Source organism: Streptomyces sp. NPDC014864 (assembly GCF_043081525.1).
Classification (GTDB): domain Bacteria; phylum Actinomycetota; class Actinomycetes; order Streptomycetales; family Streptomycetaceae; genus Streptomyces.
Genome location: NZ_JBIBWT010000005.1, coordinates 227,113 through 283,672, shown reverse-complemented (window position 1 = coordinate 283,672; position 56,560 = coordinate 227,113). Strand labels below are relative to the sequence as shown.

At 73.1% G+C, this 56,560-nt stretch carries 49 protein-coding genes (2 of these 49 running past the window's edge); 12 read left to right on the top strand and 37 right to left on the bottom strand.

Annotation, left to right across the window (positions count from 1 at the left end; translation table 11 throughout):
- From ACF1A5_RS11800 to ACF1A5_RS11785, 4 genes are all read right to left on the bottom strand, one after another.
- A protein-coding gene (locus tag ACF1A5_RS11800) for an MBL fold metallo-hydrolase (RefSeq protein ID WP_392192675.1) crosses the window boundary here: on the bottom strand, window positions 1-600 show its 5' portion. It extends 585 nt beyond the left edge of the window; 600 of the gene's 1,185 nt are visible here — the first part of the coding sequence; its start codon is at window positions 598-600; its stop codon lies off the left edge, out of view.
- Window positions 597-1,844, bottom strand: a complete 1,248-nt coding sequence (locus ACF1A5_RS11795) for an aminotransferase class I/II-fold pyridoxal phosphate-dependent enzyme (protein WP_392192674.1) — start codon at window positions 1,842-1,844, stop codon at window positions 597-599. Before ACF1A5_RS11795 ends, ACF1A5_RS11800 begins: the two co-directional genes overlap by 4 nt.
- Window positions 1,845-2,155: 311 nt before the next feature.
- The gene (locus ACF1A5_RS11790) at window positions 2,156-3,073 is read right to left on the bottom strand and encodes a hypothetical protein (protein ID WP_392192673.1); all 918 of its coding nucleotides are present in this window, start codon (window positions 3,071-3,073) and stop codon (window positions 2,156-2,158) included.
- Between the two features lie 165 nt (window positions 3,074-3,238).
- Window positions 3,239-4,030: an RNA polymerase sigma factor SigF gene (locus tag ACF1A5_RS11785; protein ID WP_392192672.1), complete on the bottom strand. Its 792-nt coding sequence runs from the start codon at window positions 4,028-4,030 to the stop codon at window positions 3,239-3,241.
- 348 nt (window positions 4,031-4,378) lie between these two features.
- Here ACF1A5_RS11785 and ACF1A5_RS11780 point away from each other — a divergent pair, with 348 nt between their 5' ends.
- Both ACF1A5_RS11780 and ACF1A5_RS11775 read left to right on the top strand, forming a co-directional pair.
- Entirely contained in the window at window positions 4,379-4,795 is a 417-nt protein-coding gene (locus ACF1A5_RS11780) for a DUF2795 domain-containing protein (RefSeq protein WP_392192671.1), read from the top strand.
- A 148-nt stretch (window positions 4,796-4,943) separates the two neighbouring features.
- Window positions 4,944-5,495, top strand: coding sequence for a type 1 glutamine amidotransferase domain-containing protein (locus ACF1A5_RS11775; protein WP_392192670.1), 552 nt, complete (start codon window positions 4,944-4,946; stop codon window positions 5,493-5,495).
- Between the two features lie 92 nt (window positions 5,496-5,587).
- On the opposite strand, the gene ACF1A5_RS11770 is transcribed toward ACF1A5_RS11775, so the two are convergent.
- Window positions 5,588-5,866, bottom strand: a complete 279-nt coding sequence (locus ACF1A5_RS11770) for a DUF6158 family protein (protein WP_392192669.1) — start codon at window positions 5,864-5,866, stop codon at window positions 5,588-5,590.
- A gap of 54 nt (window positions 5,867-5,920) precedes the next feature.
- On the opposite strand from ACF1A5_RS11770, the gene ACF1A5_RS11765 reads away from it, so the two are divergent.
- A complete protein-coding gene (locus ACF1A5_RS11765; protein ID WP_392192668.1) occupies window positions 5,921-7,039 on the top strand; it encodes a Vms1/Ankzf1 family peptidyl-tRNA hydrolase in 1,119 nt (372 codons plus the stop codon).
- A 114-nt stretch (window positions 7,040-7,153) separates the two neighbouring features.
- Here ACF1A5_RS11765 and ACF1A5_RS11760 read toward each other — a convergent pair whose 3' ends face one another.
- The gene (locus ACF1A5_RS11760) at window positions 7,154-8,773 is read right to left on the bottom strand and encodes an ATP-binding cassette domain-containing protein (RefSeq protein WP_392192667.1); all 1,620 of its coding nucleotides are present in this window, start codon (window positions 8,771-8,773) and stop codon (window positions 7,154-7,156) included.
- Between the two features lie 103 nt (window positions 8,774-8,876).
- Between ACF1A5_RS11760 and ACF1A5_RS11755 the strand changes: the two genes are divergently transcribed.
- Both ACF1A5_RS11755 and ACF1A5_RS11750 read left to right on the top strand, forming a co-directional pair.
- On the top strand, window positions 8,877-10,367 hold the full coding sequence (locus tag ACF1A5_RS11755) for a bifunctional phosphatase PAP2/diacylglycerol kinase family protein (RefSeq protein ID WP_392192666.1): 1,491 nt from the start codon (window positions 8,877-8,879) through the stop codon (window positions 10,365-10,367).
- A 136-nt stretch (window positions 10,368-10,503) separates the two neighbouring features.
- Window positions 10,504-11,373 (top strand): class I SAM-dependent methyltransferase, encoded by an 870-nt coding sequence (locus ACF1A5_RS11750; RefSeq protein ID WP_392192665.1) that lies wholly within the window; start codon window positions 10,504-10,506, stop codon window positions 11,371-11,373.
- A gap of 49 nt (window positions 11,374-11,422) precedes the next feature.
- Here the strand turns inward: ACF1A5_RS11750 and ACF1A5_RS11745 are convergent, their stop codons facing one another.
- From ACF1A5_RS11745 to ACF1A5_RS11600, 30 genes are all read right to left on the bottom strand, one after another.
- Window positions 11,423-11,713, bottom strand: a complete 291-nt coding sequence (locus ACF1A5_RS11745) for a gas vesicle protein K (RefSeq protein ID WP_356183713.1) — start codon at window positions 11,711-11,713, stop codon at window positions 11,423-11,425.
- Window position 11,714: 1 nt separating this feature from the next.
- A complete protein-coding gene (locus ACF1A5_RS11740) occupies window positions 11,715-11,897 on the bottom strand; it encodes a gas vesicle protein (RefSeq protein WP_356183716.1) in 183 nt (60 codons plus the stop codon).
- Window positions 11,894-12,697 carry a GvpL/GvpF family gas vesicle protein gene (locus ACF1A5_RS11735; protein ID WP_392192664.1) on the bottom strand — a complete coding sequence of 268 codons (804 nt, stop codon included), beginning with the start codon at window positions 12,695-12,697 and terminating at the stop codon, window positions 11,894-11,896. Before ACF1A5_RS11735 ends, ACF1A5_RS11740 begins: the two co-directional genes overlap by 4 nt.
- The gene (locus ACF1A5_RS11730; protein ID WP_392192663.1) at window positions 12,694-13,038 is read right to left on the bottom strand and encodes a gas vesicle protein; all 345 of its coding nucleotides are present in this window, start codon (window positions 13,036-13,038) and stop codon (window positions 12,694-12,696) included. The genes ACF1A5_RS11735 and ACF1A5_RS11730 overlap by 4 nt, the downstream gene beginning before the upstream one ends.
- Window positions 13,035-14,186 carry an SRPBCC family protein gene (locus ACF1A5_RS11725; protein ID WP_392192662.1) on the bottom strand — a complete coding sequence of 384 codons (1,152 nt, stop codon included), beginning with the start codon at window positions 14,184-14,186 and terminating at the stop codon, window positions 13,035-13,037. The genes ACF1A5_RS11730 and ACF1A5_RS11725 overlap by 4 nt, the downstream gene beginning before the upstream one ends.
- Window positions 14,183-14,854 carry a DNA primase gene (locus tag ACF1A5_RS11720; protein ID WP_392192661.1) on the bottom strand — a complete coding sequence of 224 codons (672 nt, stop codon included), beginning with the start codon at window positions 14,852-14,854 and terminating at the stop codon, window positions 14,183-14,185. Before ACF1A5_RS11720 ends, ACF1A5_RS11725 begins: the two co-directional genes overlap by 4 nt.
- A complete protein-coding gene (locus ACF1A5_RS11715) occupies window positions 14,851-15,114 on the bottom strand; it encodes a gas vesicle protein GvpG (protein WP_392192660.1) in 264 nt (87 codons plus the stop codon). The genes ACF1A5_RS11720 and ACF1A5_RS11715 overlap by 4 nt, the downstream gene beginning before the upstream one ends.
- Window positions 15,115-15,118: 4 nt before the next feature.
- On the bottom strand, window positions 15,119-15,895 hold the full coding sequence (locus ACF1A5_RS11710) for a GvpL/GvpF family gas vesicle protein (protein WP_392192659.1): 777 nt from the start codon (window positions 15,893-15,895) through the stop codon (window positions 15,119-15,121).
- Complete coding sequence (locus ACF1A5_RS11705; protein ID WP_356183737.1) at window positions 15,892-16,317, bottom strand: gas vesicle structural protein GvpA; 426 nt, start codon at window positions 16,315-16,317, stop codon at window positions 15,892-15,894. Before ACF1A5_RS11705 ends, ACF1A5_RS11710 begins: the two co-directional genes overlap by 4 nt.
- Window positions 16,318-16,396: 79 nt before the next feature.
- A complete protein-coding gene (locus ACF1A5_RS11700; RefSeq protein WP_392192658.1) occupies window positions 16,397-16,756 on the bottom strand; it encodes a gas vesicle protein in 360 nt (119 codons plus the stop codon).
- 103 nt (window positions 16,757-16,859) lie between these two features.
- Window positions 16,860-17,849, bottom strand: coding sequence for a non-homologous end-joining DNA ligase (gene ligD / locus ACF1A5_RS11695; protein WP_392192657.1), 990 nt, complete (start codon window positions 17,847-17,849; stop codon window positions 16,860-16,862).
- Window positions 17,846-19,693, bottom strand: a complete 1,848-nt coding sequence (locus ACF1A5_RS11690; protein ID WP_392192656.1) for a transketolase — start codon at window positions 19,691-19,693, stop codon at window positions 17,846-17,848. Before ACF1A5_RS11690 ends, ligD begins: the two co-directional genes overlap by 4 nt.
- The gene (locus tag ACF1A5_RS11685) at window positions 19,690-21,090 is read right to left on the bottom strand and encodes an NAD(P)/FAD-dependent oxidoreductase (RefSeq protein ID WP_392192655.1); all 1,401 of its coding nucleotides are present in this window, start codon (window positions 21,088-21,090) and stop codon (window positions 19,690-19,692) included. The genes ACF1A5_RS11690 and ACF1A5_RS11685 overlap by 4 nt, the downstream gene beginning before the upstream one ends.
- A 307-nt stretch (window positions 21,091-21,397) precedes the next feature.
- Complete coding sequence (locus ACF1A5_RS11680; protein WP_392192654.1) at window positions 21,398-21,916, bottom strand: phage holin family protein; 519 nt, start codon at window positions 21,914-21,916, stop codon at window positions 21,398-21,400.
- 65 nt (window positions 21,917-21,981) lie between these two features.
- Window positions 21,982-22,329 carry a VOC family protein gene (locus ACF1A5_RS11675; protein ID WP_392192653.1) on the bottom strand — a complete coding sequence of 116 codons (348 nt, stop codon included), beginning with the start codon at window positions 22,327-22,329 and terminating at the stop codon, window positions 21,982-21,984.
- A 164-nt stretch (window positions 22,330-22,493) separates the two neighbouring features.
- Window positions 22,494-24,503 (bottom strand): DUF5107 domain-containing protein, encoded by a 2,010-nt coding sequence (locus ACF1A5_RS11670; protein ID WP_392192652.1) that lies wholly within the window; start codon window positions 24,501-24,503, stop codon window positions 22,494-22,496.
- A gap of 69 nt (window positions 24,504-24,572) precedes the next feature.
- Complete coding sequence (locus tag ACF1A5_RS11665) at window positions 24,573-25,118, bottom strand: GNAT family N-acetyltransferase (RefSeq protein ID WP_392192651.1); 546 nt, start codon at window positions 25,116-25,118, stop codon at window positions 24,573-24,575.
- Between the two features lie 46 nt (window positions 25,119-25,164).
- A complete protein-coding gene (locus ACF1A5_RS11660; protein WP_392192650.1) occupies window positions 25,165-26,946 on the bottom strand; it encodes a CocE/NonD family hydrolase in 1,782 nt (593 codons plus the stop codon).
- Window positions 26,947-27,109: 163 nt separating this feature from the next.
- Window positions 27,110-28,033 carry an LD-carboxypeptidase gene (locus tag ACF1A5_RS11655; protein WP_392192649.1) on the bottom strand — a complete coding sequence of 308 codons (924 nt, stop codon included), beginning with the start codon at window positions 28,031-28,033 and terminating at the stop codon, window positions 27,110-27,112.
- A 107-nt stretch (window positions 28,034-28,140) separates the two neighbouring features.
- Window positions 28,141-30,183 carry an LpqB family beta-propeller domain-containing protein gene (locus tag ACF1A5_RS11650; RefSeq protein WP_392192648.1) on the bottom strand — a complete coding sequence of 681 codons (2,043 nt, stop codon included), beginning with the start codon at window positions 30,181-30,183 and terminating at the stop codon, window positions 28,141-28,143.
- Between the two features lie 18 nt (window positions 30,184-30,201).
- Window positions 30,202-31,506 (bottom strand): M20/M25/M40 family metallo-hydrolase, encoded by a 1,305-nt coding sequence (locus tag ACF1A5_RS11645; protein WP_392192647.1) that lies wholly within the window; start codon window positions 31,504-31,506, stop codon window positions 30,202-30,204.
- Window positions 31,499-32,332: a M55 family metallopeptidase gene (locus ACF1A5_RS11640; RefSeq protein WP_392192646.1), complete on the bottom strand. Its 834-nt coding sequence runs from the start codon at window positions 32,330-32,332 to the stop codon at window positions 31,499-31,501. The genes ACF1A5_RS11645 and ACF1A5_RS11640 overlap by 8 nt, the downstream gene beginning before the upstream one ends.
- A gap of 118 nt (window positions 32,333-32,450) precedes the next feature.
- The gene (locus tag ACF1A5_RS11635) at window positions 32,451-33,584 is read right to left on the bottom strand and encodes a glycosyltransferase (RefSeq protein ID WP_392192645.1); all 1,134 of its coding nucleotides are present in this window, start codon (window positions 33,582-33,584) and stop codon (window positions 32,451-32,453) included.
- Window positions 33,581-36,457: a CDP-glycerol glycerophosphotransferase family protein gene (locus ACF1A5_RS11630; RefSeq protein ID WP_392192644.1), complete on the bottom strand. Its 2,877-nt coding sequence runs from the start codon at window positions 36,455-36,457 to the stop codon at window positions 33,581-33,583. The genes ACF1A5_RS11635 and ACF1A5_RS11630 overlap by 4 nt, the downstream gene beginning before the upstream one ends.
- 243 nt (window positions 36,458-36,700) lie before the next feature.
- Window positions 36,701-37,264 carry a hypothetical protein gene (locus ACF1A5_RS11625; protein WP_392192643.1) on the bottom strand — a complete coding sequence of 188 codons (564 nt, stop codon included), beginning with the start codon at window positions 37,262-37,264 and terminating at the stop codon, window positions 36,701-36,703.
- A 92-nt stretch (window positions 37,265-37,356) separates the two neighbouring features.
- Window positions 37,357-38,967, bottom strand: a complete 1,611-nt coding sequence (locus tag ACF1A5_RS11620; protein WP_392192642.1) for a hypothetical protein — start codon at window positions 38,965-38,967, stop codon at window positions 37,357-37,359.
- A gap of 634 nt (window positions 38,968-39,601) precedes the next feature.
- Entirely contained in the window at window positions 39,602-40,327 is a 726-nt protein-coding gene (locus ACF1A5_RS11615; RefSeq protein WP_392192641.1) for a class I SAM-dependent methyltransferase, read from the bottom strand.
- A gap of 212 nt (window positions 40,328-40,539) precedes the next feature.
- Window positions 40,540-43,095: a SpoIIE family protein phosphatase gene (locus ACF1A5_RS11610; RefSeq protein ID WP_392192640.1), complete on the bottom strand. Its 2,556-nt coding sequence runs from the start codon at window positions 43,093-43,095 to the stop codon at window positions 40,540-40,542.
- A 149-nt stretch (window positions 43,096-43,244) separates the two neighbouring features.
- Window positions 43,245-45,647 (bottom strand): MFS transporter, encoded by a 2,403-nt coding sequence (locus tag ACF1A5_RS11605; RefSeq protein WP_392192639.1) that lies wholly within the window; start codon window positions 45,645-45,647, stop codon window positions 43,245-43,247.
- 219 nt (window positions 45,648-45,866) lie between these two features.
- A complete protein-coding gene (locus ACF1A5_RS11600) occupies window positions 45,867-46,310 on the bottom strand; it encodes an SRPBCC family protein (protein WP_392192638.1) in 444 nt (147 codons plus the stop codon).
- 181 nt (window positions 46,311-46,491) lie between these two features.
- Between ACF1A5_RS11600 and ACF1A5_RS11595 the strand changes: the two genes are divergently transcribed.
- The 3 genes from ACF1A5_RS11595 (at window position 46,492) to ACF1A5_RS11585 (ending at window position 50,043) form a co-directional block, all read left to right on the top strand.
- Window positions 46,492-47,565 carry an Rv2578c family radical SAM protein gene (locus ACF1A5_RS11595; RefSeq protein ID WP_392192637.1) on the top strand — a complete coding sequence of 358 codons (1,074 nt, stop codon included), beginning with the start codon at window positions 46,492-46,494 and terminating at the stop codon, window positions 47,563-47,565.
- A 135-nt stretch (window positions 47,566-47,700) separates the two neighbouring features.
- Entirely contained in the window at window positions 47,701-49,314 is a 1,614-nt protein-coding gene (locus tag ACF1A5_RS11590) for an alpha/beta hydrolase (protein ID WP_392192636.1), read from the top strand.
- Window positions 49,315-49,473: 159 nt separating this feature from the next.
- Window positions 49,474-50,043, top strand: a complete 570-nt coding sequence (locus ACF1A5_RS11585; RefSeq protein WP_392192635.1) for a GNAT family N-acetyltransferase — start codon at window positions 49,474-49,476, stop codon at window positions 50,041-50,043.
- A 47-nt stretch (window positions 50,044-50,090) separates the two neighbouring features.
- Here ACF1A5_RS11585 and ACF1A5_RS11580 read toward each other — a convergent pair whose 3' ends face one another.
- On the bottom strand, window positions 50,091-50,666 hold the full coding sequence (locus tag ACF1A5_RS11580; RefSeq protein ID WP_392192634.1) for an adenylosuccinate lyase: 576 nt from the start codon (window positions 50,664-50,666) through the stop codon (window positions 50,091-50,093).
- Between the two features lie 369 nt (window positions 50,667-51,035).
- Here ACF1A5_RS11580 and ACF1A5_RS11575 point away from each other — a divergent pair, with 369 nt between their 5' ends.
- The 4 genes from ACF1A5_RS11575 to ACF1A5_RS11560 form a co-directional block, all read left to right on the top strand.
- Entirely contained in the window at window positions 51,036-52,841 is a 1,806-nt protein-coding gene (locus tag ACF1A5_RS11575; RefSeq protein WP_392192633.1) for a 3-hydroxyacyl-CoA dehydrogenase family protein, read from the top strand.
- A 136-nt stretch (window positions 52,842-52,977) separates the two neighbouring features.
- On the top strand, window positions 52,978-53,796 hold the full coding sequence (locus ACF1A5_RS11570; protein WP_392192632.1) for a TetR family transcriptional regulator: 819 nt from the start codon (window positions 52,978-52,980) through the stop codon (window positions 53,794-53,796).
- Between the two features lie 428 nt (window positions 53,797-54,224).
- Complete coding sequence (ccrA, locus tag ACF1A5_RS11565) at window positions 54,225-55,562, top strand: crotonyl-CoA carboxylase/reductase (protein ID WP_392192786.1); 1,338 nt, start codon at window positions 54,225-54,227, stop codon at window positions 55,560-55,562.
- Between the two features lie 17 nt (window positions 55,563-55,579).
- Window positions 55,580-56,560 carry the 5' portion of a protein meaA gene (locus ACF1A5_RS11560; protein ID WP_392192631.1) on the top strand. The gene runs 1,047 nt beyond the window's last position, so only the first 981 of its 2,028 coding nucleotides appear in the window; its start codon is at window positions 55,580-55,582; the stop codon falls past the right edge of the window.

The window sequence follows — 56,560 nt, the reverse complement described above, 5'->3', positions numbered from 1 at the left end:
GAACACCGGTGTGTCGCGCGGCAGCCGGCGCAGCGTCGGAGCGTCCAGGTGGTCGTAGTGGTTGTGGCTGATGACGACCGCGTCGACGCGCGGCAGGGCCTCCCAGGGGACGCCGACGGGCGTGATGCGGGCCGGGGTGCCGATGATGCGGCGGGACCACACCGGATCGGTCAGCACGGTGAGCCCGCCGATCCGGACGATCCAGCTGGCGTGTCCCGCCCAGGTGACGGCGACGGTCCCGGCGTCGACACGGGGCAGCGGACCGGGTTCGTAGGGCAGCAGCGGGATGTCGGCGAGGCCCTCCTTGCCCGGGCGGACGGCGCCCTCGCGGGCGAACCGGGCGAGGGCCTTGAGTCCGGGCAGCGGGGCGGTGAGCCGGTCGTGGAAGGACCGCGGCCACACCCGGCGTTCGCCCAGCGGGCGCGGCGCGGCGAGCGGCGGGACGGAGGGGGCGGGCCGGGACGCGGGCGCCGGGTCGCCGGTGTTGCGGACGGGCGCGGCCGCCCTCACGGCTCTGGTGGCGGAGGCGGTCGAGGGCGCGGACGCGGACGAGGACCCGGGCGAGGTCGTGGACGTGGGCGGCTCGGACTGCTGCGTCATCGAGGAGGCTCCCATCGCTGAGCGTCGTCGCGGAGATCGTCGAAGACCGACCTCAAGAGGTTCAACGCGCGTTGCACGTGTGGCAGTTCCAACGGCACGGGTGACGTGAGGCATTCCGCGCGCTCCTCGTCGGTGCGGCCCAGCAGGTCGCCGGTGGACAGCCGCACGCGCAGCGCGCCGAGGTCGTCGCCGAAGCGGTGGCCGCCCGGCGCGGGCATCCGGAGGCGGGCGCCGAGGAAGTCCTCCAGTTCCTGCGCGTCCCCGATGTCGCGGGCGGCGAGCGCGGAGCGCAGCGGGCCGAGGTCGGCGTACAGGTGCCGGCCCGCCTGGGGCGGCCGGGCCAGCGCGCCCCCGGCGACCACGGCGGCGTACACGGCCTGCGCCAAGCGCGCGTGCAGGCCGACGGAGGCGGTCAGGCGTGCGGTGACCGGGCCGGGTTCGTCGAGGGCGTAGGCCGCCGCGGCGGCGACCGGGTCGGCGACGCGGGCGTCGAGCGCGGTGAGCACGTCGAGCACCCGCGCGTGCAGGTCGTCGCCCGTGCCGCCGGCGGGGAAACGGGCCACGGCGGCGGGCCACCCGGTCGGCATGAGCGCGCCGGCGAGGTCGGTGACGACGGTGACCCGGCCGGGCAGCATCTCGGCGGGGCTGAGCAGCACCGTCCGGTGCGGCGCGTGCACGGTGTCGCGCCAGGTCTCGTCACTGACCAGGTGCAGGCCCTCGCCCGCCGCGGCCTCCACGGTCTCGTGCAGCACCTCCGGGGGCGCGACGGTGGCGGTGGGGTCGTCGGCCACCGACAGGACGAGCAGCCGGGGGTCGCCGCCCTCGGCGCGGACCCGGCGGACGGTCTCCAGCAGGGCGTAGGGATCGGGAACGCCGCCGCACTCGGCCGGCGTCGCCACATGGAAGGCGGGCCGTCCCAGCAGGCGTGCGTAGGGCGCCCACCAGGCGGCGCAGGGGCGCGGCACCAGGACGTCGCCGCCGAGCGCGGCGGTCAGCGCGAGCAGCAGGGAGGGCGCGCCCGGCGCGGCCGCGACGCGGTCGGGTTCGGTGGGCAGCCCGCGCCGGGTCCAGTAGCCGCAGGCGGCGGCGAGGAGGGGCCGACCGCCACCGATCGGCCGCTCCGTGGTGTGGCCCGCGGCCGCGGCGACCGCCTCGGACAGTTCGGGGAGCACCGGGAGGCCCTCGCCGGGGAGGCCCGGACCGTAGCGGACGGGGCCGTGTCCTTCCGGGGCCGTCCGCCGCATGGGTACCTCCGCGCAGTCCCTGGGTGCCGTGCCGTGCGTGCCGTGCGCTGCCGTGTGCCGTCGCCGTCGCTGTCGGGTCGTGCGGTCCGTGAGGGGCTGGTGCGCGCTCCGCGGCGCGGGGCGGAGCCCTCGGCCTCTGAGTACCCACGGGGCGCCGTCCCATGACCGTGTCCCGGGTTGCGCGAGTCACACGGGAGCCCACCCCCGGCGGTGGAGGTCGGCTCCCGCCCCCCGGGCGCCGGGCGCGTCGCCTTCGGGCGGTGCACCCGTGGGTCGTACGTGCGTGGAACGTACGTGCGTGAGCCGTCCGTTCATCGGGCGTCCGTTCGTCCGCGCCTCCACAGCCGGTGTCCCGCGGCGCCGAACGCCGCCGCGATCAGTACCCCGCCGGTGACCAGGGCCGGCAGCGACGGGGCGAAGGTGCCGCCCTCCCCGGCCTGCACACCGTGGTCCATCATGCCGCCGTCGCCGGAGCCCTGGTCACGGCCGGACTCCTGGTCACGGCCGGAGTCGTGGCCGCCCGTGCCCTTGGAGGGGTCGCCGCCCGGCACCTGGCCGTGGGACGGGTCGTAGGAGCCCTCCTTACCGCCGTCCTGGTCGGAGGCGTCAGGGGCGGAGTCCTGCGAGGACGACGGGGCCGGGGGACGCGACGGCTCGCGGGCGGTCTCGTCGCGGGACGAGTCGGGGGCGGCGCCCTGCGACTGCTGCGGACGGGCGAGACCGTCCGCCCCCTCGTCCTTCGGCACCGTGTCCTGCGGCACCGTGTCCTGCGCCTCGGAGTCCGGCTGTTCCTCGTCCTGCGCCGGGGAATCCTCCCCCGTCGAGCCCTCTGGGTCCGCCGAGCTCTGCACGTCCTGCGTGGGCGTCGAGTTCCGCGTGGCCCGCAGGCCGCTCGTGTCCGGCGCGGCCTGCGCGTCGCGCGTGGCCGTACCCGGTGCGGCCGGCTCGTGCGTTGCCCGGCTCTGCGAGCCGGTCGAGCCGTGCCCGGACCGGGAGCCGACCGAGCCCGTCGTGCCCGTCGTGCCATGCGTGGACCGGGGGCTCTGCGAGCCTCGCGTCACCCGCGAGGCCGGCTCCGATGTGGGCGTCGGCTCCCGGGGGGTGTCCGGTCGTACGCTGCTCGCGCCGGCCGCCGGGTCCGGGGACGGGGCAGCCACGGCCGGGGCTGCTGCGCCCGCTATGACGCCCGCCAGGACGACGGCGGGCAGGGCACGGGGGGTGAGGCGCATGGGCGGGTCTCCTTGGACCGACGGCGGCTGGCGGCACGGCGTTCGTGCCGTGCACAGCCATCACATCCGCTCGGGCCGCGGGCCGCGCGCCGCCGGGCCCCATTAGCGGGACACGAACGGCCTGTCGGGTGACCCCGAGGGCCATCGCCCCCCCGGGCCGGGCGGCTACGCCCCGTCCCGCATCACCTGGTCGCGCAGCCGGTCGCAGCACCGGGAGATCAGCCGGGACACGTGCATCTGCGAGATGCCCATCTGCTCGGCGATCCGGCTCTGCGTCATGTCGTCGAAGAAGCGCATGTAGAGAATGGCCCGCTCGCGCTCCGGCAGGGCCGCGAGCCGGGGCTTGACGGCCTCGCGGTCCACCACGGTGTCCAGGGCCGGGTCGGGCGAGCCGAGGGCGTCGCTCAGCGAGTATCCGTCGTCGCTGCCGGGCAGTTCGGCGTCGAGCGAGAGGGCCGTGAAGCTCTCCAGCGCCTCCAGCCCTGCCCGGACGTCCTCCTCGCTCAGGTCCGCGTGCCGTGCGATCTCGGCGACCGTGGGCTGCCGGCCCGGGATCGTCTGCGAGAGTTCCTGGCGGGCGAACCGGACGCGGTTGCGCAGGTCCTGCACCCGGCGCGGCACGTGCAGGGTCCACATGTGGTCTCGGAAGTGCCGCTTGATCTCACCGGTGACGGTGGGGACGGCGTAGCTCTCGAAGGCGTGGCCGCGTTCGGGGTCGTAGCGGTCCACCGCCTTGACCAGGCCGAGAGCCGCGACCTGGCGCAGGTCGTCGTAGCTCTCGCCGCGGCTGCGGAAGCGGCCCGCGATCCGCTCGGCCATGGGCAGCCAGGCTTCGGTGATCTCCTCGCGCAGTGCGTCGCGCTCGGGGCCCGCCGGCAGCGCGGCGAGCCTGCGGAAGTCCTCCGCGGTGTCGGGGGCGTCGTCGTGCGGGTGCTTCGCGCTCGCTTGAGTTCGCATGGTGCGTCGCAGCTCCCTCGGAGTGCTCTGGGGGTGGACGGTCACCGCAGGAGATTCGACGCGATCAGGCCGGACGCAGAGGTGACGGCTCTCGGTGCCGCTCCCACGGGCGTGCCTCCGGTCCGAAGCACTGAGTGTGCGCCTGCCCCGGGCCTGCGGGTCCAAACACCCCGTCATGTCCGGGAAGGACACGGGGCACCGGCTGTCCGGCAAGGATCCCGGGAGGAACGCGGGAAGCCCCAGGGAAGAGCGGGGGAAGACCCCTGGAGGACCCGCTCCCCGAAAGGCCGTGTCGGCTCCCCCTGCACGGGTACGCGGTGGCCACCCTTGAGATCTGGAGGGAGCACCATGCAGCGAGGCAGCGACCGGCTGAGCGTCCACCGTGACGACGAGATGAAGCACGAACTGCAGGGCCTGCTCAGGTCCGGCCATCCCACACGGAGCGAGGAGTGGCACGACCCGGAGCCGACCGCCGACGACGACCCGGAGGTCTGGGGCGGGCCGGTGGCACCGGGCGGTTCCCGCGCGTCCCTGGAGACCATCCGGCTGGAGCTGGTCCGGTTCCTCGGGCGCAGCTCCTTCCCGGCGGGTCCGGGGGACCTGGTCCCCGCCCTGCGCCGGAAGAACGCGCCGGACGCCCTGATCGAGGCCGTGGAGCGGCTGCCGCGCAAGGCGCGCTGGGCCAACGTCCAGGAGCTGGCCCGGGAGCTGACGCACGGCGCGCCCGAGCGGCTGGACTGGCCCGCGCGAGAGGGCCGGACCTGATCCCCCTCGGGGCAAGGGGGGCAGGGGGAACGCCGGACGCCGCCCTCCGCACCGCCGTACCGCCACACCCGCCGCTTCGCACCGCGCGGCCGCACCGCGGCGGGGACCCGCCGGGAAAGGCCCGGGAGAGAAAGGACGCTGGATCATCATGCGCATCGCATTTCTGACCGCACCCGAGGGTGTCGAGCAGGTCGAGCTGACCGAGCCCTGGAAGGCGGCCACCGACGCCGGGCACGAGCCCGTGCTGGTGTCGACGAAGCCCGGGAAGGTCCAGGGCTTCCACCACCTGGACAAGGCGGACACGTTCCCCGTCGACGCGGTCGTCGCGGACGTCACCGCCGACTCCTTCGACGGGCTCGTCCTGCCGGGCGGCGTGGCCAATCCGGACTTCCTGCGGATGGACGAGAAGGCCGTGGCGTTCGTACGGGACTTCTTCGAGCAGGGCCGTCCGGTGGCCGCGATCTGCCACGCGCCGTGGACGCTGGTCGAGGCCGACGTCGTACGCGGCCGGGTGCTCACCTCCTGGCCGAGCCTGCGGACGGACATCCGCAACGCGGGCGGCACCTGGGTTGACGAGCAGGTGAAGGTCTGCGACCACGGCCCGAACAAGCTGGTCACCAGCCGCAAGCCGGACGACCTGAAGGCGTTCTGCGAGGCCTTCCTGGAAGTGTTCGCCGAGAAGGGGGCGCAGACCGGCTGAGCCGACCGGGCGGACCGGCCGGTCGGAGCGTCCGACGGCACGGGCGGGCGACGCCCGGCGGAGTGGGCGGCCGGACGGCCAGCGCAGAGGTGTCAGGTGCGGGGAGTCACGGACTCCCCGCACCTGCGTTCCCGGGCTCCTTCGCGGGTGCGGCTCGAGGCGACGGCCCGCCGCGGATTGCGGCGCAGCCACTCGCCCTCGAGCTGGGCCATGCGCTGGTTGTGGGCCCGCAGCGCGTCGTTCGAGCCGTAGAGCAGCGTGTCGTGGCGGGTGCGGTGAATGGTCTCCAGCTCCTTCATGAGCTGCTGATCGTCCAGCCGGCCCGGGTCGACTCCGGTCATCGTGGTGCCCCGCTCGTCGTGTTCGTCCATGCGGTACGGGTACCCGCCCGGAAGCACTTCTCCGACGGCACCCGGGAGGGAGCCATGGATCTCGCCTTTCTGCATCCACTGTACGAACACCCGGGCCCCTGGGCCTCCGTGTACGTCGACACCTCCCGGCACGCCGAGGACACGTCCCACGAGCTGCGTCTGACGGCCCAGGCGATGGCCCGTGAGCTGTCGGGGCAGGGTGCGGACGAGGCCACCTGCCGGGCCGTGGAGAGTGCGATCGAGGATCTGCGCCACTCGCCCGATCCGCACGGACGGGCCCTGTTCGCGCGGACCGGAAAGGTGGTCCTCGACCCGTGTCTGGCCCGGCGTCCGCCGGGCGGCAGCCGGGCTGTGTGGGCTCCGCTGCCGCGCATGGCGCCGCTGCTGGACCTGGCGGGCGAGGATCCGGTCGCGATCGTGGCGTACGTCGACCGCAGGGGCGCGGACTTCGAACTGCGCCGCGCGCCGGTCCGCCAGCGGGCCGGCGCGGTCGTGCGGCAACAATGGCCCCTCCGCCGCACGAGCAGCCTCGACTGGTCGGAGCGGCACTTCCAGCTCAAGGTGGAGAACGCCTGGGAGCACAACGCGGCCGAGATCGCCGACGCGCTCAGTGTGAGCCAGGACGAGGCCGCGGCCGACCTGCTCGTCCTCGTCGGGGACGAGCGGGAGCGGCGGGAGGTGCGCGGGCGGCTGCCGAAGCGGCTGCAGGACCGCGTGGCGGAGGCCGCTCACGGGGCGGGGAACCGGCTGCTGGACGAGGACGTGGAGCGGATCCGCGCCGCGCACGTCCGCCGCCGGGTCGAGGCCGGGCTGGACCGGTTCCGGGCGGCCCGCGCGCCGGACGCCGAGGGGCGGGCCGGGGCGGCCGAGGGCGTGCCCGCCATGGTGGCGGCGGCCCGTGAGCACCGGATCGAGGAGCTGCTGGTCCGCCCGGACGGCCCCGACCTGCACCGCGAGGTGTGGGTCGGGGAGGACCCGGACCAGCTGGCGATGCGCCGTACGGAGCTGCGGATCCTCGGCGAGCAGCACTCCTGGGCGGCCCGCGCCGACGACGCGCTGATCCGTTGCGCGGCCGCCGCGGACGCCACGGCGCTGTCCACGGCCCCGGTGACGGCCGCGACGGGGGAGGACGTGCCGGCCGGCGGACTGGGTGCCGTCCTCCGCTGGAGGTGAACCGGGTCCGGCGGGCCCCGAAGCCATGGCGAGCCCGACCGGCCCGCAAGACGCCGACACCCCGGTGAGCCCGCCCGGCGCGGGCTCGCGCCCGCTCCTCGCGCCGTCCGCCCCCTAGCGGGCCCGCTGCACGCGCCGCTCGTCCCAGACCGGGTCGGGGGTCTCGCGGACGTGGCCGTCGCTGCCGAAGACCAGGAAGCGGTCGAAGGCACGGGCGAACCAGCGGTCGTGGGTGACCGCGAGGACCGTGCCGTCAAAGGCCTCCAGCGCCTCCTGGAGGGCCTCGGCGGACTCCAGGTCCAGGTTGTCGGTCGGCTCGTCCAGCAGCAGGGCCGTGGCACCCGCCAGTTCGAGGAGCAGGATCTGGAAGCGGGCCTGCTGCCCGCCCGAGAGGCGGTCGAAGCACTGCTCGGCCTGGCCGGTCAGCTCGTAGCGGCGCAGCCGGGACATGGCGGCCCCGCGGTCCTGTGCGTGCTCCTGCCACAGGATGTCGAGCAGGGTGCGGCCCTGGAGCTCGGGGTGGGCATGGGTCTGGGCGAAGTGTCCGGGCACGACGCGCGCCCCTAGCTTCCACGTGCCGGAGTGCGCGACGTCCTCGCCGGCGAGCAGGCGCAGGAAGTGCGACTTGCCGGAGCCGTTGGAGCCGAGGACGGCGACGCGTTCGCCGTAGAAGACCTCGAGGTCGAACGGGCGCATGAGGCCGGTGAGTTCCAGCCCCGCGCAGGTGACGGCCCGGACGCCGGTGCGGCCGCCCTTCAGCCGCATGGTGATCTCCTGTTCGCGCGGCGGCTCCGGCGGCGGGCCGGCCTCCTCGAACTTGCGCAGCCGGGTCTGGGCGGCCTGGTAGCGGGACGCCATCTCGTGGCTGACGCTGGCGGCCTGGCGCAGGCTGAGCACCAGCTTCTTCAGCTGGGCGTGCTTCTCGTCCCAGCGCCTGCGCAGTTCCTCGAAGCGCGCGAAGCGCTCGCGCCGGGCCTCGTGGTAGGTGGCGAACCCGCCGCCGTGCACCCAGGCGTCGGCGCCGGCCGGGCCGGGTTCGACCGACACGATCTTCTCGGCGGCGCGGGAGAGGAGTTCGCGGTCGTGGGAGACGAAGAGGACGGTCTTGCGGGTCTCCTTCAGACGCTCCTCCAGCCAGCGCTTGCCGGGCACGTCGAGGTAGTTGTCCGGCTCGTCGAGCAGCAGCACCTCGTCCGTGCCGCGCAGCAGCGCCTCCAGGACCAGCCGCTTCTGCTCACCGCCCGACAGGGTCCGCACCTGCCGCCACTGCGCCTTCTCGTAGGGCACGCCGAGCGCGGCCGTGGTGCAGATGTCCCACAGTGTCTCGGCCTCGTAGCCGCGTGCCTCCGCCCAGTCGGCGAGCGCCTGCGCGTAGCCGAGCTGGGCGGCCTCGTCGTCGACGGTCATCAGGGCGTGCTCGGCGGCGTCGACGGCCCGCGCCGCCTCCCGGATGCGCGGCGGCGCGACCGAGACGAGCAGGTCCCGTACGGTCGTCTCGTCGCGCACCGACCCCACGAACTGCCGCATCACGCCCAGCCCGCCCCCGACGGTGACCGTGCCGCCGTGCGGCTTCAGCTCGCCGGAGATCAGCCGCAGCAGGGTCGTCTTGCCGGCCCCGTTGGGTCCGACGAGAGCCACGACGGCCCCTTCCCCCACCCGGAAGGAGACGTCGCCGAGCAGCGCCCTCCCGTCGGGGAGGAAGTACTCCAGATGCGCGGCTTCGAGATGTCCCATGGGGCGAGATTCTGCGTGCGCCACCGCACCCGGGGCAAACCCTTATGCCGCCCGGGACCGGGCGGCGCACAAAGAACGGCGAGTTCCGGGTAACGGTCCCTGTATGAGGAGCCCAGACATCGACCTGACCGCCCCGATGAACGGTGCCCACGCCGCGCTCAAGCGGATGCTGGACCTGGACAGCCGCCTGTTCGAGTTCGCCGCCGAGCGGCACTGGCCCGCCGCCGCGCCCGTCCTGCCGCGGCTGAGCCGGAGCGCCAACCACGGGGTGCTGTGGTTCGCGGCGGCGGCCGCCGTCGCGGCCAGCCGTACGCCACGGGCCCGGCGCGCCGCCGCCCGGGGCCTCGCCTCCCTGAGCCTGGCCTCCCTGACCGTCAACACGCTCGGCAAGCGCTCGGTGCGCCGTCCCCGGCCCGAGCTGGACCCGGTCCCGCTGATGCGCCGGCTGAAGCGGCAGCCGATCACCACCTCGTTCCCGTCCGGTCACGCGGCCTCCGCCGCCGCCTTCGCCACCGGCGTCGCCCTGGAGTCCCCGGCCTGGGGCGCGGTGGTCGCGCCGATCGCCTTCTCGGTGGCGGCCTCCCGCGTCTACACCGGCGCCCACTTCCCGAGCGACGTCCTGGCGGGCGCCGCCCTCGGCGCGGGCGCCGCGTTCGCCGTACGGAGCATGGTGCCCACGCGTGCCCAGGTCGCCTCGCCGCCCCGGCCCCGCGCCGACCTGCCGGCGCTGCCCGAGGGAGAGGGCCTGGTGGTGGTGGCGAACACCGCCTCGGGCACCGCGGACCGGGCCCGCGCGCTGCGCGACGCACTGCCGAAGGCGGAGGTCGTCGAGTGCGCGCCCGAGGACATCGCGGCCGAGATGGAGAAGGCGGCGGCCCGCGCCCGGGTGCTCGGGGTGTGCGGCGGCGACGGCACGGTGAACGCGGCCGCCGCGGTCGCGCTGCGCCACCACCTGCCGCTCGCCGTGCTGCCCGGCGGCACCCTCAATCACTTCGCCTACGACCTGGGTGTGGAGGACGTGCGGGACCTGTGCCGGGCCCTGGAGCAGGGCGACGGGGTCCGCGTGGACATCGGCCGTTTCACCTCCGGGCACAAGCACGGGGTCTTCGTGAACACCTTCAGCCTGGGCGTCTACCCGGAGCTGGTGCGCGAGCGGGAGCGCTGGTCGGACCGTATCGGCGGCTGGCCGGCCGGGGTGCTGGCGGCGATGCGGGTGCTGCGCGCGGACCGGCATCCGCTGGAGGCCGAGTTCGAGGGGCGGCGCCGGCCGCTGTGGCTGCTGTTCGCCGGCAACGGCACGTACCACCGCATGGGCCTGGCTCCGGCCCGGCGCAAGGATCTGGCGGACGGGAAGCTCGACGTGCGGGTGGTGCACGGCGGCCGCAGGCCGGCCCTGCGGCTGCTCGCCGCGGCCTTCGCGGGCCCGCTCACCCGTTCCCCCGCGCACGCGGCCGTCCACGTGGGCAGGCTCCATCTGACCGGCGTCGCACCGGGCACGCTCCTCGCCTACGACGGTGAGGTCATGGAGGTGGAGGACGAGGTGTGGCTGGAGAAGCTGCCCGAGGCGCTGGAGGTGTACCGCCCACTTACCTGATGCCACGTCAGTCCACATGACGAAACGTGGGTCTCAGAATACGGTTTACCCGCGTACCGTGATCCTCACCGTCCCGGGGCCTGCCGGCTCCCGAAGGCCGGTACCAGGTGACCGGTACGACAGAAGGGGCACAGCCATGCCCAAGCCGAGGGAGACCGCCGTCTACACGCACGGGCACCACGCGTCCGTGCTGCGTTCCCACACCTGGCGCACCGCCGCCAACTCGGCGGCATACCTGCTCGGTTCGCTCGAGCCCCACATGCGGATCCTGGACATCGGCTGCGGCCCGGGCACCATCACCGCCGATCTGGCGGAGCTGGTCCCCGACGGGCACGTCACGGGTGTCGACCGGGCACCCGGCGTCCTGGAGCGGGCCCGGGCCACGGCATCCGAACGGGGGCTGGCCAACGTCGACTTCGCGGTCGCGGACGTCCACGCCCTGGACTACCCGGACGACACGTTCTGCGTCGTCCACGCCCACCAGGTGCTGCAGCACGTGGGCGATCCCGTGCAGGCGCTGCGCGAGATGAAGCGGGTGACGAGCCCGGGCGGCTTCGTCGCCGCGCGCGACGGGGACTACGCGGCGATGACCTGGTATCCCGAGGTGCCGGGGATGGACGCCTGGCTGGAGCTGTACCGGCGGGTGGCCCGCGCCAACGGCGGCGAGCCCGACGCGGGGCGCCGGCTGAAGTCCTGGGCGCTGAGCGCCGGTCTGACGGACGTGACGGCCACGTCCGGCACCTGGACCTTCTCCACCCCGCGGGAGCGGGAGTGGTGGAGCGAGCTGTGGGCCGAACGCACCCTGGCGCCGGCCTACGCGGAGCGCGCCGTCGAGAGCGGCCGGGCGACCGAGCGGGAGTTGCGGGCGGTGTCGGAGGCCTGGCGCGAGTGGGGGCGGCGGGAGGACGGCTGGTTCGCCGTCCTGCACGGCGAGATCCTGTGCCGCAAGGAGGCCGCGCCGTCCGGCCACCGAGACCCGGCACGCGGGCTCACCCGCCCCTCCTGACACGTCCGACCCGCCTCCCCCGGGTCGTGCCCGGGTGGGGAGGCGGGTCTCAGTCGCGGGGAAGCAGGGGGCCCAGCGGTCCCAGGTCCAGGTTCAGGTCCTCGGGCCGCAGACCGTAGCGGTCGCGCAGTTCGGCCATGCGGTCCTCCAGCAGCATGAGCGTGAGCCCGATCCGTTCCTCCTGCTCCTCCGTCAGGTCCCCGGTGTCGAAGCGGCGCACCGCCTGCCGTTCCATGAGCTGGCGCAGCAGTTCCACCACGGTCAGCACAAGCTTGACCAGGTCGCGTTCGACCGTGTCGGGTTCGAGGTCCAGCCGGTTGTGCCGGGCCGGTGACGCCACGTCAATCACCCCAGGGAGAGGGAACTTGCTCGTTGACCGAGCTGATCAGCGCGTTCAGGTCGATGCGGACGAGGTCGACGTCCGCGATGCGCAGCGTGATGTCCCCCTTGATCACCACTCCCCCGGCCAGCAGCCGGTCGAGCAGGTCCACCAGGGCGATCTCACGCCGTTCTACGACGGTCACTCCCCCTCCTTCACGGACACCCCGACGGACGGAGGAGTGTCCTCCCGGTCGGTGTCCTGGGCGAAGGAGTAGGCGGCCCAGGGGCCGGTGAGTTCGACGCGCAGCCCCGGTACGTCGTCCTTCGTGCGGTCGACGAGCTCCACGAACTCCTCGGAGTGGGTGCGCGGGACCAGGTAGGCGGCGTTCAGCACGTTCTTGCCCGAGGCGCCGGACAGGGCCGCGTTCTGCGGCGCGTGCAGCCGGGAGTCCTCGGCGAACGCGGAGAGCGTCTCGTGCAGATGCGCGGCGAACCGCTCGGCCTTCTGCCACAGGCTCTCGTGTGCCCGGGTCTGCTGCCGCCGCTGCCGCAGGTAGTCCCGGCCCGACGTGGCCTTCGGCGCGGGCTCCGCGCTCTCCCGCGCCTCCTCCTCCAGGAAGACCTTGACCCCCCACTCCACGCGCCCCTCCAGCCGCTCCAGAGTGCGCAGGAAGTGCTCCTCGCGGGCCTCGATCATGCTGCGGACGCCGCTGTCGTCGTGGAAGACCGTGGCGAGCCGCAGCGGCAGCGGGGTGACGACGGCGGTGAGCGCGTCGATCACCCCCTGGTGGGCCCGCGCGGTGGCGGCGAGCCAGTCCAGGTCCTCCAGATGGGCGCGCAGCGGCTCCTCGGCGAAGTCCCGTTCCGGCACCTCGCTGAGGACGGCGACCAGTCCGTGGTGGTGGAGCAGCTTGGCCGGCGCGCCGGCCACCCCCGTCAACTGCGCCTGGAGGGGCGCGCCGAGGGGGCGGCAGACGGCGTAGACGTACCGCAGTCCGGTCATGGTGCCTCCTCCTCACGGACGCGGCCCTGTTCCAGGCCCAGTTCCTCCAGCCGCGCCAGACGTTCACGCAACTCCGCGTTCTCCCGGGAGAGTTCGTCCCGGCGGGCCCGCGAGGAGAGCGCGGGATCGCTCTCCCACCAGTCGATGCCCATCTCCTTCGCCTTGTCGACGGAGGCGACGATCAGCCGGAGCTTGATCGTGAGCAGTTCGATGTCGAGCAGGTTGATGCGGATGTCACCCGCGATGACGATGCCCTTGTCGAGGACGCGTTCGAGGATGTCGGCGAGGTTGGCGCCGCTGCCCGACCCGTACGGATCGGGCAGCCGACCGGGTGTCGTCATCGACGGCTCCCGTGCCCGGCGTACTCGCCCTCTTCCTCTTCCTCTTCCTCGTACTCGTCCTCGGGCTCTCCGTCCTCCTCCTCGGGCTCAGCGTTCTCCTCGTCCTCGTACTCGCCCTCGGGCTCGGACTCCTCGTCCTCGTAGGCGCCCTCTTCCTCCTCTTCGGGCTCCTCTTCCTCCTCTTCGGGCTCCTCTCCCTCCTCGTACTCCTCCTCGGGCTCCTCCTGCTCCTCCTCGGCCGAGGCGCCCTCCTCCTGCTCGCGCTCCTCTTCCTCCACCGCCTCCTCGTGGCTGCGCACGACCTCGCCGTCGCGGATCTCGCCGCGCCAGCCGTCCTCCGCCTCGCCCTTCATGGTGATGAAGCGGGAGAAGTTCTTGAGGTCGAGCCGGGCCCGACGGCCCTGGGCGCGCCAGATGTTGCCGGTCTTCTCGAACAGGCCGCTCGGGTAGTACTCCATGACCAGCAGGACGCGGGTCAGGTTGTCGCCGAGCGGATGGAAGGAGACGACGCCCTTCGTGGTGCCCTTGGCCCCCTCCGACTGCCACTGGATGCGGTAGTCGGGTATCTGCTCGGTGGTCGTGGCCTTCCAGCTGCGGTTCGACCAGAAGACCTTCAGCTGCCAGTCGGAGGTCGTGTCGTCGGCGCGGCTCGCGCTCTTGACGCCCTTGGCGAAGGTGCTGAATTCCTGGTACTGGGTCCACTGGTCGTACGCCGTGCGCAGCGGCACGCCGACGTCGATGGACTCCAGAATGACGGTGGGCTTGTTGCCGCCGCGGCCCTTGCGCTTGCCCTTGCCGCCCCCGAGGTTCTTCAGCGCACCCATGACGTTCTCCTTGGCGCGGGAGGCCCCGACCTCCAGGGCGGAGCGCAGCGGGCCCTTGCCTTCGGCGATCTTGCGGCCGCCCTCCAGGGCCAGCTTGGCGAAGCCGGGGCTGTTGCCCTCGGCGATGTCGGTCAACTTGCCTGTGGTCTCGCCGAGTTTGCGGCCGGCGCCGGTCAGCAGCCGGGTGGCCTGGGCGGCGAGATACTCCTGCGCCTCGGCCTTCAGCCGGTCGGCGGCCTCACTGTGGGCCAGGTCGCTCAGGGGGTTCGCCTTGCCCGCGCCGTTGCCGGCGGCGGACTTCGCGGATCCGAGGGCCTCGGTCATCGGTCACCGCCACCCTTCTGCCGCCGGGACCGCGTGGCACTCCCGGCCGCGGCCGTCTTCTTCGCAGCAGTCTTCTTCGCAGCAGTCTTCTTGGCCGGGGCCTTCTTGGCCGCCGCCTTCTTCGCGGGAGCCTTGCGCGCCGGTGCCTTCTTCGCGGCCTTCTGCGCCGTGGTCTTCTTCGCCGCCGCCTTCTTCGCAGGAGCCTCCTCGTGCTCCTCCTCCGGCTCCTCCGGCTCCTCCGGCTCCTCCGACTCCTGAGCGGCCTCGCGGCCCTCCCGGTCCTCGTACTCGTCCTCGTACTCGCCCTCGGGCTCGCCCTCGGCCTCCCCCTCGCCACCGGTCTCCGGCGCGACGCCCGAGAGCTGGTCGCGGACCTTGGACGTCCGGCCGTGCAGCCGGTCGGCCAGCGCGTTCATCTGGCGCTCGACCATCGCGCCCGACGCCGCCTTGCCGACGCCCCGCAGGTCCTGCCGCAGCTGATCCCCGATCTCCTTGAACTGCGGGTTGTTCTTGAGCTGCTGGTTCAGCAGCTCCCCCACCATCCTCGGACTGAGGTTCAGCTTCTTGCCGGCAACCAAGGAACCCACGGCGAAGGCGAGTTTCAGCTTCTTCGTGCGTCCAAGGAGATATCCGGCCCCTACTGCGAGGCCGATTCCCGTTCGATTCATCGTGCCGTCCCCTCACCTGTTCCCGCGCCGCCGCGCATACCGATCTCCAGCCGGTCCAGCAGCTCGTCCTCCCGGCGGTCGAACTCCTCCTCGGTGATCTCCCCCGCATCCAACTGCTCTTCCAGCCGGGCGAGTTCGGCCCGGACCGCAGCGGGGTCGTAGTAGAGGCGCTCGGCCTCCTCAAGCACCTTTCCGATCACCCAGGCGCTGCCGCGCGCCGGAGCGAACGGCAGCAGCAGCACCTCCGAGATGAGCCCCATGGCTTTACTCCGCTCCGGCGTCCGCGTCCGCGCCGACCGTGGTGCCCGCGGGCTGGGCGGGACCGGGCTCGACGAAGCTGTAGGGCGGCAGCGGCCCGTTGACGCGCAGTTCGACGTGTGGAAGGTCCTTGCGGGCCTGCTCCACGGCGGCCAGGAACTCCTCCGCCGTGGCCCGGTCCACCAGGAACGAGGCGTTGACCAGCCAGCCCGTGGACTCCGGCCCCTCGCTGAGGGCGGCCGCGGCCGGCTCCAGGACACGGAGCACCTCGGCGGCGTCCGCGGCCTCCCGGGCCTTCACCGCGTTGGCGACCAGCTCGCCGAGCCGGATCTTGTCGTCGTAACCGCCGCCGCCCGCCTGCCGGTTGGCCTCGACCTGGGCGCGCAGCTCCGGGTTCTCGGCCATCACGCGGTGCAGCACCGCGTCTTCCAGGTGGCTGCCCTTGACGTTGTACTCGACCTTGCCGTCGAGCGCCCGCAGGCGCTCCTGGTAGTGCTCGGCGCGCTCGCCGAGCACACCGGTGACCGTGTCGTCGTCCGGGGCGACGCTGCCGAACCGCATCGGCAGCACGCAGCCGGCGCCCTCCGCCTCGGTGAGCACGGTCTGGTGGGCGAGCAGGTCCCTGCGCTTGGGGCGCAGCCCCTCCGGAGCGTCGCTGACGATCGCCGCCAGCCCGGCCGCCTTCAGGACGCGGACCGGACGCGGCGGGTCACCCACTCCCCCCATGTCCTCGGGCAGGGAGGGGTGCGATGCCGAGGTGATCCCGTAGACGTAGGTGCTCACTCCTGCTCCTCCTTCCGCCGGGAGGACGTGCTCTTGCGGGCGCGCGGCCGGGACTCGCCAGAGCTCTCCTCACGTCCCTGGCTGAAGGCGTCGGAGATCGTCTGGGCGGCGCCGGACAGCGCCCCCTTGGACTTGCCGCGCGCGCCGGACTCGGTGACCTCGCCGACGATCTCGGGCAGGCCCGGGCTCTTGTTCGGGCCGGACTCCAGGTCCAGCCGGTTGCAGGCCTCGGCGAAGCGCAGATACGTGTCCACGCTGGCGACGACCACTCGCACGTCGATCTTGAGAATCTCGATACCGACCAGGGAAACCCTGACGAACGCGTCGATCACGAGCCCCCTGTCGAGGACGAGTTCGAGTACGTCGTAGAGGCCGCTGCTGCCGCCTCCACCGCCGGACGTCTGTGCCGGAACAACGGTCATGCCGACCGTGCCTCCTTGTCTGTGTACGGAAATATCTGTGCGCGCGGCCGCCGCCGCGCGGGTGCCGGGACCGGGTCTCCTACCGGCGTGTGTCGGCACGCCCCCGCTCGTATCTGCGGACCCGCCGGTAGCCGGTGAGCATTCCCTCTGAGTCGAGTTCGACCTGGTAGGTCGCCATCAGGCTCATCGTGTCGGGCACGCGCTCGAGCTCCAGGACCTCGACCTCCAGCGACCAGCCGTCCTCCGTCCGCTCGAACGACGAGACGGACTCGGCGGTCATGCCGGTCAGCTCGGCGAGCTGGGCACGTGCCTCGCGCAGCACCTCCATGGGCCGCGGCGGACGGGGGGCCGCGGACTTGCGGGTCCGTGTACCCGAACCCTGGGACTTCTGTTCCTTCGGTGAATCTTGCGATTCTTCCGTGTTGTCTGTGTTCGACATGACCACCTCTCCCTTCCGTGTGGCCGCAGGTTCGTTGGCCAAACATCCACGGGTGCAGGCGTCTTTCAGATCGGTCGCCGGCGCCCCGGTCTCGGGCGGGCGATCACCGGCCGCGCAGCGCGTCGAGCCGGCGCCGCGCCGGGCCCAGGGCACGCCCCCGGCTCATGAGGCCGGCCCAGGGTCGGGCCCGGGCCTGGTCGACGGCGTTCTCGACGGTCCAGCGGCGCGGGCCGAGGTCCGGGTCGTCGAGCTGGTCCCGGGAGATCGGCACCGCGACCGGCGCGCCGGGCAGCGCGCGGACCGTGAAGGGGGCGACGGCGGTCTGCGCGTACGCGTTGCGCTGCACGTCGAGGTAGAGGCGGCCGCCGCGCTCCTGCTTGCGGACGGCGGTGGTGAGCCGGTCGGGAGAGTCCGCGGCGAGCACCTCGGCGACGTCCCGGGCGAAGTCGCGCACCGTGTCGAAGTCGTCGCGCCCGTCGAGCGGCACGACCACGTGCAGACCGCGCGAGCCCGTCGTCATCAGCGCCGCCGGGAGCCTCAGCCGGTCGAGCAGCTCGGTCACCTGCCGGGCCGCCTCACGCACCGGTGCGAAGTCGTCGCCGGCCGGATCGAGGTCGAAGACCATCCGGTCCGGCCGTTCGGCGCGGCCGGACCGGGACAGCCAGCGGTGCAGGGTGAGGCACGCCTGGTCGGCGAGGTACACGAGGGTGGCCGTGTCGTCGCAGACGGTGTGCACGACCGTGCCGCCCTCCTTGGCGACCTCGGTGCGGGTGATCCAGTCCGGGTAGTGCTCCGGGGTGTTCTTCTGCATGAACGTCGGGCCGCCGAGGCCGTCCGGGTGCCGCTCCAGCATGAGCGGGCGGCCGCGCAGGTGCGGCAGCAGGAACGGCGCGACGGACCGGTAGTAGTCGACCAGGTCGGCCTTGGTGTACTCCCTGGCCTCGCCGGTACGGCCGCCGCGCTCACCGCCCCCGCTGATGCTCCCCTCGCCGTCGCCCTCGCCGTTGCCGTCGCCGGGGAAGAGCACCTTGTCCGGCCGGTGCACGGTCACCGTGCGGCGGCCGGCCCGGACGGTCCGCTCGTCGCCGCTCACGGCACCATCGCCTGCTCCACCAGCAGCCTTACGGAAGCGGCGATCGACTCGGCGTCGATGCCCGCGGCGTGCAACTGCTCCGCGGGCGTGGCCGAGCCCGGCATCGTACGGACCGCGAGCCGCACCAGACGCGGAACCGGGCGCCCGTCCAGGAAGGCGTCGAGCACCGCGTCGCCCAGGCCGCCCTCCTCGCGGTGGTCCTCGACGGTGAGCAGACCGCCGGTCTCCTCCGCGGCCCGCCGGAGCGTGGCGCGGTCGACCGGCTTGACCGAGTACAGGTCGATCACCCGGACCGGGATGTCCTCCCGGGCGAGGGCGTCCGCGGCCGCGAGCGCCTCGAAGACGGTCACGCCGGCGGCGACGATCGTCAGCCGGTCCCGGTCGGAGGAGCGCAGCACCTTGCTGCCGCCGACGGGGAACTCCTCGTCCGGGCCGTAGAGCACCGGGCTCTCGCCGCGCGAGGTGCGCAGGTAGCGGATGCCGTCCAGGTCGGCCATGGCGGCGACCAGCCGCGCGGTCTGGTTGGCGTCGCACGGGTACAGCACGGTCGAGCCGTGGATCGTGCGCATCATCGCCAGGTCCTCCAGGCCCATCTGGCTGGGGCCGTCCTGCCCGATGGCGACGCCCGCGTGGGAGCCGTTCAGGTTGATGCCGGAGCCGCTGACCGAGGCCATGCGCACGAAGTCGTAGGCGCGGGTCAGGAAGGCGGCGAACGTGGAGGCGTACGGCACCCAGCCGCGCGTCGCGATTCCCACCGCCGCCGCGACCATCTGCTGCTCGGCGATGTAGCACTCGAAGTAGCGCTGGGGGTGTTCCTTCTCGAAGAACTCCGTGCGCGTGGAGTCACCGACCTCGCCGTCGAGCGCGACGACGTCGCCGCGCGCGGTACCGAGCGCGGCGAGCGCCTGGCCGTAGGCGTTGCGGGTGGCGACCTCCTCGCCCTTCTCCCAGCGCGGCAGCTCCAGACTGCCGTCGCCGACCGCGTGCAGCGACCGCACCGACGGCGGCCCGTGCACCGTGACGCGCAGGTCGCGCTCGCCGCCGAGCTCCTCGATCGCCTCGTCGGCGTCCTTCAGCGGCTTGCCGTGCAGTCCCTCACGGTCCTCGGTGGCCGCGACGCCCTTGCCCTTGAGGGTGCGGGCGAGGATCGCGGTGGGCTGGCCGGTGGTGGAGATCGCCTCGCCGTAGGCGCGGTCGATGGCGTCCACGTCGTGCCCGTCGATCTCGATCGTGTGCCAGTCGAAGGCGCGGAAACGGCGGGCGTAGGCGTCGAGGTCGTGGCCGTGCCGGGTGGGGCCGCGCTGCCCGAGCCGGTTGACGTCGACGATCACGGTCAGGTTGTCCAGCCGCTCGTGACCGGCGTGCTCGGCGGCTTCCCAGATCGAGCCCTCGGCCATCTCGCTGTCGCCGCACAGCACCCACACCCGGTAGTCGGCGTGGTCCAGCCGTTTGCCCGCCAGCGCGATGCCGACGCCGATCGGCAGGCCCTGTCCGAGGGAGCCGGTCGCCGTCTCCACCCACGGGAGCCGCTGGGGCGTGGGGTGGCCTTCGAGGCGGCTGCCAAGCTTGCGGAAGGTCAGCAGTTCCTCGTCGTCGATGGCGCCGGCCGCCTTGTAGGCGGAGTAGAGCAGGGGCGAGGCGTGTCCCTTGGACAGGACGAAGCGGTCGTTGCCCGGGTGGTCGGGGCGGCCGAAGTCGTAGCGGAGGTGGTTGGCCAGCAGGACGGCCACCAGGTCCGCGGCGGACATGGAGGACGTCGGGTGCCCGGAGCCCGCCGCGGCGGCGGCCCGCACGCTGTCCACGCGCAGTTGCTGCCCCAGCTCGACGAGTTCGGCGGTGTTCATGAGTCTCCTTCGGCGGTTCGGGGTCGAGGTCGGGGTGAGGCAGGGGTTTCGGGGCCGGGCTCACGCGGCGGGTCCGGTCGGTCCGGTGGGTGCCGGCCCGGCAGGCGGGCCAGCTCCGGGGAGGCCGTGTCCAGCGGCACCGACCAGGACCGTACGAGCCCCAACTGGACGGCCTGGCGCGGCAGTACGGCGTTGAGCAGCCAGTCTGCGGCCACCCGCACGCGGTTGCCCGGCATGGCCGCGAGGTGGTATCCGCGGGTGACCGCGCCCGCCAGGGGGCCGGACAGCACCACGCCGAACGGGTCGGCGGCGGCCTGCGCCCCGCCGAGGTCCACGACGAAGCCCAGGTCCCGATGGCGGTACGGCCGCGGCTCGCCCACGCCGAGTGAGGCAGCGACGTTGTGCGCGGCCGTCCTCCCCTGCCGCCAGGCGTGCTGGGCCGTCATCGGGGTGTACTCGCCGGGCCTCTCCAGGTCCGGCACGGCCGCGGCGTCACCGCAGGCGAACACCTCGGGACGTCCCGGCACCTGCAGCGTGGGTTCCACGAGCAGCCGGCCGCGCTCCATCGGCAGCCCGAGGGAATCGGCGAGCGGGTCGGGCCGCACGCCCACGCACCACACCAGCGTCCGGGTTTCGACGAACTCGCCGTCCGTCAGCAGCACCCCCCGGGAGGTGGCCTCCTTCACGGAGGTGCCCGTCCGCACGTCGACGCCCCGGCGACGCAGCACGTCGGCGGCGGTGCGCGAGAGCCGTTCGTCCAGTTCGGGCAGGACGCGCCCGGCGATGTCCAGCAGCAGCCACCGGGGCCGCAGACCGGTCCGCAGCGGGTGGCCGCACACCAGCTCGCCGGTGAACATCTGACCCTGCGCGGCGACTTCGGTCCCCGTGTACCCGGCCCCGACCACCACGAAGGTGCACCGTGCGGCGCAGGTCCCGGGGTCGTCCGCCGAGGAGGCGAGCTCCACCTGGCGGGTGATGTGGTCGCGCAGGTAGAGGGCCTCGGGCAGGCCCCGGAAACCGTGGGCGTGCTCGGCGACGCCGGGGATCGGCAGCAGCTTGTTCACGCTGCCCGCGGCGAGCACCAGCCGGTCGTACGTCAGGGTGCCGGTGGTGCCCTCGGGGTCGGTGTAGTGCACGGTCCGCGCGTCGAGGTCGATGCCGTCGGCCTCACCGAGGACCATGCGTACGCGGCGCAGGGTGTCGGACAGGGAGACGGTGACCCGGCGCGGCTCCAGGATTCCCACGGCGACCTGGGGCAGCAGGGGCAGGTACAGGAAGTAGTCGGTCGGGTTGAGCAGGGTGATCTCGGCCTTGCCCCGGGCCATCCGGGACAGGGTGCGGGCCGTCCGGTATCCGGCGAAACCGGCACCGACGATCACGATGCGGGGTCGACTCACGGTTCGCCTCCCCACGCTGTCGCGTACCTGGTCGGAGCTTTCCGCGTCCCCAGGGGCCGGGGGCGCAAACACGAAGCGGCGGGGCGCCGGCTGCGAAAAGGAGCCGTGACACCCGCCCGGGGCGCCGGCTCCGTCGCCGGTGCGCGGGCGGGACGGTACGGCAGGGGCGGTGGTGCGGCAGGCGCGACGGTTGCGTCTCCCGCGCCGGCGCACCCCTTGCTTCGGCGCGTCGCGCGCATGGCGTCGCGCCCGGTCCGTCACGCGCCGCGCACCACGCGCTGGGCGTCACGGGTCCAGGCGCTGGGCGTCACGCGCGGTGGTGCGGTGTCTCCGGGTCGATGACGTCCGGGCGCGGCGGCCGTACGGCGGCCTCGCCGGGGGCGACGGGCGGCTTCGGCGGGGCGGGCGCGCCGCCCGGCGCGCCGTGCGGTCCGCCCGGTGCCGTGGCGCCGGGGGCACGGCCCGGTCCGGCGGCCGTTCCGGCCGCCGTTTCGGCGGGCCCCGGGACCGGCGCCGAGGACGCGTATCCGGCGGCGGAGGGCCGGGCGGCGTTGCGCAGCGCGTAGGCGACGCCGGCCAGGATCGCCGCGGTGATCAGGGCGGCCACCCAGCCGGGCAGGCCGATGGCCAGGACCAGTCCGACGGCCAGTGCGAGGGCCGCGCCCGCGTAGAGGGCGGCGGCGCCGGACGCGGCGTACAGCGTGGCCGAGCGGCGCCGTTCACGGGCCTGCCGGCTCAGCTCGTCGCGCACGGCCTCGCGTGCCACCTGCGCCAGCTGGTCGACCAGGTGCTTGTCGAGATGCTGCAGATGATCCGAGCGCTCCATACCCTTCGCGTACCCGCACAGATGTGCGAGTAACGCCGTCGGGGCGCCCGGGCGGGGCGGCTGCGTCAGGAGCGGCGGTCCACGTACTCGTAGACCGCGCCGTCCGGATGCATGGCGATCAGGTTGCGGCCCACGGGCGTCGGGACCGGGCCCGCGACGACCTGGGCGCCCAGCTCCGTCAGCACCCGGTGGGCCTCGTCGACGTCCTCCACGGCGATCGTCGCCGCCACCTTGCGCAGTACCTCCAGCTCGGCCTCGGGGCCGCTCATCAGCAGGAAGCAGCCGACCGCGGCCACCTGCACGCCGCCGCGCTCGAAGCGGAGCGCCCTGCCGCCCGCGAGACGTTCGTAGAAGGGGACCGCGGTGTCCAGATCGTCGACGCAGACGCGCAGCGTGGCTCCGAGAATCTCCATGCGGACGAGAGTAGTTGCGGGCGGCCCGGGGAGGAGATCGTTTCGGGCGATCGGCCGGGCCGGGCGGAGGTCCCCCCTGCCCGGCGGCCGCGCGCCCGCCCCTCCCGGCGGCCGCGCGCCCGCTCCTCCCGGCCGCCGCGCGCCCGCTCCCCCGTCAGTCCCCCTCAGTGCCCGTCCCCTCGGGGGGACGGGCGCATCCGGAAGTCGTAGCGCTCCGGCAGGTCCCCGCCCCCGGCCCGCTCCCACACCCGGCCGATCCGCTCGTCCCCCTCCCGCAGGTCGGCGACCTCGAAGCCCTCGTCGAAGACGGCCCGCGCCTGCTCGGGCCGGCCCTCGGCGAGCAGCAGCTCGGCCTCGATCAGCCGGAACCGGCCGCGCGCCCGGGTCGCGGGGTGCAGCCGCTCCCAGACGGCGCGCGCGTCCGCGGGGCGCCCGACCCGCAGCAGCGCCTCGATGGCCTCCCGGCCGAGCGCGGCGGTGGCCGCCGTCCACCGTTCGCCGTCGTCGCGCCGCTCGGCGCACAGGTCGTCGAAGGCCTCGACGTAGCGTTCCGCGGCGCGCTCGTGGTGCTCGGACTCCTGGTCGGCGACGGCGAGGCAGCGCAGCAGCGGCCAGAGGGAGGGCGCGAGTTCGAGGGCACGCTCCCAGCTGCGCACCGCCTGCGCCCGGTCGCCGGCGTGCCACTGGGCCACGCCGAGGTGGTACTCGGTGAGCGGGGTGGCGGGCGCTGTCTCCAGCATGTCCCGCCAGTGCGGGGCGACGAGCGTCTGTCCGGGCGGAGCGGCCCGGCGCGGCTCCGGGAAGGTCCCGGTGCGCAGCAGTTCCCGCCAGGGCGCCTGGGCCTCGCCGAGGGTGGCGGCGGGGAAGGGGGTGCCGGGCAGCTTCAGGTCGCCGTGCAGCACTTCGAGCGCGCCCCAGCCGGAGCCGGTGGCGAGGATCTCGCCGGGTTCGGCGTCGGCGTGCGCCCGCCACGCCTCGTGGGCGGCCTCGACCTCGGCGCGCGGCAGGACGGCTTCGAGACGCGCCTCGGTCCGCCGTACGACGGTGTCCCACTCCCCGGCCGGCGGCGGCCCGGCGAGCGGCCCGTACGCCTCCAGCCAGGCCACCTCGCTCTCCGCCTCCAGCCGGACGTGTTCCAGCTGGGTGCGGGCGAGGCCGGCCTGGATCTCGCAGTAGCCGCCGGTGCCGGGCTCGGTGAGCCAGCGCTGCCACCTCCGCCCGCCGGGGCCGCTGCCCCAGACGAACAGCTTGCGGCCGCGCAGCACGTCGGTCGACGTCTGCACCAGCCCCTCGCCGTGCTCGTCGAGCGCGGCGATCCAGCGGCGGCGCCCGTCGGGCACCTCGTAGAAGTAGTCGGCGGCGTAGGTGCTGTTCGGCGGGTACGTGCGGTCGACGCCGTCGTAGACGGGGACCGGCACTCGGCGCAGGCCGCGTTCGTAGCCGATGGGGGCACCTCCCACGCCGTTCAGGCAGTGGGGGAGCCAGGCCTCGGTGGCGGGGGCGAGGACCCGGCGCTCCTCGGGGACGGCGATGTTGGACCACCAGTAGGTGGGCACCGGGTGCTCGTGCGGATTGCGGACGCGGACGCCGACGAGGAGGAAGTCCGAGCCCTCGGGCAGCCACAGGTCGATCTGGAAGGGCAGGTCGCGCAGCCGGTCCCACTCCCACAGGCGCAGCATGTCCCCGCCGCCGGGTGCGGGGACGCGGGCCGCGTGCAGGGGCGCGCAGGAGAGGGGGGTGTGGCCGGTCGCGCCGATGTTCCACTCGATGCCGCCGGAGAACCAGGCGCCGTTGAGGGCGAAGTTGGCCGGCTGCAACACCGGGTTGCGGTAGAGGAGTTCGCGGCCGGTCGGCCGGTGGACGAGGGAGGCGACCCGGCCGCCGAGGCCCGGCAGGACGGTGGCGCGCAGCCGGTCGTTCTCCAGGACCAGGGCGTCGATCGGGCGGGGTTCGCGTGTTCTGCCGTACCCGTCGCGGATCCGCACCGGGAGCAGGCTGTGCAGGGGGGCGTACCCGACCTGCCGGGCCATGTCGCGGGGCAGGTCCTGCCGGTCCCGGTCCTCGATGTGGTGCACCTCGTCGAGCGGCCTGAGCGGGGGCAGCGGATTGTCCGGACCCAACTCGGCGGCGGGCAGCGTCAGTACCTCACGTCGGATCGTCGTCACGATGACCATGGAACCCGGTCCCCGGTGAGCTGACCAGGGGCGCTGCCGGTCAGGATTGCGCAAAGGCCCGTGCGGGGCTCACCTCCGCATCTCGGCGGTGATCGCCCACCGCTCGTGGTCCCGCCAGGCGCCGTCGATGTACAGCATGTCGGGCGAGAAGCCCTCCAGGCGGAAACCGCACGCCCGGGCCAGGGCGATCGAGGCGGTGTTGCGCGGCTGGACGTTGATCTCCAGGCGGTGCAGCCCCATCGGGCCGAAGGCGTGGCCCACGACCAGGTCGAGCCCTTCGCGCATCAGTCCGCGCCCGGCGGCGTGCGCGAAGGCTCCGTACCCCAGGGCGCCGGACTGGAAGGCGCCCTCGACGATGTTGTTGATGTTGACGAACCCGGCGATGCCGCCGCCGTCCTTCTCGCAGACGAGGAACCCGGCCTTCGCCGGGTCCTCGATCAGCCGCCCCGCGTACGCCGCGTAGGCTCTCGCGGTGTCGGGCGGGAACAGCCACGGGTGGTGCAGGTCCTTGCTCTCCCGGACCCGCGCGACGAACTCGGCGCCGTCCTCCGGAGTGATGGGCCGTATGCCCACGCGGGGGCCCTCGGCAAGGTGGCGGGAAGCGGTGTGCGGCATACCGCCACCCTATGCCGAGTGGGGGCCGGGGCTCCCGGCCGGCGGGTCAGCGGCCGGCCACGGGCAGTTCCAGCACCCCCGTGTCCCCGGGATCGCTGACCACCGTGACTCGTTTGATCCCGCGGTTGCCGAAGTACGCGTCGTCGCTCGCCGCGATCACGAACCGCAGCCGGTGGCCCCGCTCGTAGCGGTGCACGATCCCGGGCAGCGTCACCGTGAAGCGGCGGGTGACGTCGGGCACGCGGACCGGCGCGACCAGCCGGTGCACGAGCGTCTGGGTGCCGTCCGGCGCGACGTCGTACAGCTTGGCGAACAGGACGAGCTTGTCGGCGGCGTCCTGGGAGCGCTGCGTCCGCTCGGCCGTCGGCGCGACGACCCTGAGCGTGGCGCGGGGCGCCCCGACGACGTCGGTGTCGTGCGCGACCGGCGCGCTGGTCCAGCCGAGGTAGGTGCCGGGCGTGTCGTGGGGCGCGGGGTCGGGCGCACCGACGACTCCGGCGAGCGAGCTCTCCGAATGGCTGGTGGGGACCAGCTGGTTGGCGTACGTCCGGCTGCCGCGGGCCACCTTGGCGCGGTTGTCGACGAGCTTGCCGTCCCCGGAGAGGTACAGCTTCCGGCTGAGCCCGGGCAGCCGGTCCGCGGTGGCGTAGGTGTTCCCCGGGTCGGTGATCCAGTCGCGGTAGTAGGCGAACCGCGGCCCGGTGTCGGTGTTCGCGTGCTTGCGCAGGTAGCGGTCGAACCAGGCGAGGACGCGGTTGCCGACATAGCTCGTCTCCAGGTTGCCCTGGCTCAGGTTCAGCTCGCCCGGGGCCGGGTCGGTCATGCCGCCGCTGTGCCCCCAGGACTGCCAGATCATCTTGGCCGTGGTGCCCTGCGCCCGGAGCGCCCGGTACGTCGCCGTGGCCTCGTTGAGGTTGAACAGGCTGTCGGCCTGGCCCTGGACGAGCAGGGTGGGCGCCTTGACACCGCCGAGGTAGGACACCGGCGAGACGCTGTGTGCGTACGCGAGCATGTCGGCGGTGCGGTCGGCCGGGTAGCTGCCGGAGTTCAGGGTGCGGACGGTCTCGCAGGCCTTGCTCACGAAGTGCAGGCAGGCCACCGAGTTGACGCGGGACGGGTCGGGGTTCGGCTCGAGCAGCGGCTGGCCCTCGCCGATCAGATAGAAGCCGTTGGTCCACTGCCACTTGAAGACGCCGGGCACGTCGCCGCTGCCGACGGCGTTGTCCGGGTCGAGCGAATACGCCAGGTCGTTCCAGGTGATCAGTGGTACGAGCGCGTCGACCCGGTGGTCGACCGCGGCCGTCGCCATCTGGATGGCACCGCCGTAGGAACCGCCGATCATGCCGACGCGGGGGTCGCCCGCGCCGTCCAGGGTGACGAAATCGGCGCGGGTCCCGTCGTCGGCGGCCCGCCCGCCCCCCAGGAAGTCGATCAGCTTCGAGGCCGCCTGCCCGTCGATGCCGGGTTCGTCGAGCGAGATGAGGCAGCCGGACCTGCCGAAGCCGAGTCCGGAGTAGATCAGGGAGACGTAGCCACGCCCGGCGAAGGCCTTGCCGATGGCGTCCGTCGTGCCGTCGCTCTTGCTGCCGCCGAAGCCGTTGGTGGCCAGCACCGCCGGAGCGGGGTGGGCGCGGTCCACGCCCGCGGGCCGGTAGAGGTCCGCGTCCACGACGCAGCTGCGGTCTCCGGCGCGGACGGTGAACTTCAGCGGGGTCACGGTGTACGGGGCGGTGGCGGCCGCCGGCGCGGTGAGCGCGAGGGGCGCGGTGAGCGCGGCACCGAGGGCGAGGGCGAGCGGGGCACGGCTTCTGGGCACACGACGGGACACGAGACCTCCACGCTGAGGACAAGCCAACTTACCGTCCGGTAAGTAGCAGCCGGCTGCCATGCTGTGGCAGGTGTCGTACGGGGTCAATCGGTGCGCCTGGGGTTTCTTGACGGATGTTCGGTGAAGACCGTCTGCCGGACCGCGGCCGTCCGAACCCGCGGGGTCAGCGCAGCGCGGGCTGGTCGAGCGTCAGGGTGCCCCGGTCCGCGTCGAGTTCGGCGGCGACTCCGAAGGGGACGGTCCAAGCGCCGTCGCAGTGGCCGAAGCCGAACTCCTCGGCGACGGGAACGCCGAGGCCGCCGAGCCGGTCGGCGAGCAGCGCGCGCACCCGGGCGGCGTCCTCGCACCCCGTCCACGACCCGAGCAGGACCCCACGCACCCCGTCCAGCCAGCCCGCGCGCAGCAGCTGGGTGAGGTAGCGGTCGAGACGGTACGTCTCCTCGCCCACGTCCTCCAGGCACAGCAGGCCCCCGCCTGCCGAGGGCCGGGCGTGCGGGGTGCCGAGCTCGGCGGCGAGCAGGCTCAGGCAGCCGCCGAGCGTGACGCCCCGGGCCCGTCCCGGAACCAGGGCCGCGCCGTCGGAGACGAGGGTGCGGACCGACTCCGGCGCGAACAGGGTCGCCCGCAGGTGCTCCTGGGCCCGCGCGTTCTTGATGAAGTCGATGCCCGCCGCCATCGGTCCGTGCAGCGTGACGAGCCCGAGGCGGGTGGCGAAGGCCTCGTGCAGCGCGGTGATGTCGCTGAAGCCGACGAACACCTTCGGCCCCGCCGCGCGCATCGCCGCCCAGTCGAGCAGGTCGACGGTCCGCTGCGCCCCGTATCCGCCGCGGGCGCACAGCACCGCGTCCACGGACGGGTCGCACCACGCGCTCTGCAGGTCGGCGGCGCGATCGGCGTCCGAGCCCGCCAGATAGGCGAAGGTGCCGTCGCGGTCCAGTACGTGGGGTGCCACCACCGGGTCCAGGTCCCAGCCGCGCAGCACGTCGAGCCCGGCCTGCAGCCGCTCCTCGGGGACGGGGCCGCTGGGCGCGACGACGGCCACACGGGCGCCGGGGGCGAGTCGGGACGGACGGACGAGCGGCTTCACGGGTCGGGCTCCAGGGTCGTTCTCTCTCGGGCAGGCCTGCGGGGCCGGCCGCCCGACGGGCGGCCGTTCCACGAACGGGTCCGTCGTGACACGGACCGCCGGTGCCGTCAGGGACCTCCAGTATCGGCGCTGCCCGCGGCCGCTCTTCCCGCGCCGTGGCCCGGGGTCAGCTCCAGCGTGGGGACGCCGGGCGGGCGCAGCCGGAGCACCTGGGCGTAGAGGGACAGTTCGGCCTCCAGCGCGCGCACCATCGTCTCGGCCCGGCGGAAACCGTGGCCCTCGCCCTCGAAGGCGATGTACGCGTGCGGCACGCGCCCGCCCGCCGCCACCCGTTCCAGGAACCGCTCGCACTGGGCCGGGGGGCAGATCACGTCGTCCAGACCCTGGAGCAGCAGGAAGGGCACGGTGATGCGGTCGGCGTGCTCGACGGGCGAGCGCTCGGCGTACCGGCCGGGCACCTCGGCGTACGGCCCGACCAGGGTCTCCAGATACCGCGACTCGAAGTCGTGGGTCGCCTCCGCGCCCCAGGTCGCGAGGTCCAGGACCGGGTAGATGATCGTGCCGCAGGCGTAGACGTCGGTGCCGGTGAGCGAGGCGGCCGTGGTCCAGCCGCCCGCGCTGCCGCCCCGGATCGCCAGCCGGGCCCGGTCGGCGGTGCCCTCCTCGGCGAGGGCGAGCGCGACGGCGGCGCAGTCCTCCACGTCGACGACACCCCACTGCTCACGCAGCCGGTTGCGGTACTCCCGGCCGTACCCGCTCGAGCCGCCGTAGTCGACCTCGGCGACGCCGATGCCCCGGGAGGTGAAGTAGGCGATCTCCAGGTCGAGCACCAGCGGCGCCCTGCCGGTGGGGCCGCCGTGCGCCCACACGACGTAGGGCGGCAGCTCGCCGCCGGGTGCCACGCACGCCGGATGGTGCGGCGGATAGATGTGGGCGTGGATGTCGCGCCCGTCCGGCCCGGTGAAGGTGCGGATCTGCGGCTCGGGGTAGTACGTGGGGTCGACGGGGTCGTCGTGGGCTGCGCCGATCACCCGGGCCGCCCCGGCCGGGATGCCGCAGGGCCCGTCCGGGACGGCCCGCGGGGAGGTGTCCAGCTCCACGACCTCGTAGGCGCTGCGAGGGCTGGCGCCCACCGCGAAGACCCGCCCGCCCCGCGTCGCGAGCGTCGGCTCGAACTCGCTCCAGGGCCCGTCCGCGTCGACGATCTCGCCGGTCTCCGGGTCGAGCGTGCCGAGCGCGCCGGCGCCGCGACCGTGCACCACCGCGATCAGCCCGTTGTCCAGCGGGGCGAACCAGCGTTGGCCGAGCTTCCAGAGCGGGCCGCCGAACTCCTCCTCGCGGGGGCACAGCGGCTCGTCGTCGCGGTAGAGGTTCCACCAGCCACCGCGGTCGCTGCAGTACAGCAGCGCCCCGTCCGGCGCCCATTCGGCCTGGCAGACGGATTCGTCGGCGCCGCCGGCAACGGTGCGGGGCCGGTCCAGCGTTCCCTCGCCGCCCACGTCGGCCATGACCAGTTCGGTGCCGTCCCACGGCATCCTCGGGTGGTCCCAGGCCAGCCACACCGCCCGCCGCCCGTCGGGCGAGAGCCGGGGTCCGGTCACGAAGCGGTGCCGGTCGTCGGTGAGTTCGCGCACCGCCGCCCGGTCTTCGGCAGCCGAGCCGTCCAGCGGTACCGCGGCCAGGACCCGTCGTACGTCCGTGGGCCGGTCGCCGGTGAACTCCTCCAGCACGCACCAGACCTCGTCGTGCTCCGGACGGAACCACGGTTCCGCCCAGCGCAGTCCGCCGCCCACGGCGGACAGCGGGGTGAGCGGACGCGGTGCGGTGCCGGGCCGCCAGCGGTACAGCCGCTGGTCGGCGAAGTTCACGAACACCACCAGCGGCACACCGTCCCGCACCTGCCCGGCCCACGGCCGGCCTCCGTACTCGACGACCCGGCTGCGCACGTTCCACGGCGGGGGCAGCACGGACTCCTCGGCGCCTGCGGTGTGCCGGCGGACCAGGGTGCGGCGCCCGCCCTCGGTGGGCCGCGGCTCGGTCCACCACACCTCGTCGCCGACCATGCCCAACCACTCCGGACGGCCGTCGTGCGCGGCGGTGAGGGCCGCGTCGACGGGCGAGGGCCAGGAACCGTACGGCAGGGTCTGCACGCTCTCCTCCTCGCGGCTTCAGACGGTCCGCAGAAAGCGGTCGAGGACGCGGACGCCGAAGTGGAGCGCCTCCACGGGCACCCGCTCGTCGACCCCGTGGAACAGGTTGTGGTAGTCGAAGCCCTCGGGCAGCTTCAGCGGCGCGAATCCGTACCCGGTGATGCCGAGGCGGGAGAACTGCTTGGCGTCCGTGCCGCCCGCCATGCAGTACGGCACCACATGCCCCTCGGGTGCGAACGCCTGGACGGCGGCGCGCATGGCCGCGAACGTCGGCGAGTCCACCGGCGCCTGGAGCGCCACCTCGCGGTGCTCGAACTCCCAGGCCACGTCCGGGCCGGTCAGCCGGTCGAGGGTGGCGCGGAACTCCTCCTCGCCGCCGGGCAGATACCGTCCGTCGACGTGGGCCACGGCCTCGCCCGGGATGACGTTGACCTTGTAACCCGCCTCGAACATGGTGGGGTTGGCGCTGTTGCGGACGGTGGCCCCGACCAGGTCGGCGGCCGGGCCCAGCTTCTCCAGCAGCACGTCGACGTCCCGCAGGTCGGTCTCGACGCCGTACAGGGCGGCGAGTTCGGTGAGGGCCGCGCGGACCGTCGGGGTGAGCCGCAGCGGCCACTCGTGGGCGCCGATCCGGGCGACCGCGGCGGCGAGCCGCGTCACCGCGTTCTCCCGGTTGACGCGGGAGCCGTGGCCGGCCCGGCCGCGCGCGGTGAGCCGCAGCCACGCCGTGCCGCGCTCGCCGGCCGCGATCGGGTAGAGCTGCCGCCCGGCGCCGTCGTGGAAGGTGAACGCGCCCGACTCGCCGATGCCCTCGGTGCAGCCGTCGAACAGCCCGGCGTGCCGGTCGGCCAGGAACCCCGCGCCGTCCTCGGCGCTGGCCTCCTCGTCGGCGGTGAAGGCGATCACCACGTCGCGCCGGGGCCGGACGCCGAGCCGGGCCCAGGAGCGGACCACGGCGAGGATCATCGCGTCCATGTTCTTCATGTCGACCGCGCCCCGGCCCCACACGACGCCGTCGCGGACCTCCCCGGAGAACGGGTGCACGCTCCAGTCCCCGGCCTGCGCGGGCACCACGTCCAGGTGGCCGTGGACGAGCAGCGCGTCCGCGGACGGGTCGGTGCCCTCCACGCGGGCGACCACGTTGGTCCGGCCCGGAGTGCGCTCCAGGAGCGTCGCTTCGAGGCCGGCCCCGGCCAGCCGCTCGGCGGCGTACTCGGCGGCCGGGCGCTCCCGGCAGTCCCCGCCGCCGCGGTTGGTGGTGTCGACGCGGATCAGGTCCGAGGTGAACCGCACGACCTCGTCCAGTGCCTGCTCGTCAGCCATACTGCTCCTCCACCGCGGCCGAGACGATCGTGGTGACCGCCTTGAAGGCGCGGATCGCCTCGTACATGGTGGCGCTGGTGTACGCCACCTTGCGCTCCCCGATTTGGTCCACTCCGGGGACGACCGTGGCGGCCATCGCCAGGTGCTCGGCGTCGAACTCCAGCGCGACGGTGTGCGGGCCGCCGACGGCCGGCTCGTGCCGGACCGCCAGCGCCGCCGCCTCCTTGGCCGCCGCGCGGATGTCGGCGGCGGTGCGGGCCGGTGTGCGGCACACGGCCGCGTACCGCGACACATGGTCCTTGACGGCCACCTTCAGCGCCCCGGGCGCGTAGCCGAGCGCGTCCTCGCAGGCCACGTCGTCGCCGGTGACCAGGACGACGGGGACGCCGTACTCGGCGACCACCCGGGCGTTCAGCAGGCCCTCGCTGGCCCGTACGTCGTCCAGCCACACGCCGGTGATGGAGTTCGCGAGGTACGTGTGGGCGAGCACGCCCTCCGTGCCGGCGCCCGCGTGGTAGCCGACGAACGCGATGCCGTCCACGTCGCCGTGCTGCACGCCCTCCACCATGGACAGCGTCTTGTGCCGCCCGGTGAGCATCCGCGCCCGTTCGTCCAGCCGCTCCAGGAGCAGGTTGCGCATGGTCGAGTGGGCCTCGTTGATCAGCACCTCGTCGGCACCGCCGTCGAAGAAGCCCAGCACGGCGGCGTCGACGTCCGAGGTGAACATCGCTCGGCACCGCTCCCACTGGGGCGTCCCCGGCAGCACGTCGGCCGGCCAGGTCACGCCGGTCGCACCCTCCATGTCGGCACTGATCAGGATCTTCATGACGCCTCACGCTACGCGGTGCGCCGGAATCCCGCCCGGACCTGTGGAAAACTCTCACCGGTCCAGACCAGCAGCGGCGCCCCGGTCACCGAGGTGCCGGGGCGCGCGCCGTACGAGGTCAGCGGTCCAGGAAGTCGAAGAGCTCCTCCCAGCGGCGGGTGATGGCGTCCGGGTCGAAGCGCTGGACGCTGCGCAGGGCCTCGTCACCCATGGCGTCGCGCAGGGCCTCGTCGGACATCAACCGCACGAGGTGACGGGCGAGTTCGGTGGTGTTGCCGGGGCGGGCCAGCAGGCCGTCCCGGTCGTGGCCGACGATCTCGCGCACGCCGGGCGCGCAGTCGAACGCCACGCACGGCACGCCGCAGGCCATCGCCTCCAGCAGGACCAGCGGGAAGCCCTCGCCCCGGGAGGACTGCACGAACACGGAGGAGGCACGCAGCGCGCCGGGCACGTCGTCGGTCTGCCCGGCGAAGTCCACCGAGTCGTCGAGGCCGAGCTCGGCGCACTGCTGCCGCAGCTGCGCCTCGGCCTCTCCCCTGCCGTACAGGCGCAGGGTCCAGCCGGGCTGCTTGGGAGCGGCCTCGGCCCACGCGTCGAGGAGCAGGTCGACGCCCTTCTCGTGGGAGAGGCGGCCGATGCTCGCCACCACCTTCTCGGTGCGCGGTGACGGCGCGTCGGGCACGATCGGCAGCGGGTTCGGCATGAAGCCGACGTTGTTCATGCCCTCGCCCACCCAGCGGTCGGCGTCCTCCTGGGTGAGGGCGAGCAGCCGGTCGGCGTCTTTGTAGTACTTCTTCACCCGCGCGAAACGGGACGACTTGCGGGCCGTCTCGAAGGACTCGTGGGTCATGCCGATGATCCGGTGCCCGGTGGTGTCCGCGAGCGCCACCCACTCCATCGCCCACACCTGGGTGACGATGATCATCGCGCCGGGACGGGCGGCGCGGAACAGCGCCGTGAGCCGGTCGGCGGCGGCCCGCATGTGCGCGTCGTGACGGCGCACGGCCGGGTCCACGGCGCCGAGCAGACGGCGCGACCGGGGGCGGCCGGGCGGGCGCCGGGCGTACAGGGTCACCGTGCGGAACGGCGGGTCCTCGCCGAGGTCCATGGGGTGGTTGGCCGGGGCGATGCCGGCGATCGTGACCCGGTGGCCGCGTCCGGCCAGCAGCTTGGCCAGCTGTGCCTGCCAGCGGCCCACGCCGCCGAGCTCGTTGACCTCGTTGGCCACGAAGAAGATGTCACGCTCGGTCATCGGGCCTCTCCAGCGGGTCCGAAGAAACGGTCCACGATCCGAGCCGCCGCGTCGCCGCGGTCGTACTCGCCGTACTTGTCCACGAACTCCTTCAGCCGCGCCTCGTACTTGGCCTGTACGGCGTTCAGGTCGCCGATGGCGGCGAAGAGTTCGTCCTCTGTGCGCGGCACCGGGCCGGGCGCCTCGGCCAGCAGGTCGAAGTACGTGCCGCGGGTGTCCTCGGCGTACTCCTCCCAGTCGTAGGCGTAGAACACCAGCGGGCGTTGCAGCAGCGCGTAGTCGAACATCACCGAGGAGTAGTCCGTGATGAGGCCGTCGGCGAGCAGCAGCAGCGGGGTGATGTCCGGTTCGGTGCTCACGTCGATGACGCGGCCCGCCACCGACGGAGGCAGGGTGAGCCGGTTCAGGTAGTGCGCCCGTACGAGGAGGGTGTACTCCTCGCCGAAGCGGGCGGCGAAACGCTCGACGTCGAAGCCGAACGTGAAGCCGCGCACCCGGCCGTCGGAGTTCGCGCGGAACGTGGGCGCGTACAGCAGCACCCGGCGGGCGGGGTCCAGACCGAGGCGTTCGGCGAGGCGCTGCGCCTCGGGGCCGGGCGCGGCGCCCTCGCGGGCCCGCACCAGGGCGTCGTTGCGCGGGTAGCCGGTGCGCAGCAGCTTCTCCTCGGGGATGCGGTAGGCGCGGGCGAGGGTGCGCACGTCGTGCTCGCTGCGGACCACGAAGTGGTCGAAGCGGTCCAGCGCCTGCTGGTAGGCGCGCTGCTCCGGCTCGGACATCATCCGGTGGGTGGGCTCGTGGAAGCCCATCCGCTTCAGGGCCGAGCCGTGCCAGGTCTGGATGTAGGTGGTCTCCGGGCGCTTGGTCAGCCGCAGCGGGAAGCCCTGGTTGTCGATCCAGAACTCGGCCTGGGCGAGCGCCCTGAGGTAGCGCCAGGACCACCGGCGCACCAGCTCGGCGTCCTCGGGGAAGCCTTCGGGGCGTTCGCCCGCGTAGGACCAGATCGGGGTGATCGGCACGCCGCGGCGACGCAGCTCCTCGTAGACGGCCCGGGGGCTGTCGCTGTACTGCTTGCCGAGGTGGCTCTCGAAGACGACCGTGCCCTTGCGGACCGGCAGTCTGCGCAGCATGCGCTCGTAGACCTGGAGCTTGCGGTCGCCGGAGTTCAGGTCCTTGCGGACGGCGCGCAGCTTGCGGTAGGCCCCCTTGGCGGCGCGCGCGGGGCGGCCGTGCAGGTTGCGCTCCACGGCGGCGCGCCCGACGCGGGCGGCCTGGCCGTGCTGGGTGAGCCGGAAGGCCAGGTGCCCCTTGGCCGACACCTGCACCTCGAGCCGGTCGGCCATCAGCCGGGTGAGCCGCGGGCGCACGGGCACCGCCTCGGCGTGCTCCAGGTCGACGGTGCCGACGGTGAGCCGGCTCGTGGTGCGCCGGCCGTCCGCCGTGAGGTGCAGCCGGACGTCCCAGACGTCGTCGACGATGCCCAGCGGCCGCAGCCGCCGGGCCAGCGGCACCTCGGCCCGCCAGGCGATGGTGTCGCCCTGGTGGCGCGGCGCCGGCACGGGGAAGCGGAAGGTCTGCAGGCTGCGGCGGCGGGCGCGGAACTCGAGCTCGGCTGTGAGCTTCGCGTCCGCGGCGACGGTGTGCAGCGGGTTGACGATCTCCCCGGCGAGGACGACGGTGTCGCCGCTCGCCGAGTACTCGGTGAGCCGGTTGCGCAGGGCCATCTGGTCCAGCCGCTTGGCGTGGTAGCCGAGGGCGGTGACGTCGAGGACGGCGCGCATCTCCGGGTCGTCGAGATAGCGGTCGGTCCAGTACACGCGGCCGTCCCGCTCGGTGAGCGGCGCGGAGATCTTGTGCCGGTTGATCAGTGTGTCGATCGCCGGCATGAGGTCGGTCCAGTCCTCGCGCAGCAGCAGCTGGGCGCAGATCGCGTGGACCCGGTCGAGCTCGTCGTACGCCGCGTCCGGGAAGTCCTGGACGTAGCCGCGGGCCAGCTCGGCGAAGCGGTGGCGGTACTCGTCGTCGAGGAAGGGCAGTTCCCGCAGGTAGAGCACGAGGTCGTGCTTGAGGAACTTGATGTCCTTCCACAGCTTGAGCCCGTCGAGGCCCTTGCGCTCCAGGATCGCGTCGATCCGGCGGTGGATCTCCACCCGGTCCGCGAAGTTGTTGATCTCACGGCGCCGGTTGCTGATCGACTTCACGGCCGTCTTCTCGACGACGTTCCAGTAGTAGACCGTGTTGGGGATCAGGGTGATCCGCCGGGCGGCGAGGTAGGCCTGGGCCGAGAAGAGCAGGTCCTCGTAGTGGATGCCGCGCGGGAAGGCGAGGTCGTTGTCGAGGAGGAAGTCGCGCCGGTAGCACTTGTTGGTCGACAGGGTGTCGAAGACGAACAGGTCCGGCAACTCGCTGACCGAGTCCACGGTACGGGTGCCGCGGTACAGCCAGGGGTACCAGGCCACGCGCTTGTCGTGGCGGCTGTCGGTGTGAACCCGGACACACAGGCCCGAGATCAGCTCGGCGCCGGTGCGGTCGCCCGCCTCGACCATGTTGCGGCACGCGTTCGGTTCCAGGGTGTCGTCGCTGTCCAGGAACATGACGTAGCGGCCCCGGGCGACCTTGACGCCCTGGTTGCGCGGCTCCCCGCAGCCCCCGCTGTTCTCCGGGAGCCGGATCGCGCGGACCCGGTCGGGGTGGGCCGCGGCGAGCGCCTGCGCGACCTCGTGGGAGCCGTCCGTCGAGCAGTCGTCGGCGATGATCACCTCGACATTGCGCAGTGTTTGCTCGAGGACGGAACCTACGGCCGTCGGAAGTCGCTCTTCGTCGTTGTAGACGATGACGACAACACTGACGTCCGGATCGGGCGCGACGGTCGACACGGCCACCTCTCGTCTCTGTTCCGTTCGGTGTGCGGCAGGGTGGACGCAACCCTACAGGGTGTAGGGATCACGGACGCCCGCACCCCCTCCAAACTACGTCAATGCGACAATACGCCGTCCTCCTGACACGCAGAACCAGCCGTGCGGGCACGCGCCGTGACGCCCCGGGCCCGGCACGCCAGGGCGAACTCGGGCACCCGGGGCGGCGGTTGGGCCGACCGCGCACCGGGCTCTGCGTCCACGCTAGCGGGTGACCACCACGGTGACCTCGAAGCGGTCCTGGCCCGGCGGGCAGCGCATCGCCTCTCCGCACGAGGTGCGCCGGGCGGTCACCCGCACGGTACCGGTCCGCACCGCGGTGAACCGGGCGGAGGAGGCGCCGCAGCTGCGCCCGGGCGGGCAGGTCGGGGCGGGGGTGGGGCCGGCTCCGCCGCCGGTGGGGGCGAGTACCCGGGGGTCCGAGCCTTCCGGGGCCGACCAGTAGCCCCCGCGCAGGCGTACCTCGACGAGTGTGCCGATGACCACATGGACCGTGGTGCCCCGGGCCCGCTCGCCGAGGACGACCGGACCGGGGGACGGCGCGGCGGACGCCGAGGGTGACGCGGAGGGTGACGCGGCCGGCACGGATGATGCGGAGGAGGGCGCGGACGGAGCGGGGCGGCCCGACGACGACGGCGCGGGCGGAGCCCCCCGGGAACCGGAGGAACACCCGCCCAGGGTCCCTGCCAGGGCGAGCGTCACGAGGGCGGCGAGCGCCGCGCGCGGCGCTCGCCGGTGCGGGCGGTGGTGGGTACGCGAACGAGACATGGCACTCCCTGTGATGTCCCCCACCCGAAGGGCGGACAGACGGCAGTGGGGGGCGGGCCGTCGGCCCGCCCCCCACGGTGAGACGTGAGACGTCAGGAGACGGTCACGTCGTCGTAGTAGGTGTACGTCGCGTCACCCGCGTAGCCGTCGTCCACGTTGGTGAGCGTCAGGGTGTAGTTGTGACCCGCGGTCACCGTGCCGTTGACCTGCTTCCAGCCCGCACCCGAGGTGCAGGTCCTGCCGAGCAGCGTCGTGGTGGTGCCGGACGTGGTGTCCTTGAGGGTGGCCGTGGCCCAGTCGTAGGTCACCGTGTCCGGGCAGGTGACGTCGTACCAGAAGGAGATCTTGCTGGTGCCGGACGCGGCCGTGAAGCTCTGGGTGAGGGAGGAGGTGCTGGTCGGGCTGGTGGAGCCCACCAGGGCGCCGTAGCTGCCGCTGTGCGCCGCCGAGGTGGTGGCGGAGGTGCTGCCGCTGGTGGTCCAGCCGGACAGGCTGCCGGTCTCGAAGGTGCCGTTGGTGAAGGTGCCGCCGCTGCTGCCGCCGACGATCGCGTGCGTCATGGCGCAGTTGTTGGTGTCGTTGGACCAGTTCGCCTGCTCCGCGAAGGTGCCGGTCCCCATGGTGACGTTGGCCGCGCCGCCCGTGCTGCCCGGGGAGATCCAGGCGCATTCGTCGGCGTTCTCCTGGCCGTCGTAGGAGCTGCCGGTGTGGTTGGTCCAGCCGCCCGCCGGGTTCTGGTCCGACATCATCTCCTGCCACTCGTGGCCGAGGGTCATCGTCCACCCGTCCAACGTACCGGGCGAGTTGACGAAGCCCACGCCGCAGCCGGCGCCGGAGTCCATGTTGTACGGCTGGTTGCTGAACGCGATGTCGCCGTAGGAGGAGGCCACGGCGCCGCCGGTCAGCGTGGCGTCACCGTTCCAGTCGTGCCAGGCGCAGTAGCTGCCCTGGTAGTTGTCCGGATTGGTGTTGTGCGGGGAGAGGATGACGTAGTACGCGTCGCGGTTGGACGCGGCGGTGGTGTTGCCGAAGTGGCCGGCCGCCTTCACCGCCTCCGCGCCCAGCTGGTGCCCGGTCGCGGCACTCGGCGAGCTGGTCGAGTTGTCGTACCAGACGCCGGAGAGGACGCCGCCGCTCTGGTACGGGATGAAGCTGGCGTTGGACGGGCAGCTGGTGGCGCCGGTCGCGACGTTCGGGCCGTCGCACCACTGGGTGAGGTCGGCGGACCATCGCTCGCTTCCGGTGCCGATGTCCTTGAACATCTCCTGGGCCACCGGGGCCGCGCCGTCCGGGTCGCCGGAGAACGTGGAGTCGCCGCTGGAGTTGGTGCCCTGCGTGCCCCACTGGGAGCCGTAGAAGACCAGGTAGACCTTGGAGTGGCCGCTCTGCACGCCGATGCCGTCGACGCCGCCGCCGTAGGACAGCGTCTGCGGTCCGGTCGTCGCCGTGGTCGCGGTCGTCGCCGGGTGCTGGGCCGCCCAGGCCTTCATCCGGGCGTTGCGCTGGATGGTCGGGAGGGCGCCGTGCCGGTAGGGGTGCTGGTAGGCCGGGCTGTAGGGGTTGGATCTCACGGACGGGCCTGCGGCCTGGGTGGCGGCTGCCGCCTGGGGTACGGAGGCGAGTGCCACACCGGTGAGCAGGGACAGCGACGCGAGACCGGTCAGGGTCGCGCGGACCGCGCCGCGGACGTGGGGATTACCCATGGAGGGTGAGACCTTTCTGCGGACAGACCTCCGCCGTGGGGCGGCGGAAGTGGGCTGCGGGGAATCCGACGCGGCAGCTCACCAGGCGCCCCGGCTCGGGGCGTCGGGTCACGACGCCCCTGCACCGCCGGACAGGACGGCAGGGCCCAGTGGCACCACTCGACCCCGGCGGATTCCGGGCGGCCGGGAATCCGCGGGGTGTCGCAATTCGCTGGGAAACTGAGGTCCTTGACCGAAAAGACGCTTGATAAGTGATGCCTTGTCAGACGTCCGAAGCAAAGCAGGATTGACGTGTTCTGGTCAATCACTTGAAAAGGCGCCTTACTTTCTTCTTACAGAGGGCGTTGACGGCCTTCCAGGCACCACCGCCCGACCCCCGGTGAACCGTTCTTTCCGCAGGTCGGAGCGGGGACGGAAAGGGCGACAGCGGCGCCGCTCGATCATCCGACCGCCGACCGCGTGCCACTCGCCGTCGTCGGCCTCCGCCCGGCGCATCCAAACCCGGCGTCAAGGAAAGAAGAGGAATGCATTTCGTCAAGGTCCGTTTTTCAGAAGCGCAGTTGTTCCCCCGTGGGCTTCTTGTCCCCTCCCCCTCGCTGCCCGGCGGGACGCGCCGTTCACGCGTCCCGGCCCGTCAGCGCGTGCGCCCGGCCACCCACCATTGCGAGGGCAGCTCGATCCTGGCCCCGTCGGGCCCGAACTCGGTTGTCATGAGCGGGATTTCACCGCGCGCGAGGACGGTCAGGCCGGCCGCGCGCAGGTACTGCGGCACGGCGTCGTCCGCGACGTCGCCGGGCACGATGCCGTGCCGGAGGACGGGCGCCAGCTTGGGCGGCGGACCTGCGGGGCTCCGCGCCAGACCGCCCAGGAGTGCACCGGCCGCCTCGGAGAGCTCGGCCAGGAAGACCCGCCCGCGCTGCCCGGCCAGGGCGGCGAGCGCGTCCACCAGCGGCTGCCGGTCGTCCGGCTCGCACTGGTGCAGCACGCCCCGCATGTAGACGTTCGCGTCGCCCAGCTCCGCGTGCAGCGTCTCCGCCTCGCGCTTGTCGGTGGCGTCCAGCACCCGGTACGCGGCCTGCCCGGCCGGGTCGGAGCGCCGGGCACGGTCGACGGCCGCCGCCGACAGGTCGGCGCCGAGGACGCGCGGGAAGCGGTCGGCGAGGAAGCGGGTCTGGGTGCCGTTGCCGCAGCCGAGATCGACCAGCGGCAGCCCGGGATCGATGAGGTGCGGGTGGAACAGCGGCAGATGGAGACCGGCGGTCAGCGCGGGATCGGCGTCCCAGAACACCGCGCCCGCCTCCTCGGGCGCCTCGCGCCAGAAACCCTCCCAGGCCAGGCGGTACCGACTCGTCACGCTCATGCCCAACTCCCCAGGGTCCGGGGCCGATCCGTCATCGTGACGGCCCGTACGGCTGGTCTACCGCGCGCCGGTCGCACTCACAACCGCCGGGCGCGTTCCTTCACCACGGGGGTCACCGACGTCCCGGGGCAGCACACCTGGCCGCGTCGGCGCTCGGACGCGGACCGGCCCCGGACGCCGCGCCCCCGAACGCGGGTGACGGACGCCCCGTGTCAGCGACGCGGCAGCGTCAGCTCGAACCAGACCGTCTTGCCGGTGCCCGTCCGGCTGGTGCCCCACTCCCGGGCGAGGGCGCTGACCACGCGCAGCCCGCGCCCGGACTCGTCGCCGGGACCGGCGCTCGTCAGCGTGGGCAGCTCGTGGTCGTCGTCGTCAACCTCGCACAGCAGCGTGTCGCCCCGGACGAGCCGCAGCTCGACCGCACCGCCGCGGGAGTGCCGTACGGCGTTGGTGACCAGCTCGCTGACCAGCAGCTCGGCCGGGTCGGCGAGCCGGGCCAGACCCCACACATGGAGCTGCTCCCGGACCACGGCACGGGCACGGGCGGCCTGCCCGGCATCGCGGGCGAGCCGCCACCCGGCGACGTGGTCCGGCGCGATGCCGTTGAGGCGGGCCATCAGCAGGGCCACGTCGTCCTTGCGACCGCCGCGCGTGTTCAGGGCGCGGATGATCGTGTCGCAGGCCTCGTCCATGGCCGCCGCCGGGTGGGCGGCGGACTCGCACAGCGTGGCGAGGCCGACACCGATGTCCTCGCCGCGCACTTCGACCAGCCCGTCGGTGCACATCACCAGGCGGTCGCCGGGCCGCACCCGTACGCGTACGGTCTCGAAGGGCACTCCGCCGACGCCGATGGGCGCGCCGGTGGGCAGGTCGAGCAGCTCGCTGCGGCCGTCCTCGGCACGGACCAGGACCGGCGGGACGTGGCCCGCGTTGGCCAGGCTGAGCTCGCTCGCGATGGGGTCGTACACGGCGTACAGGCAGGTCGCGAGGTAGATGTCGCCGAGCCGCTGGGCGAGGTCGTCGAGATTGCGCAGCAGTTGCGCGGGCGGCAGGTCGAGTGCGGCCAGGGTCTGCACGGCGGTGCGCAACTGGCCCATCATCGCGGCCGAGTTCAGGCCGTGGCCCATGACGTCGCCGACGACGAGGGCGGTGCGCGCGCCGGGCAGCTTCACCGAGTCGAACCAGTCGCCGCCGACCCGGCCGAGCAGCGTGCCGGGAAGGTAGCGGGTGGCGATGTCGCAGCCCGCCCGGCGCGCCGGAATGCGCGGCAGCATGCTGTCCTGGAGGGTCTCGGCGACGCTCTCCTGGTGGGTGTACATACGGGCGTTGTCGAGCACGAGGCCCGCGCGGGAGGCGAGTTCGGCGCCGGTGACCCGGTCCATGTCGTTGAACTCGGCGCGCTCGGGATGGCGCAGCAGGACCATGAAGCCGAGGACGACGTTGCGGGCCTTGAGAGGGACGACGAGCATGGAGCGGTGGGTGATCAGGGGCCGGATGTCGCGCTTCTCGAACTGCGAGGCGATGGCGTGCCCCATCGTCTCGCTGATGCGCGGCACCAGCACGGGCTCACCGGTGGTCATGCACTGGAAGAACGGGGTGTGCGCCGGGAACGGCATGGCCTCGCCGACGGGCACGACGTCGTCCCAGCGGCCGGGTTCGTCGGTGTGCTCCACGGCCACCCGGTGCCACAGGGTGGTGGTGTCCGGCACGCCGTCGGGGAACCCCTCACCGGCGACGACCTGTTCGCGCAGATAGGTCCCGGCGACATCGGTGAAGCGCGGTACGACGGCCTTGCTGACCTCGACGACGGTCCGGGCCAGGTCCAGCGAGGTGCCGATCCGGCCGCTCACCTCGTTGAGGAACTCCAGTCGCTCGCGGACGGCCGCGTGCTCGAGGTCCTCGCCCGTGTCGCCGGCGTCCTCCTCGGGCGCGGGCAGCCCCTGGGCCGCGGCCCGCGCGGCCCGTTCGCGGCGCGCCCGGCGTCCGGCGCGCCGGGGCACGCCCCAGTCGGGCGTCACGGGCACTCGGTCGTTGTGGCTGAACTCCAGTACCGGGTAGCCCAGTTCGAGGACCTGGGCGACGATCCGGGCGCTCTCCCCGACGCTCACGCTGGGCAGGATCTCGGGCAGCCGCCGGGCGAGGTCCTCGGCGCCGGGGAAGTCGGTGTGCAGGGCGAAAGCGGGCGCGATCCGCTCGGGCGCCTGTCTTCCACCGGCTTGCCCGGGGTCGTCGTGGCGCAGTCCGCCCGCGTCGGCGGCGAGCACCAGCAGCCGTTCCCGCCCCGGACCCACCAGCGGGTACGCCCACCAGAGCACGTCGGCCCGTCCCGGCTCCCCGGACGGGCGCGCTCCGGAGTCGTCCCGCTCGTGTCCGCGCGCGTGCGCACGCCCGTGATCGGGCACAGGCACGGGCACGGTGAGGCGGGCGCGGCCCGCGGCCGGGTAGGACAGCCGTCCGTCGAGGGAGGACTCCAGGCCGGGCCCGAGCCCGTCGCAGGCGGTGTACGACCGGTGGGGGACGTCGTCGGTCTCCTCCGGCAGCGCGCCGGAGACGGGCAGCAGGTCGGCCACCGGGCGGCCGATCGCCGCCTCCTTGGTGGTGCCGAACAGCCGCCACGCGCCCCTGCTCCAATGCGACACCAGCCCGTCGCGGTCGACCACGACCACGGCCAGCGGGACGCGGCCCGCCACGGCGTCCCCCGCCCCCGCCGGCGCGCCGCCCCCCGCTCCGCGGCTGGGAGGTGCGTCCTTCTCGGTGCCACGGTCCATGGCCCGGCCCTCTCTCCGCACGGCTCCGCAAGATCTGTTCCCCCGCCGACCACGGTACGGCGACGGTCCGTCACGATGTGCGGCAACAGCGGAATTCGTACCGGCAGGTCACACCGGCGCACCGGCGTGCGCCCCCCCCCGCTGACGGATCAGTCCTCGTGGCCGAGCTGAAGATCCCGTTCCGTCCGTCCGCCGCCCGCCACCTGGAGCACGGTGGCCACCGGCGGGTACCCCGCCGCGATCACGGTGTACTCGCCGGAGGCCAGGTCGACGAACCGGAACGTTCCGTCGGGGCCGGTGGTGAGCGTGTCGACCACGTTGCCCGCGGCGTCCAGCAGAGTGACGCGCGCGTCCTCGACGGGCCGCCCGCCGGGGGCGCGAACCGTCCCGCGGAGCACGGCACCGCCCGCGAGTTCGACGTCCTGCCGGGTCTCCCGCGCGGCCTGCACGCCGACCGGGAGCGCGGCGGGGCGGAAGGCGTGCGCGCTGGCGGCGAGGGTGTACTCCCCCGCGACCAGTTCGGTGAGGACGTAGCCGCCGTCGCGTCCGCTGCGGGTGCCGGCGACGACCTCTCCGTGCACGTTGGTCAGCGTCACGGTGGCGTCCCGCACGGGGGTGCCGTCCGCGGTGCGCACACAGCCCGCGAGGCGTCCGGCGCCCCCGAGCACGACGTCGAGGTCGACGGGCCGCTCGCCGACGGTCACGCTCACCGCCTGCGGCTGGTGCCCGCCGGCCGCCGCGATCAGGACGTAGGCGCCGACGCCCGGGGTGGACAGCGCGTAGCGTCCGTCCTCGCCGCTCGCGCCCCGCCCGATCTGCTGCCCGGTCACGTCGATGAGGGTGAGTGCCGCGCGGGGGACGGCCGTGCCGTCGGCGTGCCGCACGGTGCCGCACACGGGGACGCCCGCGGGGACGCCGCCGGCGTACGCCGAACGGGCCTGCGGGACGGCGGTGTCGGCCTCGGCGGTCTCCGTCTCGGAGGCGGGGGTGTGGTGGGACACCAGGGGTTTCTCCTTGAGGAAGAAGGCGATGAGCAGACCGAGGACGAGCACCGGCACCAGGTAGAGGAAGATCCGCGGCATGGCGTCGGCGTACGCCTGGACGTAGGCGTCGCGCAGGGCCGGCGGCAGCGCGCGCACCCGCTGCGGGGTGATCGACTCGGGGTCGGGGAGCGCTGCCCCGGCGCGCGGGGGGAGGCGCGCGGCCAGGGCGTCGGTGAGCCGGCCGGCGAACAGGGTGCCGAAGACCGCGGCGCCGACGCTGCCGCCGATCTGCCGGAAGTAGTTGTTGGCGCTGGTGGCGGTGCCGAGGTCGGCGGGGCGCACGGAGTTCTGCACGGCCAGGACCAGGACCGGCATCACCAGGCCGATCCCGGCCCCGAGTACGGCCATCCACACGCTGTAGTGCAGCCGGGGGGTGTCGGTCCGGAGGCGGGAGAGCAGCCACATGCCGACGGCGGACAGGGCGCAGCCGAGGAGGGGGTAGGGCCGGTAGCGGCCGGTGCGGCTGATGAGCTGCCCCGAGGCGACGGACGCCACCACGATGCCGCCCATCATGGGCAGCATCAGCAGGCCCGACTCGGTGGCCGAGGCGCCGTCGACCATCTGGAGGAACGTGGGCAGATAGCCGGCGGCGCCGAACAGCGCGACACCGACCACGAGCCCGACCAGGGCGGTGACGTTGAAGACGGAGTCCCGGAACAGCCGTGGTGGGATGAGGGGTTCGGCGGCGGACCGCTCGGCGACGAGGAAAAGGGCGGCGCACAGGGCGGCGCCCGCGGCGAGACCGAGAATGACGCGCGAGTCCCAGGCGTACTCGGTGCCGCCCCAACTGGTCAGCAGCACCAGGCAGGTCGAGGCCCCCGCGAGCAGCACGGTGCCCGGCACGTCGAGGCGGCCCCGCGCCACCCGCCTCGGCAGCTTGAGCACCACGGTGACCACGGCGAGAGTCACCAGGCCGAAGGGGACGTTGATGTAGAAGCACCAGCGCCACGAGAGGTGGTCGGTGAAGTAGCCGCCGAGCAGCGGCCCCGCGACGGAGGCGAGGCCGAAGGCGGCACCGATGAGCCCCATGAACCGCCCGCGCCGCCGGGGCGGCACGATGTCCGCGATGATGGCCTGCACGCCGGTCATCAGCCCGCCCGCGCCGACGCCCTGGACGGCGCGGAAGGCGATCAGCTGGTCCATGGTCCGCGCCCGGCCGGCGAGCCCGGAGCCGACGACGAAGACGACGATGGCGAACTGGAAGACGCCCTTGCGGCCGAGGAGATCGCCGAGCTTGCCGTAGACCGGCAGACCGACGGTGGCGGTGAGCAGGTAGGCGGTGACGGCCCAGGACATCCGGTCCAGGCCGTGCAGCTCACCGACGATCTTCGGGAGCGCGGTGGCGACGATCATCTGCTCCAGCGCCGCGAGGAGCAGCGCGAGCATCAGCCCGACGAAGACCAGCCGCACCCGGCGGGGGTCGAGGCGGTCGGTCGGGGGCGGCGGGGCGAGGGGGACCTCCGGCGGCGCGAGGGCCGGTTCGTCCTGCACCAGAGTGATCCCGCCCACGTCGCCGCTCCCTCGTCACGCCTGCCGCACGATTTCCGCGTGAAGCGACAACTGCGGGCAAGCGCGACGAGTTACGGCACCGGGTCGGGTGCCAGGGAGATCCACTCGAACCGGTGAGGCACCAACGGGCCCTGGCGGCCGAGCCGTTGGAATCGTCGCACGACGGCCGGCGCCCGGTCCGGCCGCTCCCCCGCCCCGACCGCTCCCCCCCGGCCCGGACTACTTCTCGGTCTCGGCGGCGAGGTTGGCGAGCACGGCGTCGTAGATCCGGGCGAGGCCCTTGGGCGCGAAGGTGCGCTCGAAGAAGCCGCCGATGCCGCCGGCGCCGTTCCAGGCGGTCGTGACGACGACCCGCGAGCTGCCCTCACCGGCCGGGGTGACACGCCAGGTGGTGACCATCGAGGAGTTGCGGTCCTTCTCCACGAGCTCGCCGTCGGTGGGCTCGGTCACCTCCAGCAGGCAGTCGCGGATCCGCTTGCTGGTGGCCTGGAGCTTCCAGTGGACGAGGGTGCCCTCGCCATCGCCGCCCTCGCGCACCTCGTACTCGCTGAAGTGCTCGGGCAGCAGCCTCCCGCGGGTGCCGCTGTAATCGGCGAGGGCGTCGAACACCTTCTCCGCGTCCGCCGCGACGACCCGCTCCGTAGTGGCCTCGACCTGCGCCATCAGGTTCCTCCAGGGCATCCGTTCTCAAGGTCGGGACAAAGCCAACCACCCCGCTCCCCGGCCACCCAAATCGGGGTCGGCAAGTGACCGATCCAGGTGCGTTCGGCGATCGGGTACGACCCTCGCACGATCAAGCGAACTAATGTTCTATTCTGTGGGGCAGTGCTATCGAGGAGGCGTCATGCGCTGGGAGAACCTCACCGTGGACCCGGACCACCGCCGGGCCGACGCCGCGCTGTTCGGCGCGGACGCCGTGGTCACCACCACCGTCGACACGCCCGAGTTCCGCGGCATCACCTTCCACGAGATCCGGGCCCGCTCGATCATCAACCGGGTCCCGGGCGCCTCGCGGATGCCCTTCGAGTGGACGGTCAACCCCTACCGCGGCTGCTCGCACGCGTGCGTGTACTGCTTCGCCCGCAAGACGCACGGCTACCTGGACCTGGACACCGGCATCGGCTTCGACACCCAGATCGTGGTCAAGGTGAACGCGCCGGAGCTGCTGCGCCGCCAGCTGGCCTCGCGCCGCTGGCGGGGCGAGCACATCGCGATGGGCACCAATGTGGACTGCTACCAGCGCGCCGAGGGCCGCTACCGCCTGATGCCGGGCATCCTCACCGCCCTGCGCGACCACGCGAACCCCTTCTCGATCCTCACCAAGGGCACGCTGATCCTGCGCGATCTCGACCTGCTGAAGCAGGCCGCCGAGGTGACCGAGGTGGGCGTCTCGGTCTCCGTGGGCTTCACCGACCCCGAGCTGTGGCGCACCGTGGAGCCGGGCACGCCCGCGCCCCAGCGCCGGCTGGACGTCGTGCGCGTCCTCGGCGAGCACGGCATCGGCTGCGGTGTGCTGATGGCGCCGGTGATTCCCTTCCTGAGCGACCACCCGGCCCAACTGCGTGCCACGGTACGGGCGATCGCGGAGGCGGGGGCCACCTCCGCCACGCCGCTGGCGCTGCATCTGCGGCCCGGCGCCCGTGAGTGGTTCATGGCCTGGCTCGGGGAGCACCACCCCCATCTGGTGCGCCGCTACGAACGGCTCTACGCCGACGGCGCCTACGCCCCGAAGTGGTACCAGCGCCGGATCACCCGTCAGGTCCACGAGCTGGCCCAGGAGTACGGCATCGGGCCCGCTCGCGCGGAGATGCCGCGCCGCGTCCGCCCGTCCGGACCGGCATCCGAGCCGGAGACCGGCCGGACACCCGGGTCGGCGCCACCCTCGATGACCGAACCGACTCAACTCACCCTTCTTTGAGCTGATTCGAGGGCATACCACGACCCAATCGGGTCAAGAATTGTCGGAACGCGCTCTTCCGGCAGTGCCATCCGGGACGATGCGGCGAGGATCGCGAGACCCGCGGTCCGCAGCCTTTCCGTTCTGGGAGCACGCATGAGAAAACGCGCTGCCGTACTGTGCGGCGCCGCCGTCGTCGTGGCCGGATCGTTCACCGCCGTCCCCGCCGACGCGAGCACCACGCACTCCGCGGTCACCGCTCAGCCCGCCAAGGTGAGCTGGAAGAAGTGCGGCACCACCGAACACCCGACGCTCCAGTGCGGCACCCTGCGGGTGCCGCTGGACTACCGGCATCCGTCCGGACAGAAGATCACGCTGGCACTGTCCCGCGTCCCGCACACCGCCAAGACGTACCAGGGACCGCTGCTGGTGAACCCCGGCGGGCCGGGCGGCAGCGGTCTGTCGCTGGCCGGATTCGTCGCCTCCTCGCTGCCCAAGGCGGTCGCGGCCCAGTACGACGTGATCGGCTTCGATCCGCGCGGAGTGGGTGCGAGCAAGCCGGCCCTCGACTGCAAGCCGGGCTACTTCAAGCCGGTGCGCCCGGACTCGGTGCCGAGCACGCAGGCCGTCGAGAAGGCGAATCTCACCCGCGCCAAGTCCTTCGCCGCGGCCTGCGGCAAGAAGTACGCGAGCGTGCTGCCGTACATCGACACGGTCAGCGCCGCCACTGACATGGACTCCATCCGCAGGTCCCTCGGCGCCAAGAAGATCAACTACTTCGGCTACTCCTACGGCACCTACCTGGGCTCGGTGTACGCCAAGCTGTTCCCGGAGCGGGTGCGCCGGCTGGTGCTGGACTCCATCGTCGACCCGACCGGCGTCTGGTACGACGACAACATCCACCAGGACTACGCCTTCAACGACCGCCACCGCGCCTTCATGGCCTGGGTCGCCAAGTACGACGCGACCTACAAGCTGGGCACCGACCCGGCCAAGGTCGAGGCCAAGTGGTACGCGATGCGCGCGGCGCTCGCGAAGAAGCCCGCGGGCGGGAAGGTCGGCGCCTCGGAGCTGGAGGACACCTTCATCCCGGGCGGCTACTACAACGGCTACTGGCCTTCCCTCGCCCAGGCGTTCGCGGCGTACGTCAACGGCAAGAAGACCGGCCCGCTGGTGACGGCCTACAACAACATGGCCGCCGTCGACGCCTCGGGCGACAACGGCTACAGCGTCTACACCGCCGTGCAGTGCCGCGACGCCGCCTGGCCGCGCGACTGGAACCAGTGGCGCAAGGACAACTGGTCGGTGTACGCGAAGGCGCCGTTCATGGCCTGGAACAACGCCTGGTACAACGCACCGTGCGCGTTCTGGCCGACGAAGACGCTGCGCCCGGTGAACATCGCCAACGGCAAGCTGCCGCCGGTGCTGCTGTTCCAGGCGACCGACGACGCGGCCACCCCGTACGAGGGCGGTGTCACGGTGCACCATCTGCTGGCGCGCTCCAGCCTGGTCGTCGAGCAGGGCGGCGGCAACCACGGCATCACGCTGAGCGGGAACTCCTGCCTGGACAAGTACCTGTCGGCGTACCTGAGCAAGGGCACGGTGCCGCGCGGCCACCACGGCGACGCCGACGCGGTCTGCCAGAAGCTGCCCGACCCCAAGCCGGCGGCCGCGAAGACGACGGCGGCCTCCACGTCCGGGGCGGTCGCGCCGACGTCGGACTCCCCGCACGGTGCGACGCTGCACGGGCTGGTGGGCTTCCGCAACTGACGTACGTCCGAGGGCCCTTCGGGGCGGGGTGATCGGACTCGTGGTGCACCATGGACCCATGAGTCGTCCGACCGAAGTCCCCGCCCCCGAAGGGCTCGCCCGTGCCGGACGGTTCCGCCGGACCGCCCTTCGGGTCGAGGCCCTCGTGGTGGTGGGCCCATGACGCCCCCGCCCCCGCTCGTACGGGAGATGACGCTCGCCGACTGCGGCCCGGTGGCGGAGATCCGGGTGCGCGGCTGGCAGACCGCCTATCGGGGTCTCGTACCGCAGTCCCACCTCGACGCCCTCAGCGTGGAGCGGGACGCCGAAGTGCGCCGCACCCTCCTCACCCAAGACGCGGGCCGCGCGGTGAACCTGGTCGCCGTGGAGGCACCGCCGGGGCCGTCCGGGCGCTCGGGGAAGCACGGCGAGATCCTCGGCTGGGCCTGCCACGGACCCTACCGGGAGGGCGAAGTCCACACGGAGGACGCCGAGTTGTACTCCCTCTACGTGGCCCCGGGCCACTGGTCGGCGGGTGTCGGCCGGGCCCTCCTGCGGGAGTCGACGCGGCGCTGCGCGGCCGCGGGGCACCCGAGGATGCTCCTGTGGGTGCTCAAGGAGAACACCCGGGCCCGCCGGTTCTACGAGCGGGCCGGCTTCTGTCCCGACGGCGCCGAGGGGTCCTTCGAGGTGGACGGTGTCGCGGTGCCCGAGGTGCGGTACGCGCGTTCGCTGACGACCGTCGGCTGAGAGGCCGACGCGGGCCGGAGTCCGCGCCGAGCGGTCGCGAGGCGCCGTCAGCGCTGACGCGGGATGCGGGCCAGGGCGTGGGCCGCCGCTTCGGCGAGGGCCGGGTGGGCGAGGGCCTCGGTCAGGACGGGCCGGGCTCGGGCGTCGCCCAGCGAGCCGAGGCCCTCCACGCAGGCCAGGGCCACCCGCCGGTACGGGTCGTGCGGGCGCAGCCGGCGCTCCAGGGTGGTGATCAGCGCGGGCACGGCCTCGGGGGCGCGCAGCTCGGTCAGCAGGCGCACCGGGTGCAGCGCGTACGCCACGCGCAACTCGTTGGTGGCGAGGGCGGCCGCCGCGCGGGCGGTGCGGGGGTCGCCGAGGCGCGCCAGGGCGTAGGCGGCACCGGCGCAGCGCTGCGGGTCTCGGTGGTTGAGGAACAGCACGAGGGACTCGAAGGCGCGCCGGTCCCCCGTCAGCCCCAGCCGGAACGCGGCCAGTTCCCTGGCCCACAGCGGCTGCCCGGGTGCGGTGAGGACCTCGGCCAGTTCGTCCGGGTCCCCGGTCGCCACCAGATGCCCGTAGGCCGCCGAGTCGCCGGACTCCTGCCGTAAGCGCTCCGTGAGTGATCGCAACTCCTCGTCCACGAAACCCACCCTAGGGCCGTCGGGCGGTGCGCGGGACCTACATCACAAACTCGGGGGCTGGCGCGCTCGTTACCCGCGGGTTAAGCTCAGACGAGCGAGTTACCCCCTCGCACTTTCTCGCAGTGGCCTGGTGACGCAGCCACTGCGAGTGTTGTCGGTTCGGTGCCTCAGGTACCGCAGTACGACCCGGCTCCGGGACAGAGCCGGTCGGATTCCGCCGGACCCCCGGACGTGTGCGCGTCCGCGGCGACGGCACCGGGCGTGTGCGCTCGCAGCCCGGCAACACCCGCACTCCTTTCCGCACCCGGTGCGCCCCACGGCGCACCGGGTCGCTCTCCCAGTCGTCACCCTCATTTCTGGAGTCCCGCGATGGCCACTCCCCTCTCCGACACCTCCCTGTCCCCGCTGAAGACCGTCGCCGTCGTCGGCCTCGGCACCATGGGCACCGGCATCACCGAAGTCCTCGCCCGCGCCGGCCGCGAGGTCGTCGGCATCGACATCAGCGAGGCCGCGGCGGCCACCGCCGTCGCCGCCCTGGAGTCCTCCACCGCCCGCGCCGTCGAGCGCGGCCGCCTGACCGAGCGGGAGCGCGCGGACGTCCTCGCCCGGGTCCGCACCTCCACCGACCTCGGGGCGGCGGCCGACGCCGACCTGGTCATCGAGGTGGTGCCGGAGTCGTACGAGATCAAGCACCAGATCTTCCGGGAACTGGACGGCGTCGTGCGGCCCGGGACGATCCTGGCCACCGGCACCAACGCGCTCTCGGTGACCCGGCTGGCCGCCGACTCGGCGCGTCCGGAGCGGGTGCTGGGCCTGCACTTCTTCAACCCCGCGCCGGCGATGAAGCTGGTGGAGGTCGTCTCCTCCGTGCTGACCGCCCCGCAGGCCGTCCAGGCGGTCACCGACCTCGCCCTGGAACTGGGCAAGGAGCCCGTCGCGGTCGGCGACCGCCCCGGCTTCGTCGCCGACGGCCTGCTGTTCGGCTACCTCAACCAGGCGGCCGCGATGTACGAGGCGAAGTACGCCTCGCGCGAGGACATCGACGCCGCGATGCGGCTGGGCTGCGGCCTGCCGATGGGCCCGCTGGCGCTGCTGGACCTGATCGGCATCGACACCGCGCGCACCGTCCTGGAGGCCATGTACGCCGAGTCGCGCGACCGTCTCCACGCCCCGGCGCCGATCCTCAAGCAGCTCAGCGAGGCGGGCCTGACCGGCCGCAAGTCGGGCCGCGGCTTCTACACCTACGAGGCGCCGGGCGACGGCAGCGTCGTGCGGGACGCCCTCACCCCGCTCGACGGGGACAGCCTCACCCCAGGCCGTGCGGTCCGATCGGTGGGCGTCGCCGGCTCCGGCACCATGGCCTCCGGTATCGCCGAGGTCTTCGCCAAGGGCGGGTACGAGGTGGTCCTGGCCGCACGCAGCGCGGAGAAGGCGCAGGCCGCCAAGGCCCGGATCGGCAAGTCGCTGGCCCGCTCGGTCGACAAGGGCCGTATGACCGCGGAGGCCGCCGCGCAGGCCCTGGACCGGATCACCGCCACGGGCAGTTACGACGACTTCGCCGACGTCGACCTGGCCGTGGAGGCCGTCGCCGAGGACCTGCAGGTCAAGCAGCAGCTGTTCGCCACGCTGGACAAGGTCTGCAAGCCGGGCGCGGTCCTGGCCACCACCACCTCCTCGCTGCCCGTGGTCGCCTGCGCCCGCGCCACCTCGCGCCCGCAGGACGTGATCGGCATGCACTTCTTCAACCCGGCGCCGGCGATGAAGCTGGTCGAGGTGGTGCGCACGGTCCTGACGGCGGACGACGTCCACGCCACGGTCCGCGAGGTGTGCGGGCGGATCCGGAAGCACGCCGTCGACTGCGGCGACCGGGCCGGGTTCATCGTGAACGCGCTGCTGTTCCCGTACCTCAACAACGCGATCAAGATGGTGGAGGAGCACTACGCCTCCCTCGACGACATCGACGCCGCGATGAAGCTCGGCGGCGGCTACCCGATGGGCCCCTTCGAGCTGCTGGACGTCGTCGGCCTGGACGTCTCGCTGGCCATCGAGAAGGTCCTCCACCGCGAGTTCCGCGACCCGGGCCTGGCCCCGGCGCCGCTCCTGGAGCACCTGGTGGCCGCGGGCTGCCTCGGCCGCAAGACGGGCCGCGGCTTCCGCGAATATGCCCGGCGCTGACCGTCCCGGCGACTGGTTCCGAGGCGGGCGGGAGTGGGGCGGGCTGCTGGACCCGGCAGCCGCCCCGCCGCCCGCCGAGGACGGCGGAAGCCGGGGACATGCGCACCACGCTGCGCGGATGCAGTACGTTCGGGTCATGTCCCAGCCCGCCAAGTCCTCCCGCACACCAGCCACGCCCGACGCGCCGGAAAGTGCCGCAGGCTCTCGCGCCGCCGCCCAACGGCTCAAGATGCGCCGGGAACTGGCGGCCGCCGCGATGGAACTCTTCGCGACGAAGGGCTACGAGGCGACCACCGTCGACGAGATCGCGGCGGCGGCCGGTGTCGCCCGCCGCACCTTCTTCCGCCACTTCCGCTCCAAGGAAGAGGCGATCTTCCCGGACCACGACGACACCCTGATCCGCGCCGAGGCCGTCCTCAACGCCGCCCCGGCGCACGAGCACCCGCTCGACACCGTGTGCCGCGGCATCAAGGAGGTCATGCGGATGTACGCGGCCCGGCCGGAGATCTCGGTCGCCCGCTACAAGCTGACCCGCGAGGTGCCCACGCTGCGCGAGGCGGAGATCGCCTCCGTGGCCCGCTACGAGCGCCTCTTCACGCGCTACCTGCTCGGCCACTTCGACGAGCGGGCGCACGCCGACGACGCCAACGACGACCCGCTGCTCGCCGAGGTGGCCGCCTCAGCCGTGGTCACCGCGCACAACCACGTGCTGCGCCGCTGGCTGCGGGCGGGCGGCCAGGGGGACGTCGAGACGCAGCTGGACCACGCCTTCGCCATCGTCCGCAAGACCTTCGGCACCGGGATCGGCGCCGGCCGCACCACGGCCCCCGCGGCGGCCGAGGCGCCCCCCGCCGCCGTCTCCCAGCAGGGCGAGGTGCTGGTGGCGCTGGCCCGCACCGACGCGCCGCTGGACGAGGTGATGCGGACCATCGAGGAGGCGCTGAAGGAGCGCTGAGCCCCCTCCGCCGCACGCCGGGCGCTGTGATGACGGCCACCCCTCCGGGTGGCCGTTTTGGCATGTCAGGGGCCCTTTTCTGGGTGCTTCACGAGCTGATTCGATCGATCATCGCTCATTTGTTGCGTAAAGATTTCGCCTGAGCGAAAGTTCTGGCACTCAGTGCCTTGCGAGGTGACACGCGGTGTCATACGTTGAAGGAGTCCGGGCGGCCGGCGTGCAGAGACCGTACGCACGCCGGCTGTCCCAGCAAGCCAACGGCCTGCCCGCCCGGACGCCTGCGTCACAGGCACCTCCCGCGCCACAAAGCGCTGCCGAAGCACCACCCGCCGAACCGACGGCACACCCTCACCCAATCTCAGCAGCACCGACGTAACCCTCAGCGCCCCTCCCTCAGGGCGCACTTCGCCGGAGGCAACACCGTGACCGTGAAGGACATCCTGGACGCGATCCAGTCGTCGGACTCCACGTCCGCCGACTTCGCCGCCCTGCCGCTCCCCGAGTCGTACCGCGCGATCACCGTGCACAAGGACGAGACGGAGATGTTCGCGGGCATGCAGACCCGCGACAAGGACCCGCGCAAGTCGCTGCACCTGGACGAGGTGCCGCTGCCCGAGCTGGGCCCGGGCGAGGCCCTGGTGGCCGTCATGGCCTCCTCGGTCAACTACAACTCGGTGTGGACCTCGATCTTCGAGCCGCTGTCCACCTTCGGGTTCCTGGAGCGCTACGGGCGCACCAACGAGCTGGCCAAGCGCCACGACCTGCCGTACCACATCATCGGCTCCGACCTCGCGGGTGTCGTCCTGCGCACCGGCCCCGGCGTCAACGCCTGGCGGCCGGGTGACGAGGTCGTCGCGCACTGCCTGTCGGTCGAGCTGGAGTCGAGCGACGGCCACAACGACACGATGCTCGACCCCGAGCAGCGCATCTGGGGCTTCGAGACCAACTTCGGCGGCCTCGCCGAGATCGCCCTGGTCAAGTCGAACCAGCTGATGCCGAAGCCGGACCACCTCAGCTGGGAGGAGGCCGCCGCCCCGGGCCTGGTCAACTCGACCGCGTACCGGCAGCTGGTCTCCCGCAACGGCGCCGGCATGAAGCAGGGCGACAACGTGCTCATCTGGGGCGCGAGCGGCGGTCTCGGCTCCTACGCCACCCAGTTCGCGCTGGCCGGCGGCGCCAACCCGATCTGTGTCGTCTCCAGCGACCAGAAGGCCGACATCTGCCGGTCCATGGGCGCAGAGGCGATCATCGACCGCAACGCCGAGGGCTACAAGTTCTGGAAGGACGAGCACACCCAGGACCCGAAGGAGTGGAAGCGCTTCGGCAAGCGCATCCGCGAGCTCACCGGCGGCGAGGACATCGACATCGTCTTCGAGCACCCGGGCCGCGAGACCTTCGGCGCGAGCGTCTACGTCACCCGCAAGGGCGGCACCATCACCACCTGCGCCTCCACCTCGGGCTACATGCACGAGTACGACAACCGCTACCTGTGGATGTCCCTGAAGCGCATCATCGGCTCCCACTTCGCCAACTACCGCGAGGCCTGGGAGGCCAACCGCCTCATCGCCAAGGGCAGGATCCACCCGACGCTGTCCAAGGTGTACTCGCTGGAGGACACCGGCCAGGCCGCCCACGACGTGCACCGCAACGTCCACCAGGGCAAGGTCGGCGTGCTGTGCCTGGCCCCCGAAGAGGGCCTGGGCGTGCGCGACCAGGAGATGCGCGCCAAGCACATCGACGCCATCAACCGCTTCCGGAACATCTGAGCCACCGGAGGTCATAGATGACTGAGCGTCAGAAGGACCGGCCGTGGCTCATGCGCACGTACGCCGGTCACTCCACGGCCGAGGCGTCCAACGAGCTGTACCGGCGCAACCTCGCCAAGGGGCAGACGGGTCTGTCGGTGGCGTTCGACCTGCCGACACAGACCGGCTACGACTCCGACCACGTCCTCGCCCGCGGCGAGGTCGGCCGGGTCGGCGTGCCGGTCGCGCACCTCGGTGACATGCGCCGGCTGTTCCAGGACATCCCCCTGGAGCAGATGAACACCTCGATGACGATCAACGCCACCGCCATGTGGCTGCTGGCGCTCTACCAGGTCGTCGCCGAGGAGCAGGGCGCGGACATCACCAAGCTCCAGGGCACGACCCAGAACGACATCGTCAAGGAGTACCTCTCCCGCGGGACGCACGTCTTCCCGCCGGGACCGAGCCTGCGCCTGACGACGGACATGATCGCGTACACGGTCTCCCACATGCCGAAGTGGAACCCGATCAACATCTGCAGCTACCACCTGCAGGAGGCCGGGGCCACGCCGGTGCAGGAGATCGCGTACGCGATGTCCACCGCGATCGCCGTGCTCGACGCGGTGCGCGACAGCGGCCAGGTGCCGCAGGAGCGCATGGGCGACGTGGTCGGCCGTATCTCCTTCTTCGTCAACGCGGGCGTCCGCTTCGTCGAGGAGATGTGCAAGATGCGGGCGTTCGGCCGCATCTGGGACAGGATCACGCACGAGCGGTATGGCATCGAGAACCCCAAGCACCGTCGCTTCCGCTACGGCGTCCAGGTCAACTCCCTCGGGCTGACCGAGGCGCAGCCGGAGAACAACGTCCAGCGGATCGTGCTGGAGATGCTCGCCGTCACCCTCTCCAAGGACGCCCGCGCGCGGGCCGTGCAGCTGCCCGCCTGGAACGAGGCGCTGGGCCTGCCCCGCCCCTGGGACCAGCAGTGGTCGCTGCGCATCCAGCAGGTGCTCGCCTACGAG

Bases quoted from the DNA above. Each gene is read 5' to 3' on its own strand.
- ACF1A5_RS11750 (WP_392192665.1), top strand. From the start codon at position 10,504: ATGCCCAAGCCGAGGGAGACCGCCGTCTACACGCACGGGCACCACGCG.
- ACF1A5_RS11720 (WP_392192661.1), bottom strand. From the start codon at position 14,854: ATGAATCGAACGGGAATCGGCCTCGCAGTAGGGGCCGGATATCTCCTT.
- ACF1A5_RS11645 (WP_392192647.1), bottom strand. From the start codon at position 31,506: ATGGCTGACGAGCAGGCACTGGACGAGGTCGTGCGGTTCACCTCGGAC.
- ACF1A5_RS11780 (WP_392192671.1), top strand. From the start codon at position 4,379: ATGCAGCGAGGCAGCGACCGGCTGAGCGTCCACCGTGACGACGAGATG.
- ACF1A5_RS11735 (WP_392192664.1), bottom strand. From the start codon at position 12,697: ATGACCGGACTGCGGTACGTCTACGCCGTCTGCCGCCCCCTCGGCGCG.
- ACF1A5_RS11680 (WP_392192654.1), bottom strand. From the start codon at position 21,916: ATGGAGCGCTCGGATCATCTGCAGCATCTCGACAAGCACCTGGTCGAC.
- ACF1A5_RS11770 (WP_392192669.1), bottom strand. From the start codon at position 5,866: ATGGACGAACACGACGAGCGGGGCACCACGATGACCGGAGTCGACCCG.
- ACF1A5_RS11595 (WP_392192637.1), top strand. From the start codon at position 46,492: ATGCGCTGGGAGAACCTCACCGTGGACCCGGACCACCGCCGGGCCGAC.
- ACF1A5_RS11725 (WP_392192662.1), bottom strand. From the start codon at position 14,186: ATGACCGAGGCCCTCGGATCCGCGAAGTCCGCCGCCGGCAACGGCGCG.
- ACF1A5_RS11600 (WP_392192638.1), bottom strand. From the start codon at position 46,310: ATGGCGCAGGTCGAGGCCACTACGGAGCGGGTCGTCGCGGCGGACGCG.
- ACF1A5_RS11640 (WP_392192646.1), bottom strand. From the start codon at position 32,332: ATGAAGATCCTGATCAGTGCCGACATGGAGGGTGCGACCGGCGTGACC.
- ACF1A5_RS11690 (WP_392192656.1), bottom strand. From the start codon at position 19,693: ATGAACACCGCCGAACTCGTCGAGCTGGGGCAGCAACTGCGCGTGGAC.
- ACF1A5_RS11785 (WP_392192672.1), bottom strand. From the start codon at position 4,030: ATGCGAACTCAAGCGAGCGCGAAGCACCCGCACGACGACGCCCCCGAC.
- ACF1A5_RS11715 (WP_392192660.1), bottom strand. From the start codon at position 15,114: ATGGGGCTCATCTCGGAGGTGCTGCTGCTGCCGTTCGCTCCGGCGCGC.
- ACF1A5_RS11705 (WP_356183737.1), bottom strand. From the start codon at position 16,317: ATGACCGTTGTTCCGGCACAGACGTCCGGCGGTGGAGGCGGCAGCAGC.
- ACF1A5_RS11765 (WP_392192668.1), top strand. From the start codon at position 5,921: ATGGATCTCGCCTTTCTGCATCCACTGTACGAACACCCGGGCCCCTGG.
- ACF1A5_RS11610 (WP_392192640.1), bottom strand. From the start codon at position 43,095: ATGGACCGTGGCACCGAGAAGGACGCACCTCCCAGCCGCGGAGCGGGG.
- ACF1A5_RS11635 (WP_392192645.1), bottom strand. From the start codon at position 33,584: ATGACCGAGCGTGACATCTTCTTCGTGGCCAACGAGGTCAACGAGCTC.
- ACF1A5_RS11670 (WP_392192652.1), bottom strand. From the start codon at position 24,503: ATGGTCATCGTGACGACGATCCGACGTGAGGTACTGACGCTGCCCGCC.
- ACF1A5_RS11760 (WP_392192667.1), bottom strand. From the start codon at position 8,773: ATGGGACATCTCGAAGCCGCGCATCTGGAGTACTTCCTCCCCGACGGG.
- ACF1A5_RS11615 (WP_392192641.1), bottom strand. From the start codon at position 40,327: ATGAGCGTGACGAGTCGGTACCGCCTGGCCTGGGAGGGTTTCTGGCGC.
- ACF1A5_RS11755 (WP_392192666.1), top strand. From the start codon at position 8,877: ATGAGGAGCCCAGACATCGACCTGACCGCCCCGATGAACGGTGCCCAC.
- ACF1A5_RS11795 (WP_392192674.1), bottom strand. From the start codon at position 1,844: ATGCGGCGGACGGCCCCGGAAGGACACGGCCCCGTCCGCTACGGTCCG.
- ACF1A5_RS11700 (WP_392192658.1), bottom strand. From the start codon at position 16,756: ATGTCGAACACAGACAACACGGAAGAATCGCAAGATTCACCGAAGGAA.
- ACF1A5_RS11775 (WP_392192670.1), top strand. From the start codon at position 4,944: ATGCGCATCGCATTTCTGACCGCACCCGAGGGTGTCGAGCAGGTCGAG.
- ACF1A5_RS11575 (WP_392192633.1), top strand. From the start codon at position 51,036: ATGGCCACTCCCCTCTCCGACACCTCCCTGTCCCCGCTGAAGACCGTC.
- ACF1A5_RS11590 (WP_392192636.1), top strand. From the start codon at position 47,701: ATGAGAAAACGCGCTGCCGTACTGTGCGGCGCCGCCGTCGTCGTGGCC.
- ACF1A5_RS11675 (WP_392192653.1), bottom strand. From the start codon at position 22,329: ATGGAGATTCTCGGAGCCACGCTGCGCGTCTGCGTCGACGATCTGGAC.
- ACF1A5_RS11585 (WP_392192635.1), top strand. From the start codon at position 49,474: ATGACGCCCCCGCCCCCGCTCGTACGGGAGATGACGCTCGCCGACTGC.
- ACF1A5_RS11665 (WP_392192651.1), bottom strand. From the start codon at position 25,118: ATGCCGCACACCGCTTCCCGCCACCTTGCCGAGGGCCCCCGCGTGGGC.
- ACF1A5_RS11790 (WP_392192673.1), bottom strand. From the start codon at position 3,073: ATGCGCCTCACCCCCCGTGCCCTGCCCGCCGTCGTCCTGGCGGGCGTC.
- ACF1A5_RS11625 (WP_392192643.1), bottom strand. From the start codon at position 37,264: ATGTCTCGTTCGCGTACCCACCACCGCCCGCACCGGCGAGCGCCGCGC.
- ACF1A5_RS11730 (WP_392192663.1), bottom strand. From the start codon at position 13,038: ATGACGACACCCGGTCGGCTGCCCGATCCGTACGGGTCGGGCAGCGGC.
- ACF1A5_RS11570 (WP_392192632.1), top strand. From the start codon at position 52,978: ATGTCCCAGCCCGCCAAGTCCTCCCGCACACCAGCCACGCCCGACGCG.
- ACF1A5_RS11620 (WP_392192642.1), bottom strand. From the start codon at position 38,967: ATGGGTAATCCCCACGTCCGCGGCGCGGTCCGCGCGACCCTGACCGGT.